Origin of the sequence: Acinetobacter genomosp. 15BJ, from assembly GCF_000400715.1 — a bacterium.
GTDB lineage: Bacteria > Pseudomonadota > Gammaproteobacteria > Pseudomonadales > Moraxellaceae > Acinetobacter.
This window is the reverse complement of sequence record NZ_KE007347.1, coordinates 1,894,666-1,952,336: the sequence shown is the minus strand read 5'-3', so window position 1 is coordinate 1,952,336 and position 57,671 is coordinate 1,894,666. Positions and strand designations below refer to the sequence as shown.

Sequence of the window (57,671 nt, the reverse complement as noted above, 5' to 3'; positions counted from 1 at the left end):
TTTGGTGGCTGGGTCGATGATGTTCTGAACTGGTTCTATAACATTTTTACCTCGATTCCTTATCTGTTATTGGTATTGGCCATTGCGGCAGTACTACAACAAAAAGGCATTCTGTCGATTGTCCTGATCTTGGGTTTAACCGGTTGGACCGGGGTATTCCGTTTAATTCGTGCCGAATATATGAAACATAAATCGCGTGAGTATGTCCTTGCAGCCAAAGCCATTGGAGTGAGTCATCTACGCCGTATGTTTGTGCATATCTTTCCAAACGTGAGTCATATCGCCTTGGTACAGATTTCGATTTTGGTGGTGTCATTCATTAAATCTGAAGTCATTCTGAGCTTCCTTGGTTTTGGTGTTCCTGTTGGCGTGGTGTCTTGGGGCAGTATGTTGAATGAAGCGCAAAGTGAGCTGATCTTAGGTAAGTGGTGGCAATTGGCTGCTGCATCTATTGCAATGGCTGTGTTAGTCACTGCATTTTCGATGTTTACCGATGCCTTACGTGATGCTTTAGATCCTAAGTTGAAATAACGGAGAGACAAAATGCAATATCAGAATGAAACAACGCTATTACGTGTCGATGATCTTCGTGTCAGCTTTAAGGGTGAAAATAAGCAGTGGATCGAAACAGTCAAAGGGATTTCGTTTTCGATTCCTAAAAATAAAACCGTAGCGCTGGTTGGGGAGTCGGGCAGTGGTAAATCGGTTACTTCCTTAGCAGTGATGGGGCTGTTGCCAAAAGGGCAAAGCCAAATTGCTGAACAGAGTCAAATTTGCTTTGAAGGTAAAGACTTACTCAACTTATCGGCCAAAGAGATTCGGAAAATTTGTGGTAAGGATATTGCCATGATTTTTCAGGAGCCGATGTCCTCGTTGAATCCTGTCTTTACAGTGGGAGATCAAATTGCTGAAGTGTTATGTATCCATTTAGGCATGGGGCGTAAGCAGGCCAGAGTACGGGTACTTGAGTTGCTAAAAGAAGTTGGTATTCCTGCGCCAGAAACCAAGATTGATGCTTATCCGAGTCAGCTTTCAGGTGGGCAACAACAACGGGTTATGATTGCGATGGCGATTGCCTGTGAACCGAAGTTATTGATTGCGGATGAGCCGACCACGGCTTTAGATGTCACTATCCAAAAGCAAATCATTGATTTATTAGAGTCATTACGACAACGTCATGAAATGTCGATGCTGTTTATTACCCATGATTTAGCCTTGGTGGGTGAAATCGCAGATGAAGTGATTGTGATGCGTCATGGTGAGATTCGGGAAAGTGGCCCTGTTGAACAGGTGCTGGAGCAACCAAAAGATGTGTATACCCGCGCTTTGCTGCATTGTCGTCCACAGCTCTCGACTCGCCCATACCGTTTGCCTGTGACCAGTGATTTTATGCAGCAAGACGAAAATGGACAACTGATCGAAGCCACCAATTTGTCTGATTTAAACCTGAAACAACGTGTCCGTGGTCTGACTGGCGAAGAACAAATTGTTTTAGAGGTCAAAGGCCTGAAAAAATCGTTTTATAGCCGTAAGGGCTTGTGGGGACAAGACGAATTTCAAGCGGTTAAAGGCGTCTCTTTTCAATTGGCGAAAGGTAAAACCTTGGGACTAGTTGGCGAGTCGGGTTCAGGTAAAACTACTATTGGTTTGCTATTGATGCGCTTGCATGAAGCCACAGGCGGGCAAGCCTTGATTGGTGGTAAAGATATTCTGGCGATGAGTGAGAAAGAGTTTTGTCAGTACCAACGCAAAATTCAAATCATTTTTCAGAACCCTTATGCTTCACTCAATCCACGCTTTACCATCGGGCAGATTTTATTGGAACCAATGCGGATTCATGGTATAGGCCAGAATGATGCTGAGCGTAAAAAGATGGCATTGGAGCTGTTAGAACGCGTCAGTTTACCTGTGCAAGCCTATGACCGTTACCCACATGAGTTTTCAGGTGGTCAACGACAGCGGATAGCGATCGCACGTTGTTTAACCTTAAAACCTGAAATTTTAATCTGCGATGAGTCCGTTTCTGCACTGGATGTTTCGGTACAGGCACAGGTACTGAATTTGTTGCAGGATTTACAGGACGAGTTTGGCCTGAGTTATATTTTTATTTCGCATGACTTATCTGTCGTGAAATACATTTCTGATCAAGTCATGGTCATGAACCATGGCGAATTAGTTGAAATTGCGAACTCGGACGAACTGTATTTACATCCACAGCATGAATATACCAAAAAGCTGCTGAATGCGATTCCGCAAGGTATTGTGCAGCATAGTTAAAAACCAATAAAAAACGCTCTAATCAGAGCGTTTTTTCTTTTCAGGAATAAGAATTAGAACTTCTTAAAACCTTTATTAAAACCAATGGTTTTACGGCTATTGCTATTGTTGCTATTACCGCTTGGGCGTTGTTGTGACTGATCTTGTTGCTCATCATCACGACGTTGCTGACGTAAGTAACCACCACGACGTGCCGCCATCGGCTTTTCAGACATACGTTCAGTACGACGTTTTGCCATACCGAATAAACCTGTACCTTGACGTGGTTTTAACTCAACTGATTTTGCCAAGTTATCGATATCGCTTTTATCCAATTCCATCCAACGACCCGTACGTAACTCACGTGGTAAAATGACCGTGCCGTAACGAGTACGTAATAAGCGGCTAACTTTCAAGCTTTGTGATTCAAAGATACGACGAACTTCGCGGTTACGACCTTCTTTAACAACCACTTGATACCAACGGTTAATACCATCGCCACCAATTTCTGAAAATGATTCAAACTTGGCTGGACCATCTTCAAGCTCAACACCTTTCAGCATGTTATTGCGAATTTGTGGGGTTACTTCGCCCATCACGCGAACGGCATATTCACGCTCAACTTCGTTTGAAGGGTGCATTAAACGGTTGGCAAGTTCACCATCATTGGTGAATAACAATAAGCCAGTACTGTTAATATCCAGACGACCTACCATGACCCAACGGTCATTGGCAATTTGAGGTAAATGATCAAATACCGTAGGACGCTTTTCAGGGTCATTACGTGAACAGATTTCACCTTCTGGTTTATAGTAAATTAATACGCGACGGCGAATTTCATCTTCAATTTGGAATTGTACTTTACGACCATCGATACGAAGTTCATCACCTGGTTCGATACGTTCGCCAACTTGGGCAATCTGACCATTGATGCTGACACGACCAGCAGCAATGACTTCCTCCATATAGCGACGCGAGCCTAACCCGACTCTCGCTAAAACCTTTTGTAATTTTTCACTCATGACAGCACAACCTTAGACATAATGATCAACAGTTCACCTTTCTCAGGACTTCGGCGCATGTGCGTCGAGTGTCATGAATGCTTCCTTGGCGTTCTGTAGGGGAGGCAATTGACCTAGCGAAGCTAAACCAAATGCATTTAAAAATTGGGGCGTTGTGACTAACAACGCAGGTCTTCCAGGTAAATCTCTGAAACCAGATTCTTTAATCCAGTTCCAGTCAAAAAGCGTTCTTAAATTCTGGCTATTGTTGGATACACCACGAATCTGCTCAATATCGGCACGTGTGACTGGTTGATGGTAAGCAATCACGGCGACAGTTTCGAGTAATGAGGGTGACAACTTGGTTGGGCGCTCTGGCCAAACTTGTGCAATAACATTTCGATATTTTGCACGTACTTGAAAGCGAAAACCTTGCACCGTTTCAATTAATTCGATTGAACGGCCATGCTGTAACATCGCCAGTTGTTGTAAAAATGTGCGTAATTGCTGCTTATTATATTGGTTTTGAAAGGCTTCTTTTAGACGTGCAAGAGAGACTGGTGAGTCACTGGCGAATAAAATCGCTTCAAGTTGTAATAAAACCTCATGATGAATGTCCTCAAACGACATACCTTCATTCTGCTCAAATTGATCTAAACTCATGCAGCAACTCCTTGAATGGTTAAAGGAGCTTCAATGCCTGTATGGATAATCTGAATTCTTTGCTGACGTGTTAGTTCAAGCACCGCCATAAAAGTGACCACCATGCCCATACGACCTTGCATGGGATTTAATAATTCAATAAAACTCAATGCCTCACCTGACGCAAGTTGGCTTTCAATAAAGGCAATACGTTCTTCCAATAATACAGGCTCTTGTGCCACCACATGGGTGATGGGTTCAGGGCGGTTGAATACGCAAAATAAAGCATCATGTAAGGCTTCAACATCATAGCCTTCATAAATAGGAGCAATATGACCAATACTCACGTTAGCACTAAAGGTGTCGCGTTCGAAGATTGGCATCTGTCCCAATCGTTCCGCAGCTTGCTTTATACGTAGATAGGTTTCTAAACGATCAATTAACTCTTGTTTTGGATCTTTTTCAAATTGATCAACAGCGACTGGTTTCGGGAGCAGTAAACGCGATTTCAAATCTGCAAGTAATGCTGCCATGACCATATAATCAGCCGTGAGTTCAATATTCAGCGATTTCATACTATCCATATAGGACAGATATTGAGTTGCAATCGGAGAAATATCGACCTGTAATAAATCAAAGCCATTTTTTTGAATCAGGTAAATCAGAAAGTCTAACGGACCTTCAAATTGTTCCAGTAAAATTTCAAACGCGGCAGGCGGTATATATAAATCTTCAGGTATGACTTCTTGCCACTCGTCAAGCACGCGAATGGAAGGAGTGGACTCCAAAGTTTGGGGGAGAATTTGGTTCATTACCGTTATAAGCCACGCGAATTTTCAAAAGCATGAAAGATATAATTTTTTGTGCAAAGAGAGGCACATGCTACCAAGAGCAGGTCTATTCTAATCGAAATTGCCAATTTAATAAATTACCTACTTACAAAAACCTTAAAGTTCTCAGGGTATTTTCTGTATTTATGCAAGATTACATAGGCCATAGAAAAAAGTTATGCTTAAATTAGCAACGAAAATCATTCTTTCTTTCAATTATAAATCATCATGAAACATTATTTAAAAACACAACAGAACCAGTTTGGGCAAACTGTCGGCTTTGCCATCGATCATCAACCCAACCAACTGATTAAAACTAATTTAGATGGGCAATACGTCAAATTGATTCACATTGCTGGTGAAATCTCTGATCAGGCTGCGAATCAAATTTGGGATGCTGTTGCAACGGAAAAGGATGCGGCCTGTTGGACGTATTTGCCTTATGCAGCACCGCAAAGCCAATTTTTGTTAAAACAGGATTTGCAAAATCTATTTGGTTTTATAGGCTCAACTCATTTTTTAATTGAAATTGATGGCGAGCTCCAAGGTTGGATTGCTTTGTTAAATCCAAGGCTGGAACAGGGCGCGATCGAAATAGGCAATGTTTACTTTTCCCATCGAATGAAAAAGTCCAAAGCCTCAACGGAGGTAATCTTTTTACTGTTACAACGATGCTTTGCTCATGGCTTTAGGCGTATAGAGTGGAAATGTGATGATTGTAATGCACCGTCTAAAGCCGCAGCCTTACGTTTTGGTTTTCAGTATGAAGGTTTATTTCGTCAAGATCGGATGACTAAAGGGCATAACCGTAATACCGCATGGTTTTCAATCATTGATGAAGAATGGCCTGATTTAGAAAAAATCTATCAACAATGGCTCAGTCCTGATAATTTTGATGCGCAAGGTTTTCAGAAGCAGCGTTTATCAGATTTTTTTTAAATATAAATCTAGATTGTTATCCGTCATTTTAACGAGCACTATTGCGGTATATCACTTAAATGAAAAGAAACATAATTGTAGGCCTCGGGTTGATCTTGATTATTGTTTTGACGGGTAGTTTTGTTATCTGGAATAACCCTTCCGTTCAAAAAGAACTATTAAGACAATATTTGGGCAGAATGATTGTAAATGGCATTAATCATCATTCGAAGCCTGCAGCAGCTGAATTGGGAGTGGATATGCAGGCGACTAATCTTTATCCTCAAATTCTTGTGACAATGAAACTCATAGATTATAAAGACAATATTGGTGTTAGCACTACGCAACTTCAACAGCAAAACTGTGCCGTTCTTAAAATTTTTCAGAATCTTAAACAAGGTACAAGATCAAAGGTATATGGTTTACTCATTGAGGATAGGGTTTCATTTCAGATTGATGTTTTTAATGGTTTTGATCAAAAAATACAAAGTGCAAACCAAATTTTGGCTGAATGCCCCAACTTTCCGTATGCTTAATGTGTAGCTATAAAAAAATAATAAATGTCAGTACTTATTCAAAAGCACTGACATCACCGACACCACGACGCACGATTTCAGGATTTTCTCCAGATAGGTCAATAATACTGGTGGTGGATAAGGTACCGAAGCCGCTGTCGATAAATACATCTATGCGTTTGCCTAACTGGTTTTCAATATCAAATGGATCATCCAGCGGATCTTTTTGATCAGGCAAAATCAAGGTACTGGTTAACAGTGGCTCACCGAGTTCTTGTAATAAGGCTTGTGCAACAGGATTGCTTGGAATACGCAACCCAATGGTTTTTTTCTTCGGATGCATTAAACGTTTTGGTACTTCGCTGGTCGCTGGCAAAATAAAAGTCGTAACCGCTGGCGTATTATTTTTTAATAGACGATACATCGCGTTATCGACTTTGGCATAAGTCGCAATATCGGATAAATCACAACACATAATCGCATACTGGTGCTTTGGTCCCAGACCACGAATTTGTGCAATCCGTTCCATTGCGCTCTTATTTCCAATTTGACAACCAATCGCGTACGCAGCATCTGTTGGATAGACCACAACATCACCAGCACGAATACGTTCTACTGCTTGTGTAATTAAGCGAGCCTGTGGATTTTCAGGATGAATATGTAAATGCAACATTATTTTAACTCCCTGATTTATACGGCTAAATTCAGTATGAAACTTGTTAGGGGCATGTTGCAAGTCTTAGATGTGATAATTTTGTCATTTAATCAAGGTATTCACGTTTAAATTCATCGAGTTGTAATGGTGTTCCATTGCGGGTAGACACGCAAATGTAATGAATGAAATGTGCGGCATCGCAGGGTAATTTTGCTTCCCCAGAAAAATAACGTTGTACTTGCGCAAAGACATGATCTTTAAATTGATCTCCATTACCGCCATCGCCTGTTAAGTTATCCAGTGACACACGAAATTTCCGACCAAAGGCAGTCGCAAATAGCCATTCTATGGCTTGAGGTTTAATTTCAACTTGCTCAAACAGGGCTTGTTGTTCTGAACTTCGTCCATCAGGCGCATACCAATAGCCAAGGTCGGAAAGTAGGCGGCGTTGCTCGCCAGCAATGCTCCAATGGCTGATTTCATGTAGGGCACTATTGAAGAAACCATGGGCAAATTGGATCTTTGCAGGCTGCTCAGAAGTGGCTGGGAAATATTCTGGTTCAAAATCACCTTTAACAAGTGTGACATTATGGTGGGAAAACCAGTGATTAAAGTGTAAAATAAGCCAATCGACCTGTTCTGGTTCTGTTGTTAACTTTTGCCAAGATGAACGTTGCACTTGATCTAGCGCTAACACAGGAACAGAGGTTGAATGGGTGCTAACAAGTAATGAAGATGTTACTTCAAGTTGCGGCTGCAACAGGTACATTGCTTAATTTACCCCGAGTTCTGTCTAAAGAAGTACAAAATTGTATCTTAATCTTTGACAGAGTACCGATGAATTTGTAGAATTGCCGCCTTAATTATGTCAGCAAATACTTTTCCAAGCCAAATCGAGCCATTTAAATGGGCTGAACAGGGCTTTACATGGTCAGGAACACTGCCATTGTCTCGCTTTGCTCGTATTGCTCGAGAAGCTGTTGGTTCAATTGATGATCAATTGATCAACATAGACTGTAAGCTATCAATGGATATCTATCATCGTATTGTATGGTTAGATGGACATACTGAAGCAAAAGTTCCAATGGTGTGCCAACGTTGTTTGGAAGCCGTTGAAATTGAATTGGTTTCAGACTTTCATTTAGCTTTGATTGATGATGAGTCACTGATAGAGCGATTGGATGAGGATGCTGATTTCATCGTTCTAGGTGAAAGTGAATCTTCAAAAAAAGGTGATTTTGATGCACCTGCAGTGATAGATTTGCTCGCACTATTAGAAGATGAGCTGTTATTGTTGATGCCTTTATCTCCTAAGCATGATGCTTGTGAGCATAAGCATCAACCTGCCACTCCAGATGTTGTCGAAGAGAAACGGGATAACCCGTTTGATGTTTTGGCAGGTCTGAAGGGTAAACTTAACTCATAATTTATGTTATAATGTTGAGTTAAGACAACTGAATTTGTTCTGATCCATTTTTTCGATCTTTGTAAGGAGCCATCATGGCCGTTCAGCAAAACCGTAAAAGTCGCTCTCGCCGTGACATGCGCCGTTCACATGACGCTTTAACCGAGAATGCATTATCTGTAGACCAAACTACTGGTGAAACTCATCGTCGTCACCATGTGACTAAAGACGGTATTTACCGTGGTCGTCAATTATTCGCTAAAGCAGCTGATGCTGAATAATTGAACTATATGCATTAAGCGTTAGCTTAAAGTATAGAAAAAATGGGAGCGAAAGCTCCCTTTTTTGTTGTTTTTCGCAATTATAAAAAGAATTAATCAGTGTTAAATTGCCGCATCGCTAAAGAGTCTATTGTCATTCTCATGTAGAATTATGAGTATTGATAAAATTGGCGGTAGACTAATTTAAGGATTTTTATATGTCGACTAAACGACTTGAGCAGGCTGCTCAAGCAACAAAAACAGCATTTGTTTTTCCTGGTCAGGGTTCTCAAAAAGCAGGTATGCTGGCTGAACTTGCAGAGCAGTTTAGTGTCATTCAAGATACATTTGCTGAGGCATCAGCTGCACTAGGTTTTGACCTTTGGCAGATTGCCCAAACGGGTGAAGGCTTGGACCAAACTGAAAATACACAACCCGTATTACTGACTGCAAGTATCGCGCTATGGCGTGTATGGTTAGAGCTGGGTGGTATTGTGCCGAAATACTTGGCTGGACACTCTTTGGGAGAATACAGTGCGCTTGTTGCAGCGGAAGCAATGAGCTTGGCTGATGCAGTTAAACTGGTTCATTTACGTGGCAAACTGATGCAGAGTGCTGTTCCTTCAGGTGAAGGTGCAATGGCTGCAATTCTCGGTTTGGCTGATGAGAAAGTGGTTGAGCTTTGTCAAAATGCCTCTGCTACAGGTCAAGGTTCAGTTGAAGCTGCAAATTATAATGCGCAAGGCCAAGTCGTAATCGCTGGTAGTACAGCATTGGTTCAGCAGGTGATGGCAGAAGCAAAAGAACAATCAGGTAAAGCAATTGCATTGCCTGTTTCTGTACCATCTCATTGCACATTAATGAAACCAGCGGCGGAAAAGTTTGCCGAAGCTTTGGAACAAACTGCCATTGAGCTACCATGCCTTCCTGTAATACAAAATGTCAACGCGGAAATCGCGACAGATGTTGCTCAATTACGTCAGGCTTTAACGGCTCAATTGTACCAATCAGTACAATGGACGCGTACGATGCAATATCTGCAAGATCAGGGTATCCAGTACGTGGTTGAATGTGGCCCGGGTACGGTACTGAGTAATCTTGCTAAGCGATTACCAAATATAGAAAAAGCATTTGCCCTTGATAGCAAAGCACGTATGGAAGATGCCCTAAACGCAGTGTTAGTGGCAGAAGGAAAAATTGCATGACACAACAACGAAAAGTTGCGTTAGTGACAGGAGCAAGCCGAGGTATTGGCGCAGCAATTGCACAGCAACTCATTCAAGACGGTTTTTTTGTGGTTGGTACCGCAACTTCTGATGCAGGTGCGCAAAAGCTGACAGAAAGCTTTGCTGAACATGGGACAGGCGCTGTACTTGATGTTCGCAATGGCGAAGCGATTGATGCACTGGTTTCAGACATCGAGCAAAAATATGGGTCAGTGTTGGTATTGGTCAACAATGCAGGCATTACCAAAGACAACTTGCTGCTGCGTATGTCCGAAGATGATTGGGACGATATTCTCAATATTCATCTAAAAGCGGTTTATCGTTTGTCTAAGCGTGTATTGAAAGGCATGACCAAAGCACGTTTTGGCCGCATTATTAATATTAGTTCAGTGGTTGCACATTTTGCCAACCCTGGGCAAGCGAACTACTCGGCAGCAAAAGCAGGGATTGAAGCATTCAGTCGTAGCTTAGCCAAAGAGATGGGTAGTCGTCAGATTACAGTGAACAGTGTTGCACCTGGTTTCATTGCCACTGAAATGACTGATCAGTTAAGCGAAGATATTCGTAAAAAAATGACTGATCAAGTAGCTTTAAATCGTCTAGGTGAACCTCAAGATATTGCAAATGCAGTGAGTTTCTTGGCGAGCGATAAGGCTAGTTACATTACTGGTACAGTTTTACACGTAAATGGTGGTCTATACATGGCCTAAGTGGCGATGTATAAACTTTTAAAAAATCTTATATTCAATTAAACTAGTGGCAAATTAAAACGCCACAAGCAATGAGGAGAATTCCTGTGAGCGATATCGAACAACGCATCAAACAAGCAGTAGCTGAACAATTAGGTATGCGTGCTGAAGAGATTAAAAACGAAGCATCTTTCATGGATGACTTAGGTGCTGACTCTTTAGATTTGGTTGAACTTGTAATGTCTTTTGAAAATGATTTTGACATCACGATTCCAGATGAAGATTCAAATGAAATTACAACTGTTCAATCTGCAATCGATTACGTAACTAAGAAACTTGGTTAATCATCTTGCATGATCAAAAGCCACCGCAAGGTGGCTTTTTTATGTTTGTATGTTTTGCAACAGAATGTTTTTCATTAAGTTCTAACGAATATACATATATTTACAAGACCGCGTTAAATTGAAACTCGAGTGTTTTATTTTTTCTGTATAACTAGATGTAAGTCTATTTTGACTATTATGCATTAATAATTACAGAGGAAATAACAATGGGTCTTTTTGATTTTGTTAAAGGTATTGGTAAGAAAAATACAGCACCAGCTGAACCGCAAGCTGCACCAGCAACGCCAGCTGAACCATCAGCTCAAGAGATTGCGAATAAATTATTAGGTTTGATTAAAAGTTTAGGTCTTCCGATTGATGGTTTATCGGTCACATATAATGGTAATACCGATACAGCAACGATTAAAGGGCAGGTTAAAACCCAAGCAGATAAAGAAAAGATTGTACTTGCTGTCGGAAATATTGATCATGTGGCGCAAGTTGACGATCAACTTACCGTGGAAACACCTGAGCCAGAAAGTAAATTCTATACCGTGAAATCAGGAGACAATTTGTCGAAGATTTCAAAAGAATATTATGGTGATCCAAACCAATACAATAAAATTTTTGAAGCAAATCGTCCATTACTTAAAAATGCAGATGACATTTTCCCTGGTCAAGTACTCCGTATTCCACAATAATCTGTGGATACTAAAAAAGGCGCAAGATGCGCCTTTTTTATTTGATCATTTTTTGAAAATAATAGTTTTTCTAAACAGCTTAAAAGCGTTTTGGAATCTTTTGCCCATTCGGCACAGGTGTTTCAGCATGTTTTAACACCCCAAATAACCATGTTTCTGCATGTTGAACCGCAATTTTTAAAGAATCACCAAGTGCCAAACGTCCAGCAATAAAGCTAGCCAATGAACAACCTGAACCATGGTATTGGCCTTCTAAACGAGGGCAACGGCTTTCCGCAAGCATTTTGCCATCAGCATAGAGCACATTGCGGATATGATCAGGCGTATCTTCATGCCCACCTTTGACCAATACTGCTTTTGCACCCATTTCAAACAATTTTTGTGTGGCCTGTTCAATATCATCCAGACCAGTTAAGGCTCTTAACTCAACAGTATTAGGTGTAATCACCGTTGCCAATGGAATCAGCTCAACAAAGGCCTTGACTAATGTCGCTTGGTCACCCAGTGAACCACCGCTATTTGCCACTAAAACGGGATCTAGGACATATAAATAATCTGGATGTTCTCGTAAAAACTCGGCTAATGCAGCAATATTTTCGGTCGTACCTAACATGCCTGACTTTACACATTTAATTGGTAAATCACCCACCACCGCATTTGCTTGCGCGAGTAGTAATGCTTTTGGAGTTGCTTCAAAACCAAACACTTGCTGTGAGTTTTGAATCGTCAGCGCGGTACATGCAATGGCTGCATGCGCACCACTTTGTCCAATTGCTTCAATATCTGCTTGTAAGCCAGCACCACCAGATGGATCTAGCCCTGAAAAACAAAGTACGGTCGGACGCACTGCAATTTCCTTTTATTCTTCAATCTACGGTAGTATAGGGAAGTTTCGAGAAACTCTCGACTCTGTTGTGTAAGGCTGCAAGAGATTGAACGAATGACGATCAAAAATATTCTCATCGATTTAGATGGAACCTTAACCGATCCTAAAACTGGAATTCATGGTTCAATTCATTTTGCGCTAGAAAAATTAGGCCAGCCCCTAGCTGATGAGTTCGATCTGGACTGGACCATTGGGCCGCCACTTAAAGCATCTCTCGCAAAATTACTCAATACTCAAGATGATGATCTGGCTGAGCAGGCATTACAGGCTTATCGTGAACGTTTCTCGGTGACAGGCTTATTTGAAAATGAAGTGTATCCTTCAGTCGCTGAGACATTGCAACAATTGCAATCGCAAGGCTATGCTTTATTTTTGGCGACAGCAAAACCTACGGTTTATGCGAAACAAATTTTGATTCATTTTGATCTAGCCCAGTATTTCACCGAAATGTACGGCAGTGAATTGACTGGCGAGAGAACCAACAAGGCGGATTTAATCGCTTATATTCTTGAACAACAGCAGTTAGATGCACAGCAATGTATTATGGTGGGTGATCGTCAATACGACATTATCGGTGCCCGTGCCAATGGGATTGAAACCATTGCTGTGAGTTATGGTTATGGAACAGCAGAAGAGCTGGCTCAGGCGCAACCAGTGACCCAAATTTCGCAATTTAGTGCATTAATAGAATGCGTTAATGAGCTCAATATAGAGCGGAAAGTTTCATAAAACGAATTGTAAAAAGCCTCGATAATTCGAGGCTTTTTTATATCTAATCAGACATTATGTTTTAAGCGGTATTGCACCAGTTCTTCGATGCTGATCACGGTTAAGCTGTGGGTTTGTGCATAAGCAAGCACTTGAATACCTGAACCCATTGAGCCATCAGGATTGGTCAACTCACACAGCACTCCAGATGGCTTTAAACCTGCCAAACGCGCCAAATCAATCGTTCCTTCAGTATGACCACGACGGCTTAAAACACCACCATCGCGTGCACGTAAAGGGAATACATGACCTGGACGACTGAGATCACTCGCCACAGCACCTTCTTTGGTTGCAGCCAAAACAGTGGTGACACGGTCTTTGGCAGACACGCCTGTGGTCACGCCTTGTGCCGCTTCAATCGTTATGGTAAATGCTGTTTTAAATTGGCTGGAATTGTCGACTACCATAGGTGGAAGTTCTAAATGATCAGCCAAGGCTTCTGTTAAGCATAAGCAAACAATACCTGAACCATCACGAATCATTTGTGCCATGGTTTCGACAGTTAATGTTTCAGCAGCAATAATCAGGTCAGCTTCATTTTCACGATCAAAATCATCCATCACCAATACAGGTTTGCCTTGGCGGATATCTTCTAAAGCTTGTTGAATACGTTGTTCAGCAGGGGAAAGGGCTGAAAAGAAAATTTCGGGTTGGATTAAACTTGACATAATGAAACGCTCTCGTAAATAGGATACGGTTGAACATTTCAGGACTGATGTAAAAAATAAGCGTGCACAAAAACAACGCAAAAAGCGTGTTTCAGTGGTTTCGTCTTCTTTCATCCGGACTATACCGTCGGCTTTGGTCTCTCACCAAATCTGCGAGTATATAAAAATATATACAGGCTCGTGGGCTGATTAGGTCATTTGATCGCAATGCCTAACTTACCACCGGTGGGGAATTTCACCCCGCCCTGAAGCGATGTGCTTCGATTATAGTCGGATTTTTATGAGAAAAGGCAACTTTTTAAAGAATGAATCGTTCTATAAAAGTGAAAAAAATTGCTGAGAAGTAGCTCAAGTTTTTCTATCGATCTGTGAAACTGGCAATGGATTTAAATTGAGCATACACTCGAAAGATAAAACAACAATAATTTAAGGAGTCGATAAATGGAGCAAGCAGATAAGACAGAATTAGAACGATTGGCACAACAATTACGTCGGCCTGTGATGAGCCTTCAGCCATTTTCACAACTCTCTAATCATGATTTGGCTTGGCTCAATCAACAATTACAACAGGCCATCAAAAATGAAGATCAGAAAATGAATCGTAGTGTGTACCAAACACCTTTTTTTCTTCGTTGGCTGTTTCGAAAAAATAAAATGAGGGAATAGCATGACTCGATTGGCAGTACAGGCAGAGCTGATTAAGCTTGCTCGCATTTTGCAGGTATCAGAGCAAGAATTAGAGTTTATGCAGTCTTTGGCCCCTGAAAACCTTAGACAGTTTCGGTTTGCGATATTAGAGCGACTACAAAATCGTCAGAAAAAGCGTTTCCGTTATCTAGCAGCATGGGTGAGTTGGTTACCACGTTGGGTGAGTATTTTCATGGTTAAACACTTTTTAGAACCATTTATTGTCGCCCAGATTGCAGTGTATTTATCTACAGAAAACTCTTATCGAATAGCGAAGCATTTACCTGCAAAAACCATAGCTGCAATTGCTGTTTATTTAGATCCTCGACTGGCAAGAGAATTACTTGGCTATCTCACTACACATCAAATTACCGACATTACTAAAGTTCTATTAGAGCAGCGGGACTTTGTGACGATTGGTCGTTTTGTGAGTATGTTATCTGATACCGTTTTACAAGATGTTGCACAGGTCGTTGAAAGTGAAAGCGATCTATTGGAAATTGCTTTTTATATTGAGTCCCGTGAGCAAATCGATCATTTAGTCCATGTTTTGCCTAAGCAGCGCATCGAGCAAGCCTTATTGATTGTGGGTGATCCAGCCCAGCGGCTGGTCTGGCCTAAAGTTTTGGCTTTAATGAGCTATATCAGTTATGGACTTAAGCAGGAGCTTGGTGATTTGGCTGTTCAGCAAGGGGAATCCGTCGTGAATGCGATTATTCAAGCTACACAGGAAGATCAATTGTGGGAAGATATGTTGCCTGTAGTGGCTTGTTTGTCGGCACAAGCACAGAGCTTTGTTGCTAATTTACCGACATTAAGACGTGTAGAGATTATTCGGAGTATTGTAGAGGCGGCTGATCGTTGTGATTTATGGACGGATATGCTGGTTATTGTGAATTATATGCAAGATGAGGCAAGGGAGGTTGTTGCCACGGCGATTGCCCAAATCGATGAGCAAGTCCTGCATCATATTGCCTATGCATCATTACTACGCTCACAATGGGAAGTTACTTTCGACATTATGCGACGTATGCCAATCGACAAGCAGCAGCTATGTCATCGTATTCTAGATGGTTATATGCAGCAGTTAGACCCAGAAACCTATCAATATTTAGATGGCCTATTGGACCGTTATCAGATTCATTCGGCTTAAGCACTTGGCAACGTTTCTCGAATTGGCAATAAGGTTTCTAGGGCATGCTCATAGCCACGTTCGATTAGTTCATCTAATTTATGCCAGTCAAACATACCAATACCTTCAATTGGCATACGGATATGTAAATTGGCGCGTTCAATTGCCGCTGTTTGTATCATGGTATCACTCGCAAGGGTAGCGGTACGCATTAAAATCTCTGCCAGACGTGGTGCATGTAGAAGCTTATCTTTGATGATTTTATTCCAGTTCAATAATGCACTTTGATCTGGTTCTTCTAAACCAATTCCTGGGACTCGAATATCATCATGCAAGCTGACATTGCTGGCAATAATGGTGCCTCTTTCTAAGTTTTGCATAACATCTGTGGGGAGGTTGTTTATTACACCGCCATCACAGAGCAGGTTTTCATGCCAAGCGACAGGTGGAGCAACACCAGGCACACTCATGCTGGTGCCCACCCAAGTCGCGAGTTCACCTTGATCGTGAATCACGGCTTGACCTGTAGTGAGATTGGTCGAAATACAGTAATAGGTCTGTCTGAGCTCCTCAATTCTGCGACTTCCAAAGATGGCCTGTAATCGGGTATGAAAACGTTGCCCACGAATCAGTGAAACGCGCGGCATGGTGTAATCATTGAGATAATTACGTGCGACAAAGGTTTCATAAGCAATATGGGTCATTTCCACACTATCAAAACCACAGGCGACCAGCGCTGCCACAAATGCCCCCATACTGGTGCCCCCAACAATATCAATCGGGATATGTAGTTGTTCAAGCGCACGAATTAAACCGATATGTGCAAAGCCACGTGCACCACCACCACCAAGCACCAAGCCAACGCCTTGGCTAGAGATCTGACGAGCGACGGCACATATATCAGCCTGTGCCCATGGGTGAATAAAGTAGTGGGCACGGGCATGATAGAGCTGTTTCCAAATTAATGTATGCGGAGATGGGTCTCCTTCAGAACGAAGTAAAACCAATTCAATCGGACTTTGCCAATCATGCTGATTCAGTACATTTGATAGTCTGGTTTGAGTGGGTGTTTGGTTGGCCTCGGCCAAAATCAATATTCGATCAGCTTGATGTAAACAGCGTTTCGACCACTCATCATCACTGCTATCTGCAGCGTAGAGTACGTAACAGTGTTTTTCTTCTAAATTGGCCAACCATTGGCGCAGTTTTAAATCCTCACTACTGTAGTCTAATGGGGTTTGACTAAATCCTGAACCAAACAAGGCATCAATATGTGCCGCAGTGACTAAACGAACTTGAGGCCATCGTTGTAAGTGCTCGGTCAGTTTTTCTGCCAGATGTGTGGCAGGAATATGCGCGGATACAGGAATCACTGAAAGTGTGCGACTGTGTCCCATCGCATGACAATGTTGCAATTCGGGTTGGGAGCGGTGAATGATGAGTCGAGATAAAGCAAATAACACTTTGGGGTGTTGGTGAATAAAATCTAGAAATTGTTGTTGTGGAATACCGAGTAGAGCAGTGTCACGGACTGCATTGACTGTACCTTGATGAGGTTGATTGGAAATGACGCCTGTTTCACCAACAATATCGTGGCGACCAAAATAAGTCAGTAAGCCTGACGAAGTAGTAAGTTTGACCCGACCATAAGCAACGATATACACATAATCGGCAATATCATGTGCACAATAAAGCTGCTGTCCTGTTTGTAAATGACGAATATGACAGTGAGGCACCAAGCTTTCTAGGGTGCTGTGGTCTGAGTCAGCAAAGAGACTAACTTTACTAAGAAGGTGAGTAATATCCATATTGTTCAAATTATCGTTATTGTCTTTTTATTGAACAAATTTTGATGCTATTTTACAAGTTTGCTTGCGTAAAACTTGGCTTTATTTCTCAGTGTTTTTGTATTTTCCTCAGAGTATGAACGGGCTGTGTTCGTGCAATAAAAAAGCCAGTTCATATTGACTGGCTTTTTGAGAATCTTTATAGGGCTTATGCAATTTGTACAGGAATACAGTTTGCAGTGTGATTCACTGTATTGTCTGGGTTTGCATAAACTAAACGTGGTTTGTGAAGATTGGCTTCTACTTCGGTAAAGTCACCGAAAGTCGCAATAATCACTAAATCACCAACATCAGCTTGATGGGCTGCGCCACCATTCACTGAAATAATACCTGAGTCATCTTCACCACGGATTGCATAGGTGGTGAAACGTTTGCCGTTAGTGACGTTCCATACGTGGATTTCTTCGTATTCACGAATCCCTGCTAAGTCCATTAATACGCCATCAATTGCACAAGAACCTTCATAATGAAGCTCTGCATGAGTCACAACTGCACGGTGAATTTTACATTTTAATAAACGAGATAGCATGGCTAGCGTCTCCTGAGTAAGACCTAAGATGATTATCTTATGGTTGACTTGTCACGTTTTCCGCGGGCTATAGGCGGTTTGATGCGCATTTTGCGCTTAAAAATGCAATATGGCAAGCGGGATTGATCAACAATTCAGTTTAAGCGGGTTTGTAAGCGTTAATTTGATTCATTGCCTGTGACACTTGTCCATCAACAAGCATTTTCACTTGAGAGAGGGCATGGTCAATGGCTGCATCCATTAAGCCTTGTTCACTGCTAGGCGCTTTACCAAGCACATGACCAGAAACACGTTCTTTGGCACCCGGATGTCCAATTCCAATACGTAGACGATGGAAATTAGCCCCGATATGCGGGACGATATCGCGGAGACCATTGTGCCCACCATGTCCGCCACCTGTTTTTAAACGAATAATGCCAGGATTCATATCCAGTTCATCATGCGCAATCAGGATTGCTTCAGGTGCAACTTGATAAAATTTAGCGAAAGGGACAACACTTTGACCAGAACGGTTCATAAAAGTGGTAGGAAGTAATAAACGGACATCATGACCTTCGATTTGGCCACGACCACTGTATCCATGGAACTTTGGATCAGCTTTTAAAGAAATGCCATAACGATCTGCAAGCTGTTCAACGAACCAGAAACCTGCATTATGGCGGGTTTGGGCATATTCCTTTCCAGGATTACCCAAACCAACAATTAGCGAAATATTTGACACTAATTTACGCCTTTAACACTTATGCGCGTTTGAAGTCAGCGTGCATAGGCGTGTTTTTAGCAGGGTGGCGCTGTAACGCTTGGATTTTAACGTTTTCAACTTTGTCACCGATTTTGATTTCGATAACTTCTTCGAAGAAAGCGTTGTTTTCTAAAGCTTTAACGATTTCACGAAGCTCTAAAGTAACGGCTACAGGCTCAGCGCTACCACCATAGATGATTGCTGGGATTTGAGCAGCGTGGCGAAGGCGGCGGCTCGAACCTTTCCCTTGTTGTGCTACTTCACGTGCTTGAGCGTTTAATACGAAGTTTGCCATGGGCATATCCTCATTGAGTTTGAGTAACTAAACTTGCGACCAGTTTAGTGATAGAAAAACCCTAGCGAGCTAGGGTTTAAGAAAAAAAGCTGGGCTATTATAGATAACTATCGAACATTGCGCTAATAGATTCTTCGTTATTGATACGACGAATTGTTTCAGCAACCATGCTAGCAACAGAAACTTGGCGAATTTTACCTAAGCTTAGTGCTTCATCTGAAAGAGGAATTGTGTCAGTAACAACAAGTTCATCAATGACAGAGTTACGAAGGTTATCAATGGCTTTGCCAGATAAAACAGGGTGAGTTGCATAAGCAACAACACGACGAGCACCAAATTGTTTGAGTGCATCGGCCGCTTTGCAAAGCGTACCTGCTGTATCTACCATGTCATCGACGATCACACAGTCGCGATCTTTAACATCACCAATTAAATGCATCACTTGTGATTCATTTGCTTTTTGACGACGTTTATCAATGATAGCTAAATCGATATCACCCATTTGTTTAGCAACAGCACGGGCACGAACCACACCACCAACGTCAGGTGAAACAACCACAAGATTGTGATGTTGTTGCTGGCGTAGGTCAGCGAGTAACGCTGGCGTACCATAGATGTTATCAACTGGGATATCGAAGAAACCTTGAATTTGGTCTGCGTGCAAGTCAATCATTACTACACGGTCAATACCAACAGTTGTAAGCATGTCTGCAACAACTTTCGCAGTAATCGGTACACGAGCAGAGCGTGGACGACGATCTTGGCGAGCATAACCAAAGTAAGGAATGACTGCAGTGATACGACCAGCACTTGCACGACGCAAAGCATCAGCCATCACCAAGATTTCCATCAGGTTATCATTGGTAGGGGCACAAGTAGATTGGACGACAAAAACGTCTTTACCACGAACATTCTCAGTAATTTCAACTGAAATTTCACCATCAGAGAACTTGCTTACAGAAGCAGCACCTAAAGGAATATGTAAATGGCTTACGACTTTTTGAGCGAAATGTGGATGAGCACTTCCACTAAAAACGACAAGATTGGGCATGAAGCACCCTTGGCGGTTGGCTTATAATGAATTTGGATGGCAGGGGCGGCTGGATTCGAACCAACGGATGCCGAGATCAAAACCCGGTGCCTTACCACTTGGCGACGCCCCTAATGCGGCAGAACTTTAAAGGTTTTAAAAGATAATGTCAATATATTTGAGCAAATATCAATATAAAACAAGTCTGTCTAAGATATGGCAGGGGCGGCTGGATTCGAACCAACGGATGCCGAGATCAAAACCCGGTGCCTTACCACTTGGCGACGCCCCTAAATTCGATATTATGTAATGGCAGGGGCGGCTGGATTCGAACCAACGGATGCCGAGATCAAAACCCGGTGCCTTACCACTTGGCGACGCCCCTATCAGGTAACTTTAAAATGTCTTAGAGGTGATTCTGTTAAACTGTTGACCAAGTAAGCTTTACAAGGCGCGTTTTGCAAAATTTGCTCTATATCCATTTCATCGGTTACTTCAGTAAAAACACAAGCACCTGTACCTGTAAGCTTTGCTAGACCAAATTGATCTAAATATTGCATTGCTTCATCTACTTCAGGGTATAACTGTCGAGCCAGAGGTTCAAAGTTATTTCCAAAATTAGAAGGTTGTAACTGATAGGCGCAAAATGTAGTGATCTTAGAATCTCTTGTCAATGTTTTTTGTGAAAAAAGCTGTTGAGTGCTGATAAAACAGTCAGGTTTTAAAATTATGAATTTTTTTTGAGCTAAGTCTATGAATGATAAATGTTCACCGATGCCTTCGGCCCATGCATTGCGACCTAAAACAAAGATCGGAACATCTGCACCTAACTGCACAGCATACTCGGCCAATTTTTGTTCATTTAAGCCGCATTGCCAGAGCTGATTCAGTACAATCAATGTCGTTGCTGCATTGGATGAACCACCACCGAGACCGGCACCCATCGGAATATTTTTTTCAATGCTTATATTTAGCCCACATGGTTTTTTTGCATGTGGGCGCAATAATTGTGCGGCACGATAGATTAAATTTTGTTCGAGTTTGACTTCGCTTAAACCTTTAATTTGAATGATTTGCTCTGGATTTTGCTCGAAAGTCATCCAGTCATATAGATCAATCAGTTGAAAAATAGTCTGTAATTCATGATAACCATTGTCACGACGACCTGTAATATGTAGAAACAAGTTCAATTTAGCAGGGGAAGGCACTCTAATCATAAAAACAATCTAAATCATCGGTTTTGAATCACCATTGTAATACGGTTTTCTTTGTTATCGGCAAGTGCTTGCTTCAATAAAAGTTTATTGGGAAGGGTTTGCGCATCGTTATAGCTAAAATCAACCGTCCAGCCATCTTCAACTAATTGCTTTAGACGATTACTTTCATCTTTATTCACTTGTGCATTTTGAGTCGCGGGTTTAGCTTGTACCCAATAAGCGAGATGCATAATTGGTGCTTGCCAACCGGTTGCTTTTTCTAATAATTCTTCAGGTGTTTCAGCCGTAATTAGACCTGTTTTGGCACTGTTTAATGTTACTTCACCCGGTTTACCTTCGATCTGGGTTTTACCGACACCTAAAATTCCTGTGAGTTCAATATCAAACTGATCCTGTTGTTGAACCCATGTGAAAAAAGCACTGCCTGATTGTTGTGGTGTGCGGACACCGATTTTACCTTGTAAGTTAAAATTATTTTCATCTTGAATTTGTGGTGATGCAATCACTTTATTTGGCTGACTTAAATGTTGGCAACCAGTTAAAAATAGAACGCTACTACTACAAACGGTGATGCATAATTTTGAAAACAAGCGCATGAATTTAACTCTTTTTTACGGTGATGGGTAAGATTAAGCTATCAAGTTGTTGTAATTGTGGGGCATTGGCATGTTTTTGTTTCAATTGCTGTAACACCTCGCTAAATTGCGTGAGTGCGCCTTGCATATACAGGGCTTTGGCATAACGAATACCAATATTGACATTCTCACTCAGCGAATACGCTTGGCCCAAGACTTTGGATGCGGTATCAAAATCATTTTGTAAAAAGGCGATATAGCCTAATGTGTCTAGGATAGATGCCTGTTCTGGGGCAAAATCTAGCGCTAGTTCTGCATATTTACGTGCTTCTTTAAGGCGACGGTTTTGCAGTGCCAGTGTATAGGCATAAGCATTGAGATAGGTTGGGCTGTTGGGCTCAATTATTAATAGTTGCTTTAATGTCTTGTCTAGTTTATCTCGATCGGTATATGGGTCGAGTAATAATACTTCGGCATAAATCAATTCTGGGTCATCTGGCAAGCTCTTGATCGCTTCATCCAGTAAAGCTAGAGCTGCTTTTTTATTATCCATCTTCTTTAAAATATCGGCCTGTGCTTGATATAGGAAACTGGCATGTTGTGGATAATTCACCCGTTCTTGGGTCAAGAAGCGTAAGGCATCATTCAGTTGGCCTTGCTTCTCAAAGATCGCAATCATATTGCGCCGAGAAACGATATATAAACTGCCATCAACTAGGCGATAGTATGCTTTTGCCGTTTCATAATGTTGTTTGCGTTGTGCATTGATCGCAAGGTAATAATAAGCCTCATTTTGATATTTTGCCGATGAGCGCAATTCAACCAGATATTGTTCGGCTTTTTCGTATTGCTTTAAGTCAATACTGGTCAAGCCTGCAATAAAGAGCGCTTCTTCTGCCTTGGGATGGTCTTTAATAATATCTTCAAGTTTATCCAAGGCCTCTTGTTGCTGATTGATTTGAATGTAATAGCGCGCTTCCGCCATTCGTACATCAATATTATTCTTATTTTTGCGACTGGCTTGAGCAAACCATTTTTGAGTTTCCTCGTCATTGCGCAAAGCCATCAATAAATTAGCTTTCATTAAAATGAAACTGGTTGACTTTGAACGTTTGCGTAATGCACGATTAATATTATTCAGTGCTTGTTCATACAAACCATCTTGCGCTTCTAAACCTGCAATTAAAGCGAGAATAGAGGGATTGTTACGCTCCTCACTGGCACGGAGCGCATTGAGTAGAATCTCACGATCTTGTGCCTGTTCAGGTGCAATACCTGCCAAAATCTGTTCAAGATCGGCAGTAGGATCAATATTTAGAATCTTATCCAGCGTCTTGGCTGCTAACTCATATTCATGTGTTTTTAACGCGATATGGGACAAATAGAAGAGGGCTGGAACATCTTTGGGTTCTTGTTCAACCCAATGCGTGGCAATATTTAAAGCAGCTTGTAAATCATTGTATTCTAGAGCAATGTCTAAAGCGCGTTGTTTAATGGTGGTTGAATTACTACGAATCGCAAGCACAGTATAATTATGTAGTGCGGTTGCAATATCGTCATAAGCAAGAGAAAATTCAGCAATCATGCTCTGTTGTAGTGCATGCTCAAAGCTCTTATCCGCATACATGTCGTGTATTGCTTGTGCAGAGACATAAGAGCTCATGCTACCTAACAACAAGATTGTGGTAGAATACCGTCTAATCGTCTTGCCGCTAAAAAGGGTACGGCGATATAGCTGACGCAATTTTTATTGATCCAAAGTAATGCTTTTTATGACACCGATGTTGCACAATAACATAAATTTAGCGAAATGATGATCTGATATGTCTTTCTTTGCATTGGGCGTCAACCATCAAACAGCCTCTGTTGAACTTCGCGAACAAATTGCTTTCAATGCAGAGCGATTAGCTGCGCTATTGCTTGAACAAAACCAACATGCATCACTGAATGATTTGGTGGTGGTGTCGACCTGCAATCGTACCGAAGTGTATGCCATGACTGAAGATGCGGATAGCGTCTTGAGTTGGCTGGCCCAAGTGAATAATATTGATGTAAAACAGTTAATTCATCATGTTTATCGTTACGAAAATGCCCAAGCTGTTACACATTTAATGCGTGTTGCCAGTGGTTTAGATTCATTGATGTTGGGTGAGCCGCAAATTTTAGGGCAAGTGAAAAGTGCATTGGCGTTGTCAAAAGATGCAGAAACTGTTTCGCCTGAATTGAATAGTGTATTTGAATATGCGTTTTATGCAGCAAAGCGTGTCCGTTCTGAAACCTCGGTAGGAAGTCATGCTGTTTCAATGGGTTATGCTGTTGCGCAACTGGCCTCACAAGTGTTTAGCCATACTGAAAAACTCACAGTGATGGTGGTCGCGGCAGGTGAAATGAACACATTGGTTGCCAAACATTTAGCCGAAATGGGGGTTGCTAAAATCCTGATTTGTAACCGTAGTCGTGAACGTGCTGATCTATTGGCACAAGAAATTGCCCATCAAGTTGATGTTGAAATTATTCCTTTTGCAGAGCTTGCACAGCATTTGCATAGAGCGGATGTGGTCTCAAGTTGTACAGGTAGTTTGCATCAAGTGATTGAATATTCAGATGTTAAAGTTGCACTTAAAAAGCGTCGCTATCAACAGATGCTCATGGTCGATTTAGCTGTTCCCCGTGATATTGATCCCAAAGTAGAATCATTGGATAACGTCTATTTGTACGGTGTTGATGATTTACAAAGTGTGATTGATGAAAATCTGGCACAACGTCGTCAAGCAGCGGTTGAAGCTGAGATTATGGTCAATCAATTGGCGACCCAATTGATGACCCAGCAAAAGGTCAAAGAGGCGAGTGGCACCATTCAGGCCTATCGCCAACATAGTGAAGAAGTGAGTCAAAAAGAATTGGCGCATGCTTTAGAGTCGTTGCAACATGGAAATACTGCTGAACAGGTCTTACAAGAGTTTGCACATCGTCTGACACAAAAGCTGATGCACCCAACCTCAATTTTACTTAGAGAAGCAGCTAAAGCTGAAAATCCAGATTATTTTGAATGGCTACAGCAACATCTACAAGATGTGTTTGAACATGAGCGTAAGCCACGTCAGTAATCATCATTAAGACAATAAACGCAAACTAATCTGTTTGGTCAATTCATTCAATTGTTGACGTAAATTACGCGATTCAATTAAAGAAATGGGCGATTTTAGTTTTAAGCGCAAATATTTCTCTTGTAGCCCCAGCGCATATTCTTTCGCCAGTTTATCGGCAACTTCAGGTGCTTGGGTTAAGGATTGGATATTGGTACGTTGCATAATATCAGCCAGTTCATGGCTATAACTACTACAAGCGCCTAGCACATAATAGGTTGCAAGTTCCTGATCATCAGGAAGATCATCAAATACAAGATTTAGTGCTGCTAAAATCTTCGCCAATAATTCATTTTGGTCAATCACTGCTCGTAGTTCTTCAAAATGAATATAGAGGAAGGGGTGATGCATCAGAATTGCTACCGCAAAATCTTCATCTTTGGTCTGAATATTAAAAGATAAAGAAGCATCATGGCTGATTTGTGGTGTAAATCGTTTTCCAAGCCCAAGTTTTTCACGGAAAGACTGACTCAGCAAATAACGAAATGAACCGTGTTTGGGCAGTAGTTCCGTTAATTCACGCAGTTCACCCATGACCAAGCTTTTGCCTTCAGGGGTGCTGACGTCATGCTGTCCAGTTAAATGTGCAAACACAAAGTCAGATAATAGAGGTGCTTGTTGTAATAATTTTTGGAAATTTTCTAAACCTTCTCGACGAATCAGCGAGTCAGGGTCATGTTCATTGGGAAGCACAAAGAATTTTAATTCACGACCATCATTGAGCAGAGGTAGTGCTATTTCTAGCGTACGACGTGCTGCTTTTTGGCCTGCTGCATCACCATCAAAAGCAATGGTAATACGAGAATTTTGTTTAAACAGGGTAGTTAAATGATCGGCATTACTGGCCGTTCCCAGTGTCGCCACTGCACCATTGATACCATATTGCTGTAAGGCAATCACGTCCATATAACCTTCTACCATCAGCCAATCATTGGCTTTGAGTTTACGGCCTTCGTATAGGCCATAAAGCAGCTGGTTCTTATGGAATACCTCAGAATCAGGTGAGTTGATATATTTTGGTTTAATCTCATCGTTTAAGGCGCGACCACCAAAACCTACCACACGTCCTTTATGATCGCGGATCGGGAAAATCACCCGTTCACGCAATAAATCGAAATCTCGACCGCTATCACTGGAACGAATTAAGCCCAGTTGTTTTAAGCCTTCAATATCTTGTGGGAAGGCTTTTTCTAAATGTTGCCAATCCTCTGGTGCATAACCTAAGCGCCAAAATTGAATGGTTTGTGTGGATAAACCGCGCTGTTTGAAATAGTTTTGTGCTTTCTGGCTATTGGGGAGTTGACGTTCATAAAACTGAGCGACATTTTCTAACAAGTCGTAGAGATTACCTTCTTGTACCTGTTCTTGAATGTTAAATGAAGGATCAAACTGCGCAAAGGGATCATCCATATAATGATCCATATCAACAAAATGATCGTCCAGTGCTTCTTGGATAGAAGCGGCGGGTGCGGTCTGCTCTTGCTGGGGCTGTGTGATTTGCGGAGTTGTGACCTGTTGAGGGCTGCGTTTATAGGACAGTTTTTTATTATCGTGATTATCTTTAGGGAGTTCGATGCCTGTCTGATTAGATAAATCTTTCATTACATCGACAAAGTTACGGCTGTCAATGTCCATCAAAAAGCGAATGGCATTACCATTGGCTTGGCAACCGAAACAATGATAGTACTGCTTATCTCGATAAACATGGAATGAGGGTGACTTTTCCTGATGGAAAGGACAGCAACCCGAATAGGTTCGCCCCGTCTTTTTTAACTTCACACGTTGACCAATCAAATCGACAATGTCGGTTCGATCTAAAATTTGATCAATCGTATGTTGTGGAATTGCCATGTGTGTTTAACCATTTAAGACGGGGAGTAGAACATTGTTGCACTGCAAAATGTCAGGAATCATTGTTGCATAAAATAAAAAACAGGCAAGGGAGACTTGCCTGTTTGATGTATCAGATGATTGCAAATTAGTTTGCAGCATCGTCCTCAGATGTATTGCTCGCCTCTGGCTTATCTAATAGGCCAAAGCTTAAACGGTTTTTCCAACTCGGTTTATTTTCCGTGGTCGCTGCTGGTGCTTCAGGTGCTACCACTGGAGCAGGTGTTGCTTGTTCGGCTTCAGGTTTATCAAACAAACCGAAGCTGAGGCGGTTGGTTAAGCTACGTTGTTCAGTATCGCTGCTTACTTCATCTTTTTTCGCTTGAACTGTTTTAGATTCACGACCTAGCAAACCTAAAGTTGCACGATTCACCCAGCTACCTTCTTTACGTGCAGCACGTAAATTCACTTCACCATTCGATTTTACGAGATTTGGATAGTTGAGTTTTAAGATATCAATATACTGTTGAGAGGTCGCATTATCGCCAAGTTTTTGATAGCTATAAGCTAAAGTAGCTAATGCTTCTGGCGTTTGTGGTGTTTGCGGATAGTGTTCAATCACCCATTGTGCGCGCTCAGCAGCTGCAAGCCATGCTTTGCGCTCAATATTGAAACGCGCTGCGTTCATTTCGCTTTCAGCCAATTCTTGACCAATAAACTTCATACGCTGTGCAGCATCAACCGAATATTGGCTACTTGGGAAGCGACGAATCAGTTCTACGAAGTTTTGATAAGCAACTTTGACATAGCTCACATCACGGTGTGATTGCTGTAAAGAAGTATAGCGAATCAAACTATCGTAATTCATTTCCATGTTAGCTACGCCACGAACATAGTAGGCATAATCAACATTTGGATGTTGAGGATTTAAGCGAATGAAACGATCTGCAAGGGCAATCGTACCTTCATAATCTTTTTGCTTGAATTTCGCATAAAGCAGCTCAAGTTGAGCTTGTTGCGTATATTGCCCAGTTGGATAGTACGTGTCTAAAGCTTCAAGTGACTTTACTGCATCGGTATATTGATTGCGTTCAAGCGATTTTATTGCTTTTTCAAAATAAACTTGTTCACTCGATTGTGGTCCTTTATCCACCACATCTTTCTTACTTGGATTGCTGCTACAGCCCACAAATGCAGACGCTACACCTAAAGATAGTGCAAGCACCGTAATTTTATAACGTGGTAGCGACATAAAAACTCCTCTGTTATTCTGGGCAATGAGCTACAATGGTGCTATTAAACCATTTTTGTACCGATCATCAAATGACTTCAGCACAATCTTCCAATTCAAACATCTCTGAAACAGATTTCTTACTCGAAGATTCTGTGGATGCAGATAATCATAATTCCGACTCAACTGCAACACGTTTATCGTTGCAAATTCAACTTGATGAAAACTATTTAGGTCAACGTATTGATCAGGTTGCCGCATTGGTTTGGAGCGAGTTTTCTCGCGAAAAACTCAAGCAATGGATGAAAGACGGTCATCTGTTGGTAAATGGTAACATTGTTAAACCTAAGTACCGTTGTGAAGGCAATGAGCTGCTTACGCTTGAAGTTGAACTTGAAGCGCAAACTTCAAGCCAACCTGAAAATATTCCATTAAATATTGTCTATGAAGATGACGATATTATTGTGATCAATTAAAAGAAGTGGGGATGGTCGTTCATCCGGGCGCAGGCAATCCAACTGGAACCTTGGTGAATGCGTTACTTTATCATGCGCCAAAATTGGCAGAGCTGTCTCGTGCAGGCTTGGTACACCGTATTGATAAAGACACCAGTGGTTTATTGGTGGTTGCAAAAAATCTGGAAGCTCAATTTTCTCTGAGCAAGCAGTTAGCCAAGAAAACCGTTTATCGCGTTTATGATTTAGTTGTGTATGGCAATGTCATTGCGGGTGGCACTATTGATGAGCCGATTAAGCGTCATCCTGTAGATCGTGTCAAAATGGCGATCTTACCGGGCGGGCGTGATGCGGTAACACATTATAATGTGAAAGAACGCTTCCGTGACTTTACCCGTATTCAAGCACAACTTGAAACGGGACGTACCCATCAAATTCGTGTGCACTTTAGTTATCTTGGGCATGGTTTAGTTGGCGATCCTGTTTATGTCAATCGTGTGCGTTTCCCTGCAGGTGCATCAGAAACATTAACTGATAAGTTACGTAGCTTTAAGCGTCAAGCTTTGCATGCAGCCAAACTCGGTTTGGTACATCCGCGTACGGGTGAAGAAATGATGTTTGAAGCACCTTGGCCAGAAGATTTGACACAATTGGTTGAAGTCCTGCGCAGTGAGAATGAAGCGTATTAAGTAAAGCTCTACCTCCCTCCTTAAAGGAGGGAGACTTTTTTGAATTCAATGTCTTACAGTGCTTTAAATTCCCTCTCCTTTTAGGAGAGGGTTAGGGAGAGGTTGAAGGTAGAAAATATAGCTCAGGAGATATTTATGGAATTTGTACAAGATCTGCCGAAAGGGGTCTATGTTGCACAAACACGAATTGAACATGCTCAAACCATTGCAACATCGAATCAAAATCTATCAGGATTTAATTTGGCTTTACATGTCAATGATGAGGCGCAACGTGTTCAACAGCATCGCATGATATTACTAAATCAGTTATCTGCATTTGGTGTAGATAAAATTACATGGATGACACAAACGCATAGCACTATTTGCCATACCGTGAATGAACAAATTCCATTTGTTGCCCTTGAAGGCGATGGCTTAGTTACGCAAAAAACAGGTCATGCTTTAATGATGATGACAGCTGATTGTCTGCCTGTGGTGTTGGGCAATGCCGAAGGTACTGAAGTTGCCAATCTACATGCCGGTTGGCGTGGCTTGGCTAATGGGATTATCGAAAATACAGTCGCTGAAATGCAGTCTCAGCCAAGTTGGGCATGGTTGGGTGCTGCGATTAGTCAACCGTGTTTTGAGGTTGGAGCAGAAGTCAAAACAGCATTTTGTGAAAAATATCCTGAGCTCGACACTGCTTTTATTGCTGGTCAAGTTGAGGGTAAATATCAAGCTGACCTTTATGCGATTGCTCGTTTTATTTTAAACCGTTTGGGTGTGGAAACGGTTTTAGGTGGAGATCAGTGCTCATATCAACAAGCCGAAGACTATTTCTCTTACCGCCGTGATGCAAAAACAGGACGAATGGCTACTTTTGTATTTATGCAATAGATTGCATTCGTTGCGTTGTTGATTCGCCATGTCGTAGTGAAAATGTTAAACTTGATCTAATTCATTGGTTTTTAAAATTCTCCATGTCTGTTATTGAGCAAATTACTCCCCAAGTTAAAGTTTGTGTGGTTTATCATAGTCCTTATGGACATACGGCCAAAGTTGCGCAATATATTACTCAGGGTGCCGAGCAGGCAGGTGCAGAGGTGCATCTCATTTCTGTGGCTGCGCCGCAGTGGGACTTATTAGACCAAGCAGATGTGATTGTTATTGGTTGTCCAACGTATATGGGTAGTCTCACAGCTGCATTGAAACAATTTATGGAAGATTCGTCTAAGCGTTGGTTGGCGCGGGCATGGCAAGGAAAACTGGCTGCTGGTTTTACCAATGGGGGTGGTCTCAGTGGCGATAAATTGGCGGTATTGCAGCAGATTAATTTATTTGCGATGCAACATGGCATGGTGTGGGCTGGTTTGCCATTTATGCCAACAGGAAGAAGTACTTTAGATATTAACCGTATGTCGAGCTTTCTGGGTTTAATGACCCAGTCAGATAATGCCAGTGTTGAAATTACTCCACCAGAAGGTGATTTGGAAACTGCACGTAAGTTCGGAAAATATTTAGCCGAATTAAGATTAAAGCATATCCCAGTTTAATTTTGAACGAAAAAAAACCTCCAATAATTGGAGGTTTTTTTTATTTATACAGCAGACGAGATTTATCACGTTGCCAATCACGGTCTTTTTCTGTGGCACGTTTGTCATGTAATTGCTTACCTTTCACCAGTGCAATTTCCAACTTAACCAAACGGCCTTTCCAGTAACAAGCCAACGGCACACATGAATACCCTTTTTGATTCACAGCACCCAAAAGCTTTTCCAACTCACGGCGAGAGAGTAGCAATTTACGCGTACGCGTTGCTTCTGGAACCACATGGGTTGATGCAGACAATAACGGCTGAATTTGTGAGCCCAGCAAAAAAGCTTCGCCATTTTTAAAAATTACATAGCTTTCAGTGAGGGTCATACGTCCAGCACGCAAAGACTTTACTTCCCAGCCTTGGAGGGACATGCCTGCTTCAAATTTTTCTTCGATAAAGTAATCGTGACGCGCTCTTTTATTTTGAGCAATCGTGCCACCATTATGTTTTTTTACAACTGTTGCTTGCGCCATAATCTAAACTTCCACAATTACAGCTATTGTGCCGTAAAACGCAACCTTTTTCCATTGTTTAGGAATTTCGCGTTTAGGCCGAACATTTGTTAAAATACGCGTCTTATCTCATTAACTAGAGTACAACGCATGTCTAAAACACGTGTGATTTATCCGGGGACTTTCGATCCAATTACCAATGGACATGTTGATTTGGTTGCAAGGGCATCAAAAATGTTTGATGAAGTTGTGGTTGCAATCGCGATTGGTCATCATAAAAATCCTGTGTTTAGTTTAGAAGAGCGTGTTGAATTAGCCAAAGCATCATTGAGTCATTTGACCAATGTTGAGTTTGTTGGTTTTGATGGTTTGCTGGTTAACTTCTTCCGTGAACAGCGTGCAACAGCCGTACTCCGTGGTTTAAGAGCAATTTCTGATTTTGAATATGAGTTTCAACTGGCGAATATGAACCGTCAACTTGACCCGCATTTTGAATCAGTCTTTTTAACTCCCTCTGAGCAATATTCATTTATCTCATCGACATTGGTAAGAGAAATTGCTCGTTTAAAAGGTGATGTGACCAAATTTGTGCCTGCCATTGTGGTTGAGGCCTTTGAACGTAAACATCAACAAGGTTGGTAGCGTGTCTTTATATATTACAGATGAATGCATTAACTGTGATGTCTGTGAACCTGTTTGTCCCAATGAAGCGATTTATATGGGTGAGCTGATTTATGAGATCGATCCAGCATTGTGTACAGAATGCATCGGTCATCATGATCAGCCACAGTGTCAGTTGTTTTGTCCCGTTGATTGTATTCCGCTCGATCCGCAACATGTCGAATCGCATGATGATTTGATGGCGAAATACAAAAAGTTAACTGGGCAAAAAAATGCGAGCAATTAACTTCGATCTTTGATAAGATGCGCCACGAAGTGGGCTGGACGGTCGCTGCTGTGGAGGTCTCCGTGACTGAAACAGGGGAGGAAAGTCCGGGCTTCATAGGGCAAGGTGCCAGGTAACGCCTGGGCGGCGAAAGTCGACGGCAAGTGCAGCAGAGAGTAGACCGCCTCATTCGTGAGGTAAGGGTGAAAGGGTGCGGTAAGAGCGCACCGCGTGTCTGGTAACAGTTCACGGCAAGGTAAACCCCACCAGAAGCAAGACCAAATAGGAATCCTGAGGCACGGCCCGTGCTGGATTCGGGTAGGTCGCTTGAGCGTATGAGTGATTGTACGCCTAGAGGAATGATCGTCCTCGACAGAACCCGGCTTATAGGCCCACTTCTCAAATTTTTTAAAATTGTGCTTGACGTGTGTATTGAAAGTTAAGATAATGCGCCCACAGTTTTCGGCTATGTAGCTCAGTTGGTTAGAGCACCGCACTCATAATGCGGGGGTCACAAGTTCAAGTCTCGTCATAGCCACCATTTTATAGACCACGCTCCTGCGTGGTCTCTTTTTGTCTGCAGTTTTTGTAATCTTCAAAACAATCTTTCTTTTGACTCAATATTTGCGATTTATTTTCACTTTGATAAACACTCTATCGTCATCAAATTTTATCATGAGTAACTAGATCTGTTGAAATTTGATCAATTGATGGCTGATAGCATAAAAACTGTTCATATGTTCTATATTTTCAAGATCATAGACTTGACCAACTGAATCGGAAACTAGATAATGCGCACACAGTTTACGGCTATGTAGCTCAGTTGGTTAGAGCACCGCACTCATAATGCGGGGGTCACAAGTTCAAGTCTCGTCATAGCCACCATTTTAAAAACCACGCTCCTGCGTGGTTTCTTTTTATCTGCTGATTGCGTAAAAATAATTCATCAGATGTACAAAAGCCTGTAAATAAGTCATTTATTTACAGGCTTTATTTTTTATAAATGTTTTTCGATGGCAGCTAAAGTCTGAGTGCTTTCATAAAATGGTTTTAAGATCAGGGTAATGATTGGTTCGAGTACATCATGTTCATCTAAAGCCACGACGACTTTAGGATAAAAACGTACTGCTTCATTGAGTAAATCTGTTTCTTCTATACCGATTGCAGCAAAAACATCTTCCAGACTTTCATCTTTATAGAAGTCATAAAACACTTTAACGCCGTATAAGATCAAATCTTGTATAAAAGAGGACTGGCGTAATTCTTTCCAGTACTCATAAATCATCACGAAGAATTCTTCTACATCGAGTGGAGTAACTTGCTTGGTATATTCAGATAAAGGCTGAGCTTTGTTGTCGTCCCAGATATTGCGTGCAAGGCTCTCAAGGTCATCATTTGAAAGCAAGCTGAGATCAACCAGCTGTTCTTGAATGAATCGACCGATACTTTCTTCAATCTTTTGTTCAATGCGCTGCTGTTGGCGATGCGAAAAGCTTTTTAGTTTTTGTTGCCATTCATATTTACTTTCAGAAATGCGTTCTTCATCTGACTGAGTAAAGAGTTTTGGTAATTTGTTTTGTAGCGTTGTGGTCGCAATGTATTGGCACAACTGCTGAATTGAAGGGCTTTCTTTTAAAAATTGATTTAAATAATGGCGAATATTATCCAGTTCTAAAAATTTGGATAACCACATTTCAAACTGGTGATCTGAAAATACGTCCTGTAACTGTGCAGATGACTGTAAAGAAAAGACATGCAGTCTTTGTGCAATTTCCCCAATAAACTCTAATAGACCTGCACCAAGCTGCATTTCAAATGCATAGCGCTTTACCACTGCCTGAATTTGTTCTAATTCAATCACTTCTTTGAGCTGAATATTAGGTGCATGTTGGAGAAAAAGTTGAATAAATTGCTGGAAAAAATCAGCAGAAAGTTGAGTCGTGAGTTGATTTTTATAAAATGAAACTTGCTCAAGCATTAAAGCTTGAGCAAGTAATTGTGACTTTTCAGAAACAATTTTTTCAGTCATTCGCGGTCCATCCATTGACGATCGGGTAGCGTCGCTCACGACTGAAGGCACGTGAACTAATACGTGGTCCAATCGCGCCCTGACGACGCTTGTATTCATTACGATCTACCAAGCGAATGACTTTCTCAACCACTTCGGCTTCGTAGCCTTTGGCGATAATATCTGCTTGGCTGAGATCTTCTTCAATATAAGCATATAAGATGGCATCAAGTACATCATAAGCAGGTAATGAATCTTGGTCTTTTTGATCTGGACGAAGTTCTGCTGATGGTGGACGAGTAATAACACGTTCAGGAATGACTGGCGTTTCTTCAAGCGTGTTACGGTATTTTGCTAATTCAAATACAATGGTTTTGTACACGTCTTTTAGCACTGAAAAACCACCGACCATATCACCATAGAGGGTGCAATAGCCTACCGAGATTTCAGACTTGTTGCCTGTAGATAGCACGAGATTACCAAATTTATTGGATAAACCCATCAGTAAAGTACCACGAGTACGTGCTTGTAAATTTTCTTCAGTTGCATCAGCGGGGGTATTACCAAAGAATGGGAATAATGTCTGCATGAAGCTATTTACGATTGGATGAATCTCGGCAATACCAAAGGTGACTCCCATACGACGTGCTTGTTCAGTTGCATCTTCTACACTCATTTGTGAGGTGTAGGTATAGGGCATCATCACAGCCTGTACCTTATCTGCACCAATCGCATCAACAGCAATGGCCAATGTTAAAGCCGAATCGATTCCGCCAGATAAGCCAAGAATTACACCTGGGAAGCCAGAGCGTTGCACGTAGTCACGTGTTGCCATCACTAAAGCTTGATAAATCTCGGCAAAAGTTTCTAATGCAGGAATCGCATCAGTTGCTTTGAACTGTTTTTGTTCCGCATCATATTCAGCGTAAGAAAGAGCTTCTTGAAAGCTTGGTACTTGCAGTGCAAGTTGCCCATTATTATTGCTGACAAAGCTTGACCCATCAAAAATAAGGTCATCTTGTCCACCTACTTGGTTGGCATAGACAACGTTTAGATTCAATTGTTTTGCTAGTTCATTGAGGGTTTGAATGCGGTGTTGTGGTTTGCCAACTTCATACGGCGAAGCATTTAAGACCAGAACCGTTTCAACATTCAGCTGGCTGAGTTGTTTAACGGTATTGAGTGACCAAACATCTTCACAAATCAAGACACCGAACTTGTGACCTAGATATTCGAAAACAAGATGTTGATGACCTTCTTGGAAATAGCGTTTTTCATCGAACACGCCATAATTTGGCAGGTTTTGTTTGTTATAAACACCTAAAACTTGCCCGTCTTTCATGACAGCAGCAGAGTTATAGCGATGACCATCCTCAGTTTGGTGCACAAAACCGAATACCATCAAGATATCTTTTACTTCACTTAATTGGGCAAACGCTTTTTGAGTGCGTTTTTGTAGATTTGGGCGGAGTAATAGGTCTTCAGCAGGGTAACCGAGCGTAGAAAGTTCAGGGAAGATGATCAAATCAGCCTGTTGTTGTTTCGCTAAATTTGCTTGCTCAACCATCTTTTGAGTATTTGCATCAATATTGCCAATGTGCGGAGAGAATTGAGCAAGGGCAACTTTAAAATTTTTCATTCAAACCTAATCCTAAGTCTTAACAAGTTCTGATATACAAGTTTTTGATTTATATGGGTATAGTTATTAAAAACAAGTGTATATCATGGCGCCAAACATTTTATATCTTAAAGAAAAATGACAAGTTTACTAATATATACTAAATGCACATTTTTCTGCGTAAAAATAACAAGTTTTTCTGTATAAAACAGCAACATTTCTCAATGTTTGCGTGATTATGGTGCATGATTATGAATAAATTGAATAGAGTCATATAAAGTTTTTTTTCATGTCATTTTCGCATGTCGGTATGACGCCCTAATTACAATATGAACAAACAATAAAAAATTGAGAAAAAAGAATAACTTTAGGCTTTTATCTTACATTTAAAAAATATTTAAAACAGTTGTACTTTTTTTAAAAATTATATTATTCAATAATTTGAAATTATATCGTGTGTTTTTTATACCGTTCATCGGGAATATCTTTGCGACACTTGAGTGTACATTTGTGCACTGCTATCATCCTAATTAATGTGAACGGCTGTGCACTTCGAAGATCATCAAGTGCACTCAAACACGTAAAATGAAGAGGTAACAACAATGTCAGTTTTATTATTTCCTGTGATTGCATTTGGATTGGCTGTAGTCGTTGGCCGTGTAGGTACAGTGATGTTTCAAGAAAAAGATCAACAAGTTTAATTGATCATAAAGTTTTTATTCATTTATTGCTGAGGTAAAGATCATGTCAGTTTTATTATTTCCTGTAATTGCTTTTGGTTTGGCTGTCGTTGTTGGTCGTATTGGAACAGTGATGTTCCGTGAGCAAGACCAACAAGCTTAATTTATCAATTAATCGTTTTGAATGAAGAGGTAATCAATTATGCTTTCAACGATTTTATTGCCCGTCATAGCCTTTGGTTTGGCCATTGGTGTAGGGCGTGTAGGTACCATTGTTAAGGATGCAATGCGCGTAGATTTTACGACTGATATGGATGATAGTCATGAACACCCAACTGAAACTGGTAAAGGCACTGTTGCGTAAGTTCAAGTGTGAATTACTCACTTAAAAAACCCTGTAAATGCAAATTACAGGGTTTTTTAGTTTTTGAGAATAATATTGGGAATTCTGTTGAAAAAGATATCGCGTGCAATATCACCTTGTTGCTCAATGTTATAACTAGAAAAAGCTTTACCTTTGATCAAGTGATATTGATATGGATTATATTGTTTAAAGCTGAGGTAATAGCCTGCCTGAAGGATTGCACCTTTGACAATCACATTGGTGTGTTGTTGAAACTGTAAAATATGCGCAAGTTCGTGAATAAAGATTCCCTGCAAGGATGTGGAGCATTTTGAATAGTCAGGGCTAAAGTATTTTTGATGCACAAATAGATTGCCATTGGGTGCCATAAAAATATTAGCAGGTTGCCAAGGTAGGTAGGGAATATTAAAAATCTTTATTCGTGCATAATCGATAAGATCGCCAAAGACAGCGCGTGCCATTTCGATTTCATCAGACGTCAAACCACGATATTGAAATTGATTCATTTTGAGGTAAAAGATTAGGCTGGCAATGAATCGAGCTTTCAATTTTGGTAGAGCGTGCTGTATTGGTTTGTTCATCTGAACTAGGCATCTGAAAAACGTGAAGATCTGGTTTATTCTAGAATAAAAGCAAACTAAACAGGGTGAATTTTGGTATGCGGAGTATTAAATTAATGGCTTTTTCACTCTGCTGGGTGAGCAGTGTGGCTTATGCGGATTTAGAGATACAGCACTATAAAAATTGTACGGGATCACCATTGAAAGCCTTACAAGCTGATAGCACGCTTTTTTTCTTAACCATTGATGCTTATAAAAATAACCAATACAACTACGCTGCGATCTTGGATGCGTCTGAAACTGAAATGACGCAGTGTCTTATTGTTGATAAAAACCGAGAAGTGATTTTAGATACCATACCCAGCATGATTTCTAACAGTTGCGGTGGACAATGGGATAAACACAGTCATACACCAGTTTGGATGGCAGATATTGGTGGGGGAAAAGATGGGGTTAACTACTTTTACTACTTAGCTTCGGAACAGTTAAAGCAACTCAATAAAAGAGATGTATCTGAGATCAAGCAAATGATTGCAGGCATTGATTGCCAATTATCTACCTATAGAAAACAGGATGCAGCAGAGCTAAACGATTCTGCATTTTTCCTCTATCAGTTGGGTTATGATGATGCTTCATTAAAATTCTTAAACCATGTCATAAAATTAGATCCGAATAGAACTGTGGCTTACTTAAATCGAGCAGATGCTTATTTAGCTTTAAAAAATATAGGTCAAGCCAGAAAAAATTACATGATGTATGCTGATCAAATGAAAAAGTTGGGCTTATCCAACAAAGTCCCGTTAAGAATAAAAAAATATTTATGATCTGATTGAGAAAGCAGAAATATAGATCAATCATTTATAGCAAGAGATGAAATGAATGATGAAACAAACTTTATGGTTGTGCCTATTTTTATCTGTGTGCGTACAGGCCTATGCAAGTAATGAATATTACTGTTTTGCTGATGGCAAAAAATCAATTTTATTGGTTTCACCACAATATCAAAAGACACCGTCGATCAAGTATTATCCCTATCTCAAAGATATCAAGCTTTCTGAGCCAGTCCATATTGAAGAGGTTGAGATGGGTGAAGTCGCTCAGCCCGAAGTTTATAAGACCATGAATGAGCTGATTGATGGCAAAGTGACAGGACAATATACCTTTGTGTCGCAAGGCTATATTCTTTATGACGTAAGCTATCGAAATCTGAGAACAAAAAAAGAGACCCACTTTGAGCAAGTGTCTTTAAATTTGAAGGGGATAAGCTGTTTGTAGTTTGGATGCTTAGATTGGAAACGAATGCTGTAATTGTTTTTGAAGAAAATTACAGCATTAGAAAACAAGACTTGTTGCCTTAGAACTGAGGTTTTACTACGACTAAAATCACCACTGCAAACAAGATCAAGGTCGGCATCTCATTAAAGAAGCGCCAAAACTTGTGTGATTTATAGTGGGCATTGCCAATCAGTTTTTTACGGTAATAACCACAAATAAAATGGTAAATCACCAATAAACCGACTAGACCGACTTTAAGATAGAACCATAAAGCTTCATGATAATGTCGAGTTGCATCGCCCCAATCAACTAGAAAGTGGGCGGTAATAAGTGTGGCAATCATAGACGGCCACATAATACCGCGATACAACTTACGTTCCATGACTTCAAAGCGTTGATGACTCACAGCATCTTCACTCATGGCATGGTAAACAAAAAGACGTGGTAAGTAGAACAATGCAGCGAACCAACACACCACAGCAATAATATGTAATGCTTTTACCCACAAGAAAGCATCAGAAGGTGCATCCATCGATAATCCTCAGTGGGGGCGAGGGTGTGTTGATATTTCAACTATGCTTGCGTTATAGACTAAAACGACTTAAACAAGGCATGGAACGTAGGCAATGGTGACTTCATTGCCAAGTTCCATAACGAAGTTTAGGGAAGTTTTAGCCATAACCCTTCGGGACAGGGATATTTTTTGCTGCTACTAAGTTATGTCTTATTCACTTAGAATGACTAAGTTTCATAAGTCATGCCTTGTATTAGCTAAAAAATATCCTCTGTCGCAAGCATCTGTGAAATGTCAACGGACCCTCTACGCATCCCACTTCTTGAAAATGAGGCAAGCATTTACGCCGCCAAAACCAAAACTGTTACTCATGACAGTATTCAGTTTTGCATCACGCTTTTCAAGTACAATATCGAAACCTTGTGCGCCTTCATCTAGCTCAGTCACGTTGATGTTTGGCGCAATAAAGTCATTTTGCATCATCAAAACAGAGTAAATTGCTTCTTGAACACCCGCAGCACCTAAGCTATGACCCGTCATCGATTTGGTCGAGCTGAGTGGAGGAACTTGTCCTTCACCAAACGCACGTTCCATTGCTTTAAGTTCAGTCACGTCGCCCGCTGGAGTTGACGTGCCATGCGTGTTGACATAGTCAATATTTTCTACGCCATGTTGTTTTGCCTCATCAAGTGCCATGATGATACAGCGTGTCGCACCTTCACCGCTTGGTGCAACCATGTCTGCGCCATCACTGTTTGCAGCATAACCAATCACTTCAGCTAAAATGTTGGCACCGCGTGCTTGCGCATGTTCAAGTGATTCAAGCACTACGAAACCACCACCACCTGCAATGACGAAACCGTCACGGTCTTTTGAGTATGGGCGTGATGCAGTTTCAGGTGTTTCATTGTATTTTGAGCACAATGCACCCATCGCATCAAACAATAAGCTTTGTGACCAATGATCTTCCTCACCGCCACCAGCAAGCATTAAATCTTGTTTACCTAATTGAATTAGGTTGTAGGCATAACCAATGGCATCGGCAGAGGTTGCACATGCGCTGGTAATCGAGTGCGCCACACCTTGCAGTTTAAATGCAACGCCAACGTTCGCAGTAATAGTGTTACTCATATTGCGAGGCACAAAGAAAGGGCCGATTTTACGCGCGCCTTTTTCCTCTAATAGTTTGATCATTTCTGCAACAGATGCAGTTGAGTTACCACCAGAACCGCCAGCAATACCGTAACGTGGATTGTTTGCCAAATCTTCTTGTTTTAGACCAGCATGTTCAACAGCTGCGACAGCTGCGTTATACGCATACATCGCACAGACGCCCATAAAGCGTTTCAGTTTGCGATCAATACCATCAAAATTCTGTTCAGCTGCTGCGCTGACATGGCTCTTGAAATTCAGTTCTGCATAAGTTGGATTTAAACGTGTGCCTGAGATTCCATTTTTTAAAGAATGAGTGACCTCTTCTAAAGAGTTACCGATACATGAGTTAATGCCCATACCAGTGATTACAACACGTTTCATTTACAGATCCCTTTTATGGTAATACTTAAGCCCTGTGCATCTCGCTATGAATACAAATCAGGAGAAAAATAACGATTAAAATGGCTTATGAGTGAATGACACCATGATAGCAGAAAGGTTTTTTATTTCTTATGGCAAATCTTATGCCTATTTCCAGTTGTGTAAATATTCGTAAATATTCGCGATGTTGTGACGAAACGTAAAGAAAGAACACAGATAAAAGTTGAGATAAATCTGCATTCAACCTAGTATTTACCTAGAAATGCACAGATTACACAACAGAGGTACTTGATGACAAAATCTAAAAACAAGCAATCTTCAGGTTTATTTGCACAAGCCTTTGGAGTGGCTAAAAAGCTCAGTTCAGAATTACAGAAATTTCAAGTTGCCCCAACCACATCGGGTGCAGAACTCGCGAATTCATCCAATATTGTTGAAGGAAAAGCACGTTTCAAAAGTCCATTTGAGGTCGAAAAATATGAAAATCCTCAACAAATGCTACGCCAACAATTTCCAAAATTATCTCATCAATTGTTGGGTCGTCATTATAACCGAGTGAATAGTGTGGCTTCATTTGTTTCACCAGATTTGGGTGATAAGGTCTCAGACTATTTATTCCAATGGTTAAATGAGTTTAGTTCGAATAGTTCCCTGACTGAAAAAATCCTTGAGGAAGCTGGGGTGAAAGATATTATGGAACTGACCACAGATACAGGGCGTTCACAGCGCTTAAGTCAGGCATTGATTGAACAAAATAAATTATTAGCTGCAGCTCAAGGTGCGATTACAGGTGCAACGGGTGTCTGGGGTGCGGCGATCGATATTCCTGCATCTATTGTTTTGACTTTGAGAACGATATATCAAACAGGTCGTTCACACGGTTTTGATTTATCTGAAGATACAGATCAAGAAATCGTTGCTTTCATCTTTAAAGAAATTGATTTGAGTTTAGTTGCGGAAAAACAAACCTTGTTAGTTGCGTTAAAAGCGTTGAGATCAATGTTGGAAACGCATGATTTGCAACAGTTTCAGCAATTGTTAGGTTCAAATAATGATATTGAGTTGGTGAAAAAATGGTTGGTGGATGAAAGTGGTCAATTTAAGTGGAACTGGCTCAATCGGATTCCTCAAGCTTCTGTACTTAGTAAATTGACACCTGTTGCAGGTGCAGCACTGGGTGGTTTCTATAGTTGGAGACTATTAGAGGATGTTGGGCATAAATCACAATCTATTTTTGGTGCAGCTCGCTTCTATATCAATGAACATCCCCATGAAAAAATTTCGCCACTAGATGCATATTTTAAAGCGGAAGCTTTGTTGAAAAAGGCGAGTCCACGTTTATTAAGTGCAGTGGCAGAAGCCAACAAAACCACAGCATTAGATGAGCAGAATGATGTGATCACTAAAGTGACGGTTCAAGTTAAAGCAAATAAAGTTTCGACAGTCGCTGTAGATGACGAGGTAGAAGAAGGAATTCAACAACTTGCAGAACAGCATGTGATTGAACATCCCCATGCAGAACAACAGCCTGCATTAAAAGTACAGCAAGATGAAACTTTTGAGGATGTTGAGGCTGAGCAAAAATCAATTGATATAGAACCTGCGTCAACAAAACATAGCTAAATTTGGCTGTAATGTTTTAGACATAAAAAACACAACAAACATCAGAAATGGTCGACACTTGAAATGTTGACCATTTTTACTTCTTAGCTTACAATTATGTGCCCTTAAAAAGAGGTTCTTTTCTTTTTTTAAGGTTGTTTAATAACGGGAGAATTGCCAAATGGCAACAACAAATCAGTTGATCCGTAAGGGTCGTACAACTTTGATTGAAAAATCTAAAGTTCCTGCGTTGAAGGCTTGTCCACAACGTCGTGGTGTATGTACACGTGTTTATACTACTACACCTAAAAAACCTAACTCAGCAATGCGTAAGGTTTGCCGTGTTCGCTTAACTTCAGGTTTTGAAGTATCAAGCTATATCGGTGGTGAAGGTCATAACCTACAAGAGCACAGTGTTGTTCTTATCCGTGGTGGTCGTGTTAAAGACTTACCAGGTGTACGTTACCATACCGTTCGTGGTTCTTTAGACTGTGCTGGCGTTAAAGATCGTAACCAGTCACGTTCTAAATACGGTACTAAGCGTCCTAAGAAGTAATTCTAGGAAACTAGTCCAAGCAACCCTTTAGCGTTTCGCTTGTTTGAATTCTTCATAGATTTGTAATTCAAGCGACGTATAGTAAGGCCAGCGAAAGTACATGACACTTGTACAAACTGCTGGATTATCCTGAAGTGTCATATTATTAGGTGTATTAAAATGCCAAGACGTCGCGTAGTCGCTGCTCGTGAGATCCTTCCAGATCCAAAATTTAGCAGCCAAACAATCGCTAAATTCATGAACCACGTAATGCAAGATGGTAAAAAGTCTGTTGCTGAAGGTATCGTTTACGGTGCTTTAGAACGTGTTCAAGAAAAAAACAAAGTAGACCCAGTTGAATTTTTCGAGACTACTCTTGAAAAAGTTCGTCCTATGGTCGAAGTAAAAGCACGCCGTGTTGGTGGTGCTACTTATCAAGTACCTATGGAAGTACGCCCATCCCGTCGTACTGCTTTAGCTATGCGTTGGTTAGTAGATGCTGCTGCTAAGCGTTCTGAAAAAACGATGGCTTTACGTCTTGCTGGTGAGTTGCTTGATGCAGCTGAAGGTAAAGGTGCAGCGATCAAAAAACGTGAAGACGTGCATCGTATGGCTGAAGCCAACAAAGCCTTCTCTCACTACCGTTTCTAAGCGGATAAAACAGTCCCTAATCAGGAGAATATTCATGCGTACCGCAGCTCGATTCAACATCGCTCTTTACCAAAGTGGGGGCTTTGCGGGTATTTAAGTTGCCTGCTTGGATATTTGTGCGCATCAATTTAATTGATGCGTCCTGTTTTAAATATAACATTTAGGAATGTAGACATCATGGCTCGCCAAACCCCAATTAGTAATTACCGTAACATCGGTATTTCTGCGCACATTGACGCAGGTAAAACAACTACAACAGAACGTATTTTGTTCTACACAGGTGTATCTCACAAAATTGGTGAAGTACACGATGGTGCAGCAACAATGGACTGGATGGAACAAGAGCAAGAGCGTGGTATTACAATTACCTCTGCTGCAACAACTTGTTTCTGGTCAGGTATGAGTAGCCAATTCCCACAACACCGTATCAACGTAATCGATACACCGGGACACGTAGACTTCACAATCGAAGTTGAACGTTCTATGCGTGTTCTTGATGGTGCGTGTATGGTTTACTGTGCAGTTGGTGGTGTTCAACCTCAGTCTGAAACTGTATGGCGTCAAGCAAACAAATATAAAGTGCCTCGTTTAGCATTTGTGAACAAGATGGACCGTACTGGTGCAAACTTCTTCCGTGCTGTTGAGCAAGTTAAAACCCGTTTAGGTGGTAATCCTGTACCTATCGTTGTGCCAATCGGTGCAGAAGATACGTTTACAGGTGTTGTTGACCTTATCGAAATGAAAGCGATTATCTGGGATGAAGCATCTCAAGGTATGAAGTTCGAATACGGTGATATTCCTGCTGACCTCGTTGATACTGCGAACGAATGGCGTACTAAGATGGTTGAAGCTGCGGCTGAAGCATCTGAAGAGTTAATGGACAAGTACCTAGAAGAAGGCGATCTTTCTAAAGAAGAAATCATCGCTGGTTTACGTACTCGTACTTTGGCATCTGAAATCCAAGTTATGCTTTGTGGTTCAGCGTTCAAGAACAAAGGTGTTCAACGTATGTTGGATGCTGTAATTCAATTCTTACCTTCTCCAACAGAAGTTAAAGCGATTGAAGGTATTCTTGACGACAAAGATGAAACTAAAGCATCTCGTGAAGCATCTGACGAAGCTCCGTTCTCTGCACTTGCGTTCAAAATCATGAACGATAAGTTCGTAGGTAACTTAACATTCGTACGTGTTTATTCTGGTGTTCTTAAACAAGGTGATCCGGTTTATAACCCAGTTAAATCTAAGCGTGAACGTATCGGTCGTATCGTGCAAATGCATGCGAACGAACGTCAAGATCTTGATGAAATCCGTGCAGGTGATATCGCAGCGTGTGTAGGTCTTAAAGACGTTACTACGGGTGATACATTATGTGATGAGAAAAACATCATTACACTTGAGCGTATGGAATTCCCAGAGCCAGTAATTTCATTGGCTGTTGAACCAAAAACTAAAGCTGACCAAGAAAAAATGTCAATTGCTTTAGGTCGTTTGGCTAAAGAAGATCCATCGTTCCGCGTTCGTACAGATGAAGAATCTGGTCAAACCATTATTGCTGGTATGGGCGAGCTTCACCTTGACATCATCGTTGACCGTATGAAGCGTGAATTCGGTGTTGAAGCGAACATTGGTAAACCAATGGTTGCTTACCGTGAAACGATCAAAAAGTCTGTTGAGCAAGAAGGTAAGTTTGTTCGTCAAACAGGTGGTAAAGGTAAATTCGGTCATGTATATGTTCGTTTAGAGCCTATGGATGTTGAAGAAGCTGGTAAAGAATACCAATTCGCTGAAGAAGTTGTCGGCGGTACAGTACCTAAAGAATTCTTTGGTGCGGTTGATAAAGGTATTCAAGAACGTATGAAGAATGGTGTATTGGCTGGTTACCCTGTTGTGGGTATCAAAGCGACATTATTTGATGGTTCTTACCACGATGTCGACTCTGACGAATTGTCGTTCAAAATGGCTGGTTCGTACGCTTTCCGTGACGGTTTCATGAAAGCTGATCCTATCCTTCTTGAACCAATCATGAAAGTTGAAGTAGAAACTCCAGAAGACTACATGGGCGATATCATGGGTGACTTAAACCGTCGTCGTGGTATGGTTCAAGGTATGGACGATCTTCCTGGTGGAACAAAAGCAATTAAAGCAGAAGTTCCATTGGCTGAGATGTTTGGTTACGCGACTCAAATGCGTTCTATGTCTCAAGGTCGTGCGACTTATTCTATGGAATTCGCTAAATACGCTGAAACACCACGTAACGTGGCTGAAGGCATCATCGCTAAGTTCCAAGCTGGCGGTAAAAAAGGTGACGACGAGTAATCTTTCGATTACTATATTACCCAACTAAATTTAGTTAAAAAACCAAGTGCTCATGGGTGACCCTCATGAGCAGTTTATAAAGGAAGATCATCATGGCTAAAGCCAAGTTTGAACGTAATAAACCACACGTAAACGTGGGTACAATTGGTCACGTTGACCATGGTAAAACAACTTTAACTGCTGCGATTGCAACTATTTGTGCAAAAACTTACGGCGGTGAAGCGAAAGATTACTCACAAATCGACTCAGCTCCTGAAGAAAAAGCACGTGGTATTACAATTAATACTTCACACGTAGAATACGATTCTCCAATCCGTCACTACGCTCACGTAGACTGCCCGGGCCACGCCGATTATGTTAAAAACATGATTACTGGTGCTGCTCAGATGGACGGCGCGATCCTTGTATGTGCTGCGACTGATGGTCCAATGCCACAAACTCGTGAACACATCCTTCTTTCACGTCAGGTTGGTGTACCTTACATCATCGTATTCTTGAACAAGTGTGACCTTGTTGATGATGAAGAATTACTTGAATTAGTAGAAATGGAAGTTCGTGAACTTCTTTCTACTTATGACTTCCCAGGTGATGACACTCCAATCATCCGTGGTTCAGCTCTTCAAGCATTAAACGGTAACGATGGTCCTTATGGCGAACAAGCTGTAATCGACTTAGTTGCTGCACTTGATTCTTACATTCCAGAACCAGAACGTGCTATCGACAAAGCATTCTTGATGCCAATCGAAGACGTATTCTCTATCTCAGGCCGTGGTACAGTAGTAACTGGTCGTGTAGAAGCTGGTATCGTAAAAGTTGGTGAAGAAGTTGAAATCGTAGGTATCAAAGATACGGTTAAAACGACTGTAACTGGCGTAGAAATGTTCCGTAAATTGCTTGACGAAGGTCGTGCAGGCGAGAACTGTGGTGTTCTTTTACGTGGTACTAAGCGTGAAGACGTACAACGTGGTCAAGTACTTGCTAAGCCAGGTACAATCAAGCCGCACACTAAATTCGATGCAGAAGTATACGTACTTTCTAAAGAAGAAGGTGGTCGTCATACTCCATTCCTTAACGGTTACCGTCCACAGTTCTACTTCCGTACAACTGACGTAACTGGCGCGATCAAATTACAAGATGGCGTAGAAATGGTAATGCCTGGTGACAACGTTGAGATGTCAGTAGAGTTAATCCACCCGATCGCAATGGACCCAGGTCTACGTTTTGCGATCCGTGAAGGTGGTCGTACTGTAGGCGCTGGTGTTGTTGCTAAAGTAACTGCATAATCGCTTAAAGTGATAAAAAAACACCCCTCTGGGGTGTTTTTTTATGTCTGTGGTTTTGTATTTCTTTTCTTATATCGAAATCTAATATTCAATTGAATTTCTCTTGGTTCGAAAAATTTAATACTTAATTAAATTTTTCCTTGCGTCAGAAAAGTAGTTTCATTTATTTTCTTTTCCTCTTGCGTCGAAAATTAGTGTTACTTTTTTTCTTTTCCTCTTGCGTCGAAAATTTTAATACTTAATTAAAATTTTCCTTTACGTCAGAAAAGTAGTTTCACTTATCACTCCTTTTCCTCCTCATGTCCCAAACTGATAGCACGCTGTCCTAAACTGCACTTAATTGATTCGTATAAAACCGTAATATAAAACTCAAGAAAACGAACAAAAGTGCTCAGTGGAGATATTCCACTGAAAAGGAGTAGGCAGCATGAATGCTAAAGTAAATGTTTCGAATCGTGCAGGTGCAAGTTTCCCAGTACGTCGTATGAATTTTGATTTTAATGAAGTTCCAGAATATTGGGTCAGTGGTTCTGCAGGCTTGACACATTTTATGACAGGCTTATCTGCATTGTTTCCAGATGGCGAAAAACTATTTATTGACTCAGTTCGTGCTGTACGTTACCACCCAGCTATTAAAGACAATGAAAAACTGCAAAAAGAAATCAGTGCTTTTATTGGGCAAGAGGCGATGCATACCCAAGAGCATGTCAACTTTAATGCTTCAACTCAGAAGTATGGTCATGATGTCGAGACTCTTGAACGAAGAACAGGTATCGTGATTCAAACAGGTCGTAAACTATTTGCTAAATTGGTTAAGCCATTTGGCATGACGCAAGAAATGGTGGATTTGACTGCAACGACAGCGCTCGAACATTTTACTGCAACCATTGCTTCAGAATTATTGCGTAATCCGCATATCCAAGCATTGATGCAAGACAAGACCATGGAATATATGTGGTTATGGCATGCGGTAGAAGAAAATGAGCATAAAGCAGTTGCTTATGATGTGTATGAAGAAATTTTTGGTCGTGGCGTAAAGGCCTACGCATTACGTAATACTGCACTGGTCGTTTCGATGGTTGCAATTTTCTTGACCCAATCGTCATTCGTATTGAAATTATTGAAAGATGATGGAAAATTAAATCTCAAAGAGCTCGGTATGATTTATGAATATGCCTATAGCCCGTCGAAAGGAATTATCTCTGGAATGGCAGGTGAAATGTTGGCGTACTTCAAGCCTGGTTTCCATCCAAATGATTTAGATACTGTGCAATTATTACAAGATTGGAAGGCAAAATTAGGTCTATAAATCTTCCCTCTATATGCCTCGAAATTCCTGGAAAGGGACAATTAATTTTGTCCCTTTTTTTATTTTAATCTTTCATTTCATAAAGGATTTTGAGTAAGGTGACATGTCCTAAGATGATGCTTTTCTGACCTTATCTGCACTTATTGAATGCGCTGAAAAGGGCGTATAAATAAAGTATAGAAAATAATCAATGAAGCGTATTCATCGTATAGGAGAACAGGGTATGAATGCTAAAGTTAATATTTCAAACCGAGCTGGCGCCAGTTTTCCTGTACGCCGAATGGACTTTGAATTTGGTGAAGTGCCTCGTTATTGGGCCAATGGTGATGCAGCATTAACACATTTTATGACTGCGCTTTCAGCACTATTTCCAGAGGGCGAACAATTCTTTGTGAATAGTACCCGTGCGTTACGTAATGACCCTAAATTGGCCGATCAGCGACTACAGAAAGAGATCAGTGCCTTTATTGGTCAAGAAGCGATGCATTCTAAAGAACATTTAGCTTTTAATGCTTCAGCACAAGCTTATGGTTATGACGTTCGTGAATTAGAAGCTCAAACAGGGCGTTTGATTAATCGCACCATAGGCGTTGCTTCAAAAGTACTAAAACCATTTGGTTTTAGTAAAGAGATGATTGGGCTTACTGGAACTTGTGCCTTAGAGCACTTTACTTCCACCATTGCTGAAGAGTTGTTGAGTAATCCAGACATCCAAGCGATGTTTATGGATCAAACCATGTACCATCTATGGATGTGGCACGCAGTAGAAGAAAATGAACATAAGGCAGTTGCCTTTGATGTCTATCAAGCGATGTATGGACAAGGCCCTAAAGCGTATTTTATGCGTTCATTGGCTTTGGTCATTGCGATGGGTTTGATTTTTATCACTCAATCGTATTTCACGGCGAAACTTTTGCGAACTGATGGTAAATTGACATGGCGTGATACCAAATACATGATCAAATTCATGTATGGCTATAAAGGCTTTATGACTCGCCAAATTCCAACCTTATTGGATTTCTTAAGACCGAAGTTTCATCCAAACGATCAAGATACCACTGCGTTGCTGAATAAATGGCGGGCTGAGTTGGGTTTTAATTTAAGTTAACTTCAATGGGCAGTCAAAACTGCCCATTTTTTTATTCAAATTTTGCTTTAAATTGCTGATAATCTGCAGCAGTATTTTATTGAGTAGCAGATCGTGATTCGATTGATGCAAGAAAAAGATTTAGATCGTGTTTCTGCAATTGAGGCTTTAGTTCAAACACACCCATGGTCGAAGCAGCAGTTTCAGGAATCCTTTGCCTCTTATCAATGTACGGTGTATGAGCAAGCCAATCAGGTGGTGGGTTTCTGTATTTTGCAGCCAGTTTTAGATGAAGCGAATTTATTGTTGATGGCGATTCATCCAAGTCAACAGGGCAAAGGACTTGGTTATGAATTATTAGAAAGTTCAATTCAACAATTAAAAAATAATCCGATCCAGATTTTTCTGGAAGTCCGTGAGAGCAATAGAGCCGCAATTCGTTTGTATGAAAAGGCGGGTTTTCACCAAATTGATTTGCGTAAAAATTATTATCCAAATCCCGATGGTTCAAGAGAGCATGCCGTGATTATGGTCAAGACATGCACGGATGATTTTGCAGCGTTATTTAATAATTAAATTATTCCATTCAGAGGGTAGGGTACTCATTAATGAATCGCCGAGCTGATGGATTTCATTTTCGGATAGTGGGCGATTGAGCCGACGCCATTGCCCATCAAGCAATAATTCGAGTGGCGTATATTGCGATTTATAATTCATTTTAGGTGAATGAGGCACCCAGTAGCCTAGGTATAAATAGTCTAGGTTTAATGTACGTACATATTCGATTTGTTTAAGGATCGCAAACACACCTAAAGAACGCCGTTGTTCATCTGGATCAAAGAAGGTATTGATATGTGCTGAATTAGCAGGAGACTTTCACTTGGGATATGCTAGGCAGCTAACCGATAAAAGTTCTCTGCTATTTGATTTGGCGTTTTAAAATCCAAACTCTTTTGAATTCTTCGCTGATTATAAAATAACACAATGTATTTTGTAATATCTGCTTTAGCTTCATCTCTGGTTTTATAGTTGCAATGATGCACTAATTCATTCTTGAGTATGCCCCAGAAACTTTCAATCGGTGCATTATCGTAACAGTCCCCACGTTTGCTCATTGAACCTTGAAAATCACATTTTTCCAGTATCTTTCGATATTCATGGCTGCAATATTGGCTGCCTCTGTCCGAATGAACAATTAAGCCTTTCGTTGGTTTTTGATTACGAATCGCCATAGTCAGTGCATTGCAAACAAGTTGTGCGGTCATACGCTCATTTAAGCTATAGCCAACCACTTGTTTCGTGTACAGGTCTTTTACTGCTGCCAAGTATAACCAACCTTCAGCAGTCCAAATGTATGTAATATCGCTTGACCATGCAAGATTGGGCTTAGTCATTGAAAACTGTTGCTCTAGTAAATTTGCGTAGATCGCTCGATTATGATCACTCTTCGTAGTTCTTTTGAAACGCTTATGACGCTTACAATACAGCTGGTTGAGCTTTTTTATTTGACGTACAGCATACGTACTGATTTTGATACCTTGCGCTTGTAAATGCTTAGTTAATCGAATATAGCCATAGCTTTGTTTAGTTTCCTCATGAGCTATTTTGACCAAAATTGTCTGTTGATTTCGCTGAACCAATCTTTTATTCATGCCTCGTTTTAGCCAATCATAAAATCGTGACACTGAAACGTGAAGTAATCTAGCCATAAAGCTAATCGGGAATAAATGTCTTTGCTGTTTCATATAGGCGTACCTTACTGACTTTCTTTCGCAAAGTACGCTGCTGCCTTTTTTAGAAATTCACGTTCCATTTCAGCTGTTTTGAGCTGTTGTTTGAGCTTTTTATTTTCTTCGAGTAAGGCATTTAGATCAGGTGAATATTGTTTAGTGCCTGCTAAGGTGCCAGTCTTTGCTTTATTATTCCAATTTGAAAGAGTTTGCATTGAAATGCCAAGTTGTCTGGCTGTTTCCGATACATTGCCTTGATTGGCTTCAATCAATTTTATTGCTTCAACTTTAAATTCTGCGGTGTAAGTCTTCTGTTTCTTGCTCATGGTAAACTCCTGATGAGTGTCTATAGTTTACCAAGTTAAAACCTCCTGTTTTCTCAGCACACATCATATAAACGGCTGACAGTCCATCATCCATCAAATCACAGGTTGAAACACCAATCAGTTTTTGGTCTTTCCATAGTTCAATAAAGAAACTTTCTGTGCAGCTATGGACCAGAAATTTTTCAAACTGATCCAGACTGGCAGGGTACATATCACCATCTGAGTGACGTTCATTGATGTAACGTTCATATAGGTCATAGTGTTGTTGAGTTGCTTGCGAAGTCGGCAAAATACTCATTTGCAAATCTTGATTGCGTTTCCATGCCTTTTTTTGGCTGCTATTCATTTTAAATTCTTGAACGGGAACACGACAAGATAAGCATTGGCGGCATAAGTGACATTCAGGACGATAGACAAAATCACCGCTACGGCGAAAACCAACGCGTGAAAGTTCTGACAAAGTCACCACATCGATACGATGAATTGGGTCTAGGAATACCATTCGAGCTGATTTGTTATCAAGATAACTGCAGTCGTGCGGTGGCGTAATATAGTACTGTAAGTCATTTAAAAGGGACTTGGGTTGATATGATTTCATTAATCTGTCCCTCCAAGGTGTTAATCCGTTAACCGTCTAATTTTGCAAAAACTGCTATTGTTTTACTTGAAAATACACGTTCTTGATAACTTTTCCAATTGATAGAGGGGGCAATAATTACATCTTGTAACGATTTAAGGTAGGCTTGGCGAGAAAGTGTACTCGCACCGAGGCTTAAAAGATGCTCGTTGACTAATTGGCAATCAATCCATGGCAACTGATTTTCTTGCCCAATCAACATTAAGGTATAGAAAGCCATTTTAGAAACGTCTGTTTCAGTGCTAAACATCGATTCACCGAAACAGCCTTTACCAATACTGACACCATATAATCCGCCAACTAATTTATCCTGCTGCCAGACTTCAACACTATAAGCATAACCCGCTTGGAATAATGCACAATAGCCTTCGATGATATCTTCACTAATCCAGGTTTCATTGGCATAGCTACGTGGCATTGAGCATGAGCGAATCACATTTTCAAAAGCATGATTAATCGTAATTCGATAATCGTGCTTTTTCATATTCCGAATTAAAGATTTACTTGGTTTGTAAGCATGTGGCTCGATAATGCAACGAGGTTCAGGGCTCCACCAGCAAATTGGCTCATCTTCATTGAACCAAGGGAACAGCCCATGTGTATAGGCTTCAAATAAAGTAGAAGGGGATAGGTCTGCACCAATACAAATAAATCCTTGTCCTTCAGGATCAGCTTCGATTGGATTCGGGAAAATATATTGCGAGGGTGGGAGTTGTTGCATAAGATAAAAAAACAATAAGATTGATTCTAAGCTAACTGAAGTTATAGGGAATGGCAATCATTAGCAGAGCCACTCCCTATAACAGATTAATCAAACAAACGTAAATGCTTAGCAATTTCTAATTTTTTACTGTCGAGGAAAAGTTGAGCTTTTGTTTGAATAATTTCAAGACTTTTTTCTTTGTCTGATACGGTTTTACCTTCGCTGTCCAAGACTAACCAATTGAGTTGGCTAATTGCATCCTGTACATATTGCGCAAATTCACTTGCTGATGCTAAACCATCAATGAAATGTGCACGATAAAACAGCTGATGGAAATGCTCAGTCGGAATACCAATTCCTGTAATTGGGCTAATCAGGACATTATAGTTTTGATGAAAACTCGCTTGCTTTAATAAGTAGTGATTTAAACGTTGGGATTGCTCTAAAGTTTGTTGCTTCGGGTCTAAGTTTTGGCAAGGTTGGGCTAGACCAAGGTGCGATAGAATGACTAAAGCATTGAGAATTTTTGCATAGTTGAGATCTGGCAAACTTTGTTCTAGTTCAAAAATGGTCAGTGGTTGATAGTTTTCCTTTGCAAATTTATCACCGATGGGCAGATAAATTTCTTCAATTAAATTAAAGGTGCCTAATAGTCCACTGATACTGGTTGGTAGTTGTTCCTTGGCTGTCAGTAACACAAAGGCCGTGTTGCGCAGTCGTTCTTGTGCCTGTAATGGGGTTAAGTTATTTTTACCTCGAATAAACAAGTCACGTCTAAATTGCGTGTTGGCAAAATAGTCACGGCATTGTTCTTTAAAAATAGGGTGCTCAATGGCATTCAAAAAAGCTTGGTGCTGTTCTGAAAAATTGATGTTATCGAGGTGTGTGTTTAAATCGGTTGAACCCGCATAGGACAATTTGATTTCATCCAGAATGCGGACAATTTGCTGGAAGGAAAAACATTGCCAATCTTGATTGAGGTATTCGTGAATCAAATAGTTTGGATTTTGCTGTTTTAAATCCGCGACTTTTTGTACAGCATTGGGATTGCGTTGGGCAAAAATTGGATTTTGCTTAAGTAAGTCTTCGCTGAAGGTGAGGGCTTCATTGACCTTTTGCAGAGGATTGGTACTTTTGCTATTAAACTTAAAATGGCTATGGAACAGTTCGCGAATTGGCATATTGGCAGCCCAACCGGTAACGCAGTTATAGCTGATATAGACAATACCATTGGGTTTTAAGAATTTACGAATAAATTTGAGAATAATGTGCTGATTTTCATAGCTGATCCAGCTCCAAATCCCATGTAGGCTGATCGAATCAAACATGGGGAGGTCAGAACGATTAAGCAGCTCTTCAAAACTATCATCATAGAAATAATGTTCAGTTTGGGTTTGTTCGGCCAGTTGATTGGCATGTGCTGCATGTGCTGGATTGAAGTCCGTACCGTAGAATGCAGCTTCATTACAGGTTGCGTGAATATTAATACTGACGCCTTGGCCAAAGCCAAGTTCACAATGATTATGATTTTCCTGAAAATCTGGACTGTCGATGCCATTTAAAAGTAAGCAAAACTTTTGGAAATTCGGGCTGAGGTCTCGATAATAACCGTAGGTATAATTTACTTCCGTTTGGTAGCCATTCGTCCAGGTCGTTGTCATTGATATATCCTATAGACTGATTGTTGATATGTTTAAAAAGCCGTCAATTTTTCGATTGTATGGATACTCGCAAAAAAAAACCACCAAAGATTGGTGGTTTTTTAATATTGGCCTAATTAGTTTAGATTATCGAGATATTTCTCTGCATCTAATGCTGCCATACAGCCTGAGCCCGCTGAAGTAATCGCTTGGCGATAAATACTATCCGCCACATCGCCTGCAGCAAATACGCCTTCAATAGAGGCAGCAGTTGCATTACCTGCAGTTCCACTATGTACTTGGATATAGCCATCACGCAGATTTAACTGGCCATCAAACATACCTGTATTCGGTTTATGTCCGATCGCAACAAACAAGCCTTGAACTTGGACATCTTGCGTGCTTGAATCTTGGGTTGATTGAATACGAACAGCTGTTACGCCTGTTTTGTCACCCAATACTTCATCCACTTGATGGTTCCAGATAATACTGATTTTGCCTTCTTTTTCTTTGGCAAAAAGATGGTCTTGTAAAATCTTTTCAGAACGTAAGCTGTCACGACGGTGAACAAGGGTCACATGCGCTGCAATATTAGAAAGATAAAGTGCTTCTTCAACTGCTGTGTTACCACCACCAACAACCATAACATTTTGGTTCTTATAGAAGAAACCATCACAGGTTGCACATGCGCTCACACCTTGGCCCATAAACGCAGCTTCAGATTCAAGACCTAGGTATTGTGCAGTTGCACCTGTTGCAATAATCAACGCATCACACGTGTACTCTTCCATATCGCCTTTGAGTACGAATGGACGAGTTTTAAGATCTACTTCATTGATATGATCGTAGACAATTTCTGTACCGAAACGTTCTGCATGAGCTTGCATACGTTCCATAAGTACAGGACCAGTTAATCCTTCTGGGTCACCTGGCCAGTTGTCAACTTCAGTGGTCGTTGTTAATTGACCACCTAATTGCAAACCCGCAATCAGTGTTGGCTTGAGGTTGGCACGAGCAGCATAGACTGCTGCGCTATAACCTGCAGGACCAGAACCCAAAATAATTAACCGTGAGTGACGAGCGCTCATTAAAGAACATCCTTTTTATATCAAAACTGCTAAAATTATACGTGAATCCAGAGCGGAGTGGTTTAAATCCATCGGGATAATATTGATTAACTCAATCGAATTGAGCTATATCCGTGCAGGATGTTAACAACAACAGTAAACAATCGTGCATCTTTTTTGTAAGAACGAGTGCATAATATAAAACTTATTGATTAAGGCATTTTAGGCCTTGAAAGATATTAACAAATAACGAATTGGGTTACAGGACTGTATATGACTGCGGTGTCAAGTGTTTATGCACAACGCTTTTTAATGACATTATTTTTGATTTCTTTTGGCATTTATTTATTTCTTGCCACAGTAACCTATACACCATTTGATCCGGGCTGGATGCATATTTCCAGTGATACCCAGCAGGTTTCAAATGCAAGTGGTGTAGCAGGTGCTTGGATCGCAGATTTACTTTTTGGTTTCTTGGGCTGGGCAAGTTTACTAATCCCGATTTTTTTGTTTATTGAAGCGATTCAAGTCTGGTGGCCAAGAAGCTTTTTAAACCGCCCATTTCGTTATGCTGCACAGTTTTTCTTGATTCTTTCAATTTCTAGCTTGTTGTATTTACATTGGAATACACCTGCGGATACTTTGGATAATGCAGCGGGTGGTATCATTGGTTATGAGTTAGGGCAGAGTTTATCCCAATTACTCACGATCTATGGCGCAACTTTATTCTTATTGGCTTTTAGTATCCTATTGCTGACTTTAGCCTTTGGTATTCAGTGGAATAAAACGTGGATCACACTGAAAAATACACCTGCTTATTTACAAGATTTATTCTATAAAAATGTCCCCCAGAATGAATCTGCATATGATCTGACTGAGCAATTAGCTGCTGCTGATACACCTGCAATTAAGAATAAAGTACAAACTGAGTCTGATCTTGCAGCAGATACGAGTGAAGCTAAAGCGAATCAAGTTCAAGCAAAACTGATTAAAATTGATGATTCACATCATCAGTTGATGGCTGAAAAATTATTTGCCGATGTACTTGCAAAAGAGCAGCAACAAGATAGTCAGCCAGTACAAACTGAACAGATTGAAGATTTTGAACAGACTTTACAACGTGCGCACCAGTTTGAAACGGAAAGCCAACGCTTGGTTCAAACAGGTGAAGTATGGCGTGCTTTGCAGCGTGATGATGCGAGCCATAAGCAAGAAATTGATGCATTATTAAGAGCAGCGGATGACGCTCCTCAAGCTTCAGCACAGTATGCAGATGTCGCAAGAGCAACACAAAAATCCAATCACAGTAATTTAGATTGGAATGATGATCAAATTTTTGATGAGTTGTTGGCTGCGGTACCGAATAGTAAGACGGCGACAGATTTACATACACCATTTACTCAAGAGCCTCAAGCAAATCCAAACAGTCCTGTGGAAGAAGAGTTTGAGGCCGATATCGAAGCACTGATCACTGAATCTGCGAGACCAACAGTTGCACAGTCGCATACAGTTGCTCCTGTCCAGAATATCACGCAAGATGAGATACATCGTGCTGTTGCAGAGGATATGGATGATTTCAGTGATCTTATGGTCGAAGAAGAGCGTGAACAGGCTTCACCACGAACGACCAGTTATGCGCAATCCTCTGCTTTTGTAAAAGCACCGATTGAAGTTTCAACACCAACACAAAAAGAAACCCTGTCTAAAGAAGCCTTTATCGAAGCATGGCAAGAAACGGCAGGTAAAGCTGATCCAGATGCAGATTTGGATATTGAAGATGATTTTGACCTAGATGCACCTTTAACGGATGCATTTGGCCGTCCAATGTCACGCGCCATGCAAGTGGCGCAAAAACGCCGTGATCTACCGACTTTACCGGGTCTGGAATTGCTGGATGAAGTTGATCCAAACAAAAAGGTCAATTTTACCGCTGAGCAATTAGCACGTCTTTCTGAGCTTTTAGAGATCAAACTACAAGAGTTTAATGTGAAGGCTCAGGTGGTCGAAGCCCAGCCGGGACCAGTCGTAACACGCTTTGAACTCGATCTTGCACCGGGTGTAAAGGCTTCTAAAGTGACCAATATTTCACGTGATCTGGCACGTTCAATGTCGATGGCTTCGGTTCGTGTGGTTGAAGTGATTGCAGGAAAACCATATATCGGAATTGA

The 57,671-nt window shown here is 40.9% G+C and carries 57 protein-coding genes, 5 tRNA genes, 1 other RNA gene, 3 pseudogenes and 1 riboswitch (2 of these 67 only partly in view); of the genes and pseudogenes, 34 read left to right on the top strand and 32 right to left on the bottom strand.

The genetic code is table 11. From position 1 onward, the window contains the following. Positions 1-531 carry the 3' end of an ABC transporter permease gene (locus tag F896_RS05150; protein WP_016164535.1) on the top strand. Its footprint begins 612 nt before the window's first position, so the window shows 531 of its 1,143 coding nt (coding positions 613-1,143); its start codon lies off the left edge, out of view; it ends in the stop codon at positions 529-531. A 12-nt stretch (positions 532-543) separates the two neighbouring features. Then, a complete protein-coding gene (locus F896_RS05155) occupies positions 544-2,277 on the top strand; it encodes an ABC transporter ATP-binding protein (RefSeq protein WP_016164534.1) in 1,734 nt (577 codons plus the stop codon). A 53-nt stretch (positions 2,278-2,330) separates the two neighbouring features. Here the strand turns inward: F896_RS05155 and rluB are convergent, their stop codons facing one another. The 3 genes from rluB to F896_RS05170 are packed head-to-tail and all read right to left on the bottom strand — an operon-like array spanning position 2,331 to position 4,711. Further along, the gene (gene rluB, locus F896_RS05160; RefSeq protein WP_016164533.1) at positions 2,331-3,278 is read right to left on the bottom strand and encodes a 23S rRNA pseudouridine(2605) synthase RluB; all 948 of its coding nucleotides are present in this window, start codon (positions 3,276-3,278) and stop codon (positions 2,331-2,333) included. A gap of 42 nt (positions 3,279-3,320) precedes the next feature. Further along, positions 3,321-3,920 carry an SMC-Scp complex subunit ScpB gene (gene scpB, locus F896_RS05165; RefSeq protein WP_016164532.1) on the bottom strand — a complete coding sequence of 200 codons (600 nt, stop codon included), beginning with the start codon at positions 3,918-3,920 and terminating at the stop codon, positions 3,321-3,323. Continuing rightward, complete coding sequence (locus F896_RS05170; protein WP_004804932.1) at positions 3,917-4,711, bottom strand: segregation and condensation protein A; 795 nt, start codon at positions 4,709-4,711, stop codon at positions 3,917-3,919. Before F896_RS05170 ends, scpB begins: the two co-directional genes overlap by 4 nt. A 246-nt stretch (positions 4,712-4,957) precedes the next feature. Here F896_RS05170 and F896_RS05175 point away from each other — a divergent pair, with 246 nt between their 5' ends. Together F896_RS05175 and F896_RS21285 are read left to right on the top strand one after the other, a co-directional pair. Continuing rightward, positions 4,958-5,668, top strand: a complete 711-nt coding sequence (locus F896_RS05175) for a GNAT family N-acetyltransferase (protein ID WP_016164531.1) — start codon at positions 4,958-4,960, stop codon at positions 5,666-5,668. Positions 5,669-5,763: 95 nt separating this feature from the next. Next, positions 5,764-6,183: a hypothetical protein gene (locus F896_RS21285; RefSeq protein WP_228130616.1), complete on the top strand. Its 420-nt coding sequence runs from the start codon at positions 5,764-5,766 to the stop codon at positions 6,181-6,183. A gap of 34 nt (positions 6,184-6,217) precedes the next feature. Here the strand turns inward: F896_RS21285 and F896_RS05180 are convergent, their stop codons facing one another. Next, complete coding sequence (locus F896_RS05180; RefSeq protein ID WP_016164529.1) at positions 6,218-6,835, bottom strand: L-threonylcarbamoyladenylate synthase; 618 nt, start codon at positions 6,833-6,835, stop codon at positions 6,218-6,220. An 88-nt stretch (positions 6,836-6,923) separates the two neighbouring features. Beyond that, positions 6,924-7,586 (bottom strand): elongation factor P hydroxylase, encoded by a 663-nt coding sequence (locus tag F896_RS05185; RefSeq protein WP_016164528.1) that lies wholly within the window; start codon positions 7,584-7,586, stop codon positions 6,924-6,926. Positions 7,587-7,682: 96 nt separating this feature from the next. On the opposite strand from F896_RS05185, the gene F896_RS05190 reads away from it, so the two are divergent. The 6 genes from F896_RS05190 (at position 7,683) to lysM (ending at position 11,421) form a co-directional block, all read left to right on the top strand. After that, the gene (locus F896_RS05190; protein WP_004804944.1) at positions 7,683-8,243 is read left to right on the top strand and encodes a YceD family protein; all 561 of its coding nucleotides are present in this window, start codon (positions 7,683-7,685) and stop codon (positions 8,241-8,243) included. Between the two features lie 74 nt (positions 8,244-8,317). Continuing rightward, positions 8,318-8,503: a 50S ribosomal protein L32 gene (gene rpmF, locus F896_RS05195; RefSeq protein ID WP_004638135.1), complete on the top strand. Its 186-nt coding sequence runs from the start codon at positions 8,318-8,320 to the stop codon at positions 8,501-8,503. A gap of 197 nt (positions 8,504-8,700) precedes the next feature. Beyond that, positions 8,701-9,687, top strand: coding sequence for an ACP S-malonyltransferase (gene fabD / locus F896_RS05200; RefSeq protein WP_016164527.1), 987 nt, complete (start codon positions 8,701-8,703; stop codon positions 9,685-9,687). Further along, the gene (gene fabG, locus F896_RS05205; RefSeq protein ID WP_016164526.1) at positions 9,684-10,418 is read left to right on the top strand and encodes a 3-oxoacyl-ACP reductase FabG; all 735 of its coding nucleotides are present in this window, start codon (positions 9,684-9,686) and stop codon (positions 10,416-10,418) included. The genes fabD and fabG overlap by 4 nt, the downstream gene beginning before the upstream one ends. Before the next feature lie 86 nt (positions 10,419-10,504). Beyond that, the gene (acpP, locus tag F896_RS05210; RefSeq protein WP_004655272.1) at positions 10,505-10,741 is read left to right on the top strand and encodes an acyl carrier protein; all 237 of its coding nucleotides are present in this window, start codon (positions 10,505-10,507) and stop codon (positions 10,739-10,741) included. Positions 10,742-10,947: 206 nt separating this feature from the next. Continuing rightward, entirely contained in the window at positions 10,948-11,421 is a 474-nt protein-coding gene (gene lysM / locus F896_RS05215) for a peptidoglycan-binding protein LysM (protein WP_004804950.1), read from the top strand. 79 nt (positions 11,422-11,500) lie between these two features. Here the strand turns inward: lysM and F896_RS05220 are convergent, their stop codons facing one another. After that, the gene (locus tag F896_RS05220; RefSeq protein WP_016164525.1) at positions 11,501-12,268 is read right to left on the bottom strand and encodes a hydroxymethylpyrimidine/phosphomethylpyrimidine kinase; all 768 of its coding nucleotides are present in this window, start codon (positions 12,266-12,268) and stop codon (positions 11,501-11,503) included. A gap of 93 nt (positions 12,269-12,361) precedes the next feature. On the opposite strand from F896_RS05220, the gene F896_RS05225 reads away from it, so the two are divergent. After that, a complete protein-coding gene (locus F896_RS05225; protein ID WP_016164524.1) occupies positions 12,362-13,036 on the top strand; it encodes an HAD-IA family hydrolase in 675 nt (224 codons plus the stop codon). Between the two features lie 47 nt (positions 13,037-13,083). Here F896_RS05225 and ribB read toward each other — a convergent pair whose 3' ends face one another. Further along, positions 13,084-13,743, bottom strand: coding sequence for a 3,4-dihydroxy-2-butanone-4-phosphate synthase (ribB, locus tag F896_RS05230; protein ID WP_016164523.1), 660 nt, complete (start codon positions 13,741-13,743; stop codon positions 13,084-13,086). 98 nt (positions 13,744-13,841) lie between these two features. Next, positions 13,842-13,999: riboswitch (FMN riboswitch) on the bottom strand. A 185-nt stretch (positions 14,000-14,184) separates the two neighbouring features. Between ribB and F896_RS05235 the strand changes: the two genes are divergently transcribed. Together F896_RS05235 and F896_RS05240 are read left to right on the top strand one after the other, a co-directional pair. Then, positions 14,185-14,409, top strand: coding sequence for a hypothetical protein (locus tag F896_RS05235; protein ID WP_004804958.1), 225 nt, complete (start codon positions 14,185-14,187; stop codon positions 14,407-14,409). A 1-nt stretch (position 14,410) separates the two neighbouring features. Beyond that, positions 14,411-15,583: a hypothetical protein gene (locus F896_RS05240; RefSeq protein ID WP_016164522.1), complete on the top strand. Its 1,173-nt coding sequence runs from the start codon at positions 14,411-14,413 to the stop codon at positions 15,581-15,583. On the opposite strand, the gene F896_RS05245 is transcribed toward F896_RS05240, so the two are convergent. The 11 genes from F896_RS05245 to F896_RS05295 form a co-directional block, all read right to left on the bottom strand. Next, complete coding sequence (locus F896_RS05245) at positions 15,580-17,370, bottom strand: patatin-like phospholipase family protein (RefSeq protein WP_016164521.1); 1,791 nt, start codon at positions 17,368-17,370, stop codon at positions 15,580-15,582. The two genes, F896_RS05240 and F896_RS05245, sit on opposite strands and share 4 nt — an antisense overlap. Before the next feature lie 187 nt (positions 17,371-17,557). Beyond that, the gene (gene panD / locus F896_RS05250) at positions 17,558-17,938 is read right to left on the bottom strand and encodes an aspartate 1-decarboxylase (RefSeq protein ID WP_004655255.1); all 381 of its coding nucleotides are present in this window, start codon (positions 17,936-17,938) and stop codon (positions 17,558-17,560) included. Positions 17,939-18,077: 139 nt separating this feature from the next. After that, entirely contained in the window at positions 18,078-18,659 is a 582-nt protein-coding gene (gene pth, locus F896_RS05255; protein ID WP_004804964.1) for an aminoacyl-tRNA hydrolase, read from the bottom strand. Positions 18,660-18,678: 19 nt separating this feature from the next. Next, the gene (gene rplY / locus F896_RS05260; RefSeq protein ID WP_004663523.1) at positions 18,679-18,975 is read right to left on the bottom strand and encodes a 50S ribosomal protein L25; all 297 of its coding nucleotides are present in this window, start codon (positions 18,973-18,975) and stop codon (positions 18,679-18,681) included. 97 nt (positions 18,976-19,072) lie between these two features. After that, entirely contained in the window at positions 19,073-20,026 is a 954-nt protein-coding gene (locus F896_RS05265) for a ribose-phosphate pyrophosphokinase (RefSeq protein ID WP_004804966.1), read from the bottom strand. A gap of 37 nt (positions 20,027-20,063) precedes the next feature. Beyond that, a tRNA-Gln gene (locus F896_RS05270) sits at positions 20,064-20,138 on the bottom strand. Between the two features lie 84 nt (positions 20,139-20,222). Then, a tRNA-Gln gene (locus F896_RS05275) sits at positions 20,223-20,297 on the bottom strand. A gap of 18 nt (positions 20,298-20,315) precedes the next feature. Continuing rightward, positions 20,316-20,390 (bottom strand) — tRNA-Gln (locus F896_RS05280). 1 nt (position 20,391) lies between these two features. Beyond that, positions 20,392-21,222 carry a 4-(cytidine 5'-diphospho)-2-C-methyl-D-erythritol kinase gene (ispE, locus tag F896_RS05285; RefSeq protein WP_016164520.1) on the bottom strand — a complete coding sequence of 277 codons (831 nt, stop codon included), beginning with the start codon at positions 21,220-21,222 and terminating at the stop codon, positions 20,392-20,394. A gap of 14 nt (positions 21,223-21,236) precedes the next feature. Then, positions 21,237-21,818, bottom strand: coding sequence for a lipoprotein insertase outer membrane protein LolB (gene lolB / locus F896_RS05290; protein WP_016164519.1), 582 nt, complete (start codon positions 21,816-21,818; stop codon positions 21,237-21,239). A 4-nt stretch (positions 21,819-21,822) separates the two neighbouring features. Then, complete coding sequence (locus F896_RS05295; protein ID WP_005205482.1) at positions 21,823-23,541, bottom strand: tetratricopeptide repeat protein; 1,719 nt, start codon at positions 23,539-23,541, stop codon at positions 21,823-21,825. Positions 23,542-23,620: 79 nt separating this feature from the next. Here F896_RS05295 and hemA point away from each other — a divergent pair, with 79 nt between their 5' ends. After that, a complete protein-coding gene (hemA, locus tag F896_RS05300) occupies positions 23,621-24,904 on the top strand; it encodes a glutamyl-tRNA reductase (protein WP_016164518.1) in 1,284 nt (427 codons plus the stop codon). A gap of 6 nt (positions 24,905-24,910) precedes the next feature. On the opposite strand, the gene F896_RS05305 is transcribed toward hemA, so the two are convergent. Further along, the gene (locus F896_RS05305; RefSeq protein ID WP_016164517.1) at positions 24,911-26,794 is read right to left on the bottom strand and encodes a DNA primase; all 1,884 of its coding nucleotides are present in this window, start codon (positions 26,792-26,794) and stop codon (positions 24,911-24,913) included. Between the two features lie 127 nt (positions 26,795-26,921). After that, a complete protein-coding gene (locus F896_RS05310; protein WP_016164516.1) occupies positions 26,922-28,025 on the bottom strand; it encodes an outer membrane protein assembly factor BamD in 1,104 nt (367 codons plus the stop codon). A 71-nt stretch (positions 28,026-28,096) separates the two neighbouring features. On the opposite strand from F896_RS05310, the pseudogene rluD reads away from it, so the two are divergent. From rluD to F896_RS05320, 3 genes and pseudogenes are all read left to right on the top strand, one after another. Continuing rightward, positions 28,097-29,148: pseudogene (gene rluD, locus F896_RS0119995) on the top strand (23S rRNA pseudouridine(1911/1915/1917) synthase RluD). Between the two features lie 135 nt (positions 29,149-29,283). After that, positions 29,284-30,024 (top strand): peptidoglycan editing factor PgeF, encoded by a 741-nt coding sequence (gene pgeF / locus F896_RS05315; RefSeq protein ID WP_016164513.1) that lies wholly within the window; start codon positions 29,284-29,286, stop codon positions 30,022-30,024. Positions 30,025-30,107: 83 nt separating this feature from the next. After that, complete coding sequence (locus F896_RS05320; RefSeq protein WP_016164512.1) at positions 30,108-30,680, top strand: flavodoxin family protein; 573 nt, start codon at positions 30,108-30,110, stop codon at positions 30,678-30,680. Positions 30,681-30,720: 40 nt separating this feature from the next. Here F896_RS05320 and smpB read toward each other — a convergent pair whose 3' ends face one another. Next, a complete protein-coding gene (gene smpB / locus F896_RS05325) occupies positions 30,721-31,197 on the bottom strand; it encodes an SsrA-binding protein SmpB (protein WP_005210928.1) in 477 nt (158 codons plus the stop codon). 129 nt (positions 31,198-31,326) lie between these two features. Here smpB and coaD point away from each other — a divergent pair, with 129 nt between their 5' ends. The 5 genes from coaD (at position 31,327) to F896_RS05345 (ending at position 32,947) form a co-directional block, all read left to right on the top strand. Further along, positions 31,327-31,818: a pantetheine-phosphate adenylyltransferase gene (gene coaD, locus F896_RS05330; protein ID WP_004805114.1), complete on the top strand. Its 492-nt coding sequence runs from the start codon at positions 31,327-31,329 to the stop codon at positions 31,816-31,818. A gap of 1 nt (position 31,819) precedes the next feature. Next, positions 31,820-32,083, top strand: coding sequence for a YfhL family 4Fe-4S dicluster ferredoxin (locus F896_RS05335; protein WP_004805118.1), 264 nt, complete (start codon positions 31,820-31,822; stop codon positions 32,081-32,083). Between the two features lie 26 nt (positions 32,084-32,109). Next, positions 32,110-32,465: RNase P RNA component class A (gene rnpB / locus F896_RS20235), an RNA gene on the top strand. Between the two features lie 61 nt (positions 32,466-32,526). Further along, positions 32,527-32,603, top strand: a tRNA-Met gene (locus F896_RS05340). A 267-nt stretch (positions 32,604-32,870) separates the two neighbouring features. Continuing rightward, positions 32,871-32,947, top strand: a tRNA-Met gene (locus tag F896_RS05345). Between the two features lie 112 nt (positions 32,948-33,059). Here the strand turns inward: F896_RS05345 and F896_RS05350 are convergent. After that, positions 33,060-34,091 (bottom strand): hypothetical protein, encoded by a 1,032-nt coding sequence (locus F896_RS05350; RefSeq protein ID WP_016164511.1) that lies wholly within the window; start codon positions 34,089-34,091, stop codon positions 33,060-33,062. Next, a complete protein-coding gene (locus tag F896_RS05355) occupies positions 34,084-35,709 on the bottom strand; it encodes an NAD+ synthase (protein ID WP_016164510.1) in 1,626 nt (541 codons plus the stop codon). The genes F896_RS05350 and F896_RS05355 overlap by 8 nt, the downstream gene beginning before the upstream one ends. A gap of 861 nt (positions 35,710-36,570) precedes the next feature. On the opposite strand from F896_RS05355, the gene F896_RS21070 reads away from it, so the two are divergent. Beyond that, positions 36,571-36,732 (top strand): hypothetical protein, encoded by a 162-nt coding sequence (locus F896_RS21070; protein WP_016164509.1) that lies wholly within the window; start codon positions 36,571-36,573, stop codon positions 36,730-36,732. Positions 36,733-36,788: 56 nt separating this feature from the next. Here the strand turns inward: F896_RS21070 and F896_RS05360 are convergent, their stop codons facing one another. After that, on the bottom strand, positions 36,789-37,313 hold the full coding sequence (locus tag F896_RS05360) for a hypothetical protein (protein ID WP_032882308.1): 525 nt from the start codon (positions 37,311-37,313) through the stop codon (positions 36,789-36,791). Between the two features lie 77 nt (positions 37,314-37,390). Between F896_RS05360 and F896_RS05365 the strand changes: the two genes are divergently transcribed. Further along, positions 37,391-38,116, top strand: a complete 726-nt coding sequence (locus F896_RS05365) for a hypothetical protein (protein ID WP_032882306.1) — start codon at positions 37,391-37,393, stop codon at positions 38,114-38,116. 55 nt (positions 38,117-38,171) lie between these two features. Then, the gene (locus F896_RS05370; RefSeq protein ID WP_016164506.1) at positions 38,172-38,567 is read left to right on the top strand and encodes a hypothetical protein; all 396 of its coding nucleotides are present in this window, start codon (positions 38,172-38,174) and stop codon (positions 38,565-38,567) included. A gap of 79 nt (positions 38,568-38,646) precedes the next feature. Here F896_RS05370 and hemJ read toward each other — a convergent pair whose 3' ends face one another. Beyond that, on the bottom strand, positions 38,647-39,099 hold the full coding sequence (gene hemJ, locus F896_RS05375; protein WP_016164505.1) for a protoporphyrinogen oxidase HemJ: 453 nt from the start codon (positions 39,097-39,099) through the stop codon (positions 38,647-38,649). Positions 39,100-39,387: 288 nt separating this feature from the next. Beyond that, a complete protein-coding gene (locus F896_RS05380) occupies positions 39,388-40,617 on the bottom strand; it encodes a beta-ketoacyl synthase N-terminal-like domain-containing protein (protein ID WP_016164504.1) in 1,230 nt (409 codons plus the stop codon). A gap of 291 nt (positions 40,618-40,908) precedes the next feature. Between F896_RS05380 and F896_RS05385 the strand changes: the two genes are divergently transcribed. The 8 genes from F896_RS05385 to rimI all read left to right on the top strand — a co-directional run bounded on the left by F896_RS05385 (position 40,909) and on the right by rimI (position 49,976). After that, complete coding sequence (locus tag F896_RS05385) at positions 40,909-42,240, top strand: EcsC family protein (RefSeq protein WP_016164503.1); 1,332 nt, start codon at positions 40,909-40,911, stop codon at positions 42,238-42,240. Between the two features lie 160 nt (positions 42,241-42,400). Then, positions 42,401-42,775 (top strand): 30S ribosomal protein S12, encoded by a 375-nt coding sequence (gene rpsL / locus F896_RS05390; protein WP_004648013.1) that lies wholly within the window; start codon positions 42,401-42,403, stop codon positions 42,773-42,775. Between the two features lie 159 nt (positions 42,776-42,934). Continuing rightward, on the top strand, positions 42,935-43,405 hold the full coding sequence (gene rpsG / locus F896_RS05395) for a 30S ribosomal protein S7 (protein ID WP_004638185.1): 471 nt from the start codon (positions 42,935-42,937) through the stop codon (positions 43,403-43,405). Positions 43,406-43,582: 177 nt separating this feature from the next. Beyond that, a complete protein-coding gene (gene fusA / locus F896_RS05400; protein WP_016164502.1) occupies positions 43,583-45,721 on the top strand; it encodes an elongation factor G in 2,139 nt (712 codons plus the stop codon). Between the two features lie 92 nt (positions 45,722-45,813). Beyond that, positions 45,814-47,004 carry an elongation factor Tu gene (gene tuf, locus F896_RS05405; RefSeq protein WP_016164501.1) on the top strand — a complete coding sequence of 397 codons (1,191 nt, stop codon included), beginning with the start codon at positions 45,814-45,816 and terminating at the stop codon, positions 47,002-47,004. A gap of 427 nt (positions 47,005-47,431) precedes the next feature. Next, positions 47,432-48,313 carry a metal-dependent hydrolase gene (locus F896_RS05410; RefSeq protein ID WP_016164500.1) on the top strand — a complete coding sequence of 294 codons (882 nt, stop codon included), beginning with the start codon at positions 47,432-47,434 and terminating at the stop codon, positions 48,311-48,313. A 223-nt stretch (positions 48,314-48,536) separates the two neighbouring features. Continuing rightward, the gene (locus F896_RS05415; RefSeq protein ID WP_016164499.1) at positions 48,537-49,421 is read left to right on the top strand and encodes a metal-dependent hydrolase; all 885 of its coding nucleotides are present in this window, start codon (positions 48,537-48,539) and stop codon (positions 49,419-49,421) included. Between the two features lie 93 nt (positions 49,422-49,514). After that, positions 49,515-49,976, top strand: a complete 462-nt coding sequence (rimI, locus tag F896_RS05420) for a ribosomal protein S18-alanine N-acetyltransferase (RefSeq protein WP_212750008.1) — start codon at positions 49,515-49,517, stop codon at positions 49,974-49,976. On the opposite strand, the pseudogene F896_RS05425 reads toward rimI, so the two are convergent. The 6 genes and pseudogenes from F896_RS05425 to trxB all read right to left on the bottom strand — a co-directional run. Continuing rightward, a pseudogene (locus tag F896_RS05425) lies at positions 49,962-50,252 on the bottom strand (arginyltransferase); the annotation flags it as partial. The gene rimI and the pseudogene F896_RS05425 overlap by 15 nt on opposite strands. 38 nt (positions 50,253-50,290) lie before the next feature. After that, a protein-coding gene (locus F896_RS05430) for an IS3-like element ISAba21 family transposase (protein WP_085940850.1) occupies positions 50,291-51,456 on the bottom strand; the annotation gives its coding sequence in 2 pieces (ribosomal slippage) (positions 50,291-51,198 and positions 51,198-51,456; 1,167 coding nt in all). A gap of 1 nt (position 51,457) precedes the next feature. Next, positions 51,458-52,054, bottom strand: a pseudogene (locus tag F896_RS05440) (arginyl-transferase family protein); the annotation flags it as partial. A 28-nt stretch (positions 52,055-52,082) separates the two neighbouring features. Next, on the bottom strand, positions 52,083-52,814 hold the full coding sequence (gene aat, locus F896_RS05445; protein ID WP_016164495.1) for a leucyl/phenylalanyl-tRNA--protein transferase: 732 nt from the start codon (positions 52,812-52,814) through the stop codon (positions 52,083-52,085). A gap of 86 nt (positions 52,815-52,900) precedes the next feature. After that, positions 52,901-54,457 carry a methyltransferase regulatory domain-containing protein gene (locus tag F896_RS05450; RefSeq protein ID WP_004805151.1) on the bottom strand — a complete coding sequence of 519 codons (1,557 nt, stop codon included), beginning with the start codon at positions 54,455-54,457 and terminating at the stop codon, positions 52,901-52,903. Positions 54,458-54,573: 116 nt separating this feature from the next. Next, complete coding sequence (gene trxB / locus F896_RS05455) at positions 54,574-55,524, bottom strand: thioredoxin-disulfide reductase (RefSeq protein ID WP_004805153.1); 951 nt, start codon at positions 55,522-55,524, stop codon at positions 54,574-54,576. A gap of 252 nt (positions 55,525-55,776) precedes the next feature. On the opposite strand from trxB, the gene F896_RS05460 reads away from it, so the two are divergent. Further along, a protein-coding gene (locus tag F896_RS05460) for a DNA translocase FtsK (RefSeq protein ID WP_016164494.1) crosses the window boundary here: on the top strand, positions 55,777-57,671 show its 5' portion. The gene runs 1,177 nt beyond the window's last position; only the first 1,895 of its 3,072 coding nucleotides appear in the window; the start codon lies at positions 55,777-55,779; its stop codon lies beyond the right edge, outside the window.

Bases quoted from the DNA above. Each gene is read 5' to 3' on its own strand.
- F896_RS05155 (WP_016164534.1), top strand. From the start codon at position 544: ATGCAATATCAGAATGAAACAACGCTATTACGTGTCGATGATCTTCGT.
- rluB (WP_016164533.1), bottom strand. From the start codon at position 3,278: ATGAGTGAAAAATTACAAAAGGTTTTAGCGAGAGTCGGGTTAGGCTCG.
- scpB (WP_016164532.1), bottom strand. From the start codon at position 3,920: ATGAGTTTAGATCAATTTGAGCAGAATGAAGGTATGTCGTTTGAGGAC.
- F896_RS05170 (WP_004804932.1), bottom strand. From the start codon at position 4,711: ATGAACCAAATTCTCCCCCAAACTTTGGAGTCCACTCCTTCCATTCGC.
- F896_RS05175 (WP_016164531.1), top strand. From the start codon at position 4,958: ATGAAACATTATTTAAAAACACAACAGAACCAGTTTGGGCAAACTGTC.
- F896_RS05180 (WP_016164529.1), bottom strand. From the start codon at position 6,835: ATGTTGCATTTACATATTCATCCTGAAAATCCACAGGCTCGCTTAATT.
- F896_RS05185 (WP_016164528.1), bottom strand. From the start codon at position 7,586: ATGTACCTGTTGCAGCCGCAACTTGAAGTAACATCTTCATTACTTGTT.
- F896_RS05190 (WP_004804944.1), top strand. From the start codon at position 7,683: ATGTCAGCAAATACTTTTCCAAGCCAAATCGAGCCATTTAAATGGGCT.
- rpmF (WP_004638135.1), top strand. From the start codon at position 8,318: ATGGCCGTTCAGCAAAACCGTAAAAGTCGCTCTCGCCGTGACATGCGC.
- fabD (WP_016164527.1), top strand. From the start codon at position 8,701: ATGTCGACTAAACGACTTGAGCAGGCTGCTCAAGCAACAAAAACAGCA.
- fabG (WP_016164526.1), top strand. From the start codon at position 9,684: ATGACACAACAACGAAAAGTTGCGTTAGTGACAGGAGCAAGCCGAGGT.
- lysM (WP_004804950.1), top strand. From the start codon at position 10,948: ATGGGTCTTTTTGATTTTGTTAAAGGTATTGGTAAGAAAAATACAGCA.
- F896_RS05225 (WP_016164524.1), top strand. From the start codon at position 12,362: ATGACGATCAAAAATATTCTCATCGATTTAGATGGAACCTTAACCGAT.
- ribB (WP_016164523.1), bottom strand. From the start codon at position 13,743: ATGTCAAGTTTAATCCAACCCGAAATTTTCTTTTCAGCCCTTTCCCCT.
- F896_RS05235 (WP_004804958.1), top strand. From the start codon at position 14,185: ATGGAGCAAGCAGATAAGACAGAATTAGAACGATTGGCACAACAATTA.
- F896_RS05240 (WP_016164522.1), top strand. From the start codon at position 14,411: ATGACTCGATTGGCAGTACAGGCAGAGCTGATTAAGCTTGCTCGCATT.
- F896_RS05245 (WP_016164521.1), bottom strand. From the start codon at position 17,370: ATGGATATTACTCACCTTCTTAGTAAAGTTAGTCTCTTTGCTGACTCA.
- panD (WP_004655255.1), bottom strand. From the start codon at position 17,938: ATGCTATCTCGTTTATTAAAATGTAAAATTCACCGTGCAGTTGTGACT.
- rplY (WP_004663523.1), bottom strand. From the start codon at position 18,975: ATGGCAAACTTCGTATTAAACGCTCAAGCACGTGAAGTAGCACAACAA.
- F896_RS05265 (WP_004804966.1), bottom strand. From the start codon at position 20,026: ATGCCCAATCTTGTCGTTTTTAGTGGAAGTGCTCATCCACATTTCGCT.
- ispE (WP_016164520.1), bottom strand. From the start codon at position 21,222: ATGATTAGAGTGCCTTCCCCTGCTAAATTGAACTTGTTTCTACATATT.
- lolB (WP_016164519.1), bottom strand. From the start codon at position 21,818: ATGCGCTTGTTTTCAAAATTATGCATCACCGTTTGTAGTAGTAGCGTT.
- hemA (WP_016164518.1), top strand. From the start codon at position 23,621: ATGTCTTTCTTTGCATTGGGCGTCAACCATCAAACAGCCTCTGTTGAA.
- F896_RS05305 (WP_016164517.1), bottom strand. From the start codon at position 26,794: ATGGCAATTCCACAACATACGATTGATCAAATTTTAGATCGAACCGAC.
- F896_RS05310 (WP_016164516.1), bottom strand. From the start codon at position 28,025: ATGTCGCTACCACGTTATAAAATTACGGTGCTTGCACTATCTTTAGGT.
- pgeF (WP_016164513.1), top strand. From the start codon at position 29,284: ATGGAATTTGTACAAGATCTGCCGAAAGGGGTCTATGTTGCACAAACA.
- F896_RS05320 (WP_016164512.1), top strand. From the start codon at position 30,108: ATGTCTGTTATTGAGCAAATTACTCCCCAAGTTAAAGTTTGTGTGGTT.
- smpB (WP_005210928.1), bottom strand. From the start codon at position 31,197: ATGGCGCAAGCAACAGTTGTAAAAAAACATAATGGTGGCACGATTGCT.
- coaD (WP_004805114.1), top strand. From the start codon at position 31,327: ATGTCTAAAACACGTGTGATTTATCCGGGGACTTTCGATCCAATTACC.
- F896_RS05350 (WP_016164511.1), bottom strand. From the start codon at position 34,091: ATGACTGAAAAAATTGTTTCTGAAAAGTCACAATTACTTGCTCAAGCT.
- F896_RS05355 (WP_016164510.1), bottom strand. From the start codon at position 35,709: ATGAAAAATTTTAAAGTTGCCCTTGCTCAATTCTCTCCGCACATTGGC.
- F896_RS21070 (WP_016164509.1), top strand. From the start codon at position 36,571: ATGCTTTCAACGATTTTATTGCCCGTCATAGCCTTTGGTTTGGCCATT.
- F896_RS05360 (WP_032882308.1), bottom strand. From the start codon at position 37,313: ATGAACAAACCAATACAGCACGCTCTACCAAAATTGAAAGCTCGATTC.
- F896_RS05365 (WP_032882306.1), top strand. From the start codon at position 37,391: ATGCGGAGTATTAAATTAATGGCTTTTTCACTCTGCTGGGTGAGCAGT.
- F896_RS05370 (WP_016164506.1), top strand. From the start codon at position 38,172: ATGATGAAACAAACTTTATGGTTGTGCCTATTTTTATCTGTGTGCGTA.
- hemJ (WP_016164505.1), bottom strand. From the start codon at position 39,099: ATGGATGCACCTTCTGATGCTTTCTTGTGGGTAAAAGCATTACATATT.
- F896_RS05380 (WP_016164504.1), bottom strand. From the start codon at position 40,617: ATGAAACGTGTTGTAATCACTGGTATGGGCATTAACTCATGTATCGGT.
- F896_RS05385 (WP_016164503.1), top strand. From the start codon at position 40,909: ATGACAAAATCTAAAAACAAGCAATCTTCAGGTTTATTTGCACAAGCC.
- rpsL (WP_004648013.1), top strand. From the start codon at position 42,401: ATGGCAACAACAAATCAGTTGATCCGTAAGGGTCGTACAACTTTGATT.
- rpsG (WP_004638185.1), top strand. From the start codon at position 42,935: ATGCCAAGACGTCGCGTAGTCGCTGCTCGTGAGATCCTTCCAGATCCA.
- fusA (WP_016164502.1), top strand. From the start codon at position 43,583: ATGGCTCGCCAAACCCCAATTAGTAATTACCGTAACATCGGTATTTCT.
- tuf (WP_016164501.1), top strand. From the start codon at position 45,814: ATGGCTAAAGCCAAGTTTGAACGTAATAAACCACACGTAAACGTGGGT.
- F896_RS05410 (WP_016164500.1), top strand. From the start codon at position 47,432: ATGAATGCTAAAGTAAATGTTTCGAATCGTGCAGGTGCAAGTTTCCCA.
- F896_RS05415 (WP_016164499.1), top strand. From the start codon at position 48,537: ATGAATGCTAAAGTTAATATTTCAAACCGAGCTGGCGCCAGTTTTCCT.
- aat (WP_016164495.1), bottom strand. From the start codon at position 52,814: ATGCAACAACTCCCACCCTCGCAATATATTTTCCCGAATCCAATCGAA.
- F896_RS05450 (WP_004805151.1), bottom strand. From the start codon at position 54,457: ATGACAACGACCTGGACGAATGGCTACCAAACGGAAGTAAATTATACC.
- trxB (WP_004805153.1), bottom strand. From the start codon at position 55,524: ATGAGCGCTCGTCACTCACGGTTAATTATTTTGGGTTCTGGTCCTGCA.